Origin of the sequence: Paenibacillus solani (assembly GCF_001277345.1) — a bacterium.
GTDB classification, from domain to species: domain Bacteria; phylum Bacillota; class Bacilli; order Paenibacillales; family Paenibacillaceae; genus Paenibacillus_AQ; species Paenibacillus_AQ solani.
In genome coordinates this window covers 57,672-115,342 of sequence record NZ_LIUT01000005.1, presented here as the reverse complement: position 1 = coordinate 115,342, position 57,671 = coordinate 57,672, and the positions used below count along the sequence as shown (strand labels likewise).

57 protein-coding genes and 1 riboswitch (2 of these 58 cut by a window edge) are annotated in these 57,671 nt (G+C 48.6%); of the genes, 10 read left to right on the top strand and 47 right to left on the bottom strand.

Annotated features, from left to right (window positions below; translation table 11 throughout):
- Nucleotides 1–293: the start of a YqcI/YcgG family protein gene (locus AM231_RS20885; RefSeq protein WP_054404351.1), read on the bottom strand. 457 nt of this gene lie to the left of the window's left edge; the window shows 293 of its 750 coding nt (coding positions 1–293); its start codon is at nucleotides 291–293; the stop codon falls past the left edge of the window.
- Between the two features lie 183 nt (nucleotides 294–476).
- Between AM231_RS20885 and rnjA the strand changes: the two genes are divergently transcribed.
- Nucleotides 477–2,195: a ribonuclease J1 gene (gene rnjA, locus AM231_RS20880; RefSeq protein WP_054404350.1), complete on the top strand. Its 1,719-nt coding sequence runs from the start codon at nucleotides 477–479 to the stop codon at nucleotides 2,193–2,195.
- Nucleotides 2,196–2,347: 152 nt separating this feature from the next.
- On the opposite strand, the gene AM231_RS20875 is transcribed toward rnjA, so the two are convergent.
- Nucleotides 2,348–3,568 carry an MFS transporter gene (locus AM231_RS20875; protein ID WP_054404349.1) on the bottom strand — a complete coding sequence of 407 codons (1,221 nt, stop codon included), beginning with the start codon at nucleotides 3,566–3,568 and terminating at the stop codon, nucleotides 2,348–2,350.
- Between the two features lie 316 nt (nucleotides 3,569–3,884).
- Here AM231_RS20875 and AM231_RS20870 point away from each other — a divergent pair, with 316 nt between their 5' ends.
- Nucleotides 3,885–4,547, top strand: a complete 663-nt coding sequence (locus AM231_RS20870) for a hypothetical protein (protein WP_054404348.1) — start codon at nucleotides 3,885–3,887, stop codon at nucleotides 4,545–4,547.
- A 98-nt stretch (nucleotides 4,548–4,645) separates the two neighbouring features.
- On the opposite strand, the gene AM231_RS20865 is transcribed toward AM231_RS20870, so the two are convergent.
- The 7 genes from AM231_RS20865 to AM231_RS20835 all read right to left on the bottom strand — a co-directional run bounded on the left by AM231_RS20865 (nucleotide 4,646) and on the right by AM231_RS20835 (nucleotide 11,612).
- A complete protein-coding gene (locus tag AM231_RS20865) occupies nucleotides 4,646–5,296 on the bottom strand; it encodes a YqaA family protein (protein WP_054404347.1) in 651 nt (216 codons plus the stop codon).
- 263 nt (nucleotides 5,297–5,559) lie between these two features.
- On the bottom strand, nucleotides 5,560–6,372 hold the full coding sequence (gene pdxK / locus AM231_RS20860) for a pyridoxine/pyridoxal/pyridoxamine kinase (protein ID WP_054404346.1): 813 nt from the start codon (nucleotides 6,370–6,372) through the stop codon (nucleotides 5,560–5,562).
- Nucleotides 6,373–6,754: 382 nt separating this feature from the next.
- Nucleotides 6,755–7,501: a type I methionyl aminopeptidase gene (gene map / locus AM231_RS20855; protein WP_054404345.1), complete on the bottom strand. Its 747-nt coding sequence runs from the start codon at nucleotides 7,499–7,501 to the stop codon at nucleotides 6,755–6,757.
- Nucleotides 7,502–8,086: 585 nt separating this feature from the next.
- Nucleotides 8,087–9,277, bottom strand: coding sequence for an anhydro-N-acetylmuramic acid kinase (locus tag AM231_RS20850; protein WP_082341764.1), 1,191 nt, complete (start codon nucleotides 9,275–9,277; stop codon nucleotides 8,087–8,089).
- A 3-nt stretch (nucleotides 9,278–9,280) separates the two neighbouring features.
- Nucleotides 9,281–10,459 (bottom strand): exo-beta-N-acetylmuramidase NamZ family protein, encoded by a 1,179-nt coding sequence (locus tag AM231_RS20845; RefSeq protein WP_054404343.1) that lies wholly within the window; start codon nucleotides 10,457–10,459, stop codon nucleotides 9,281–9,283.
- A 136-nt stretch (nucleotides 10,460–10,595) separates the two neighbouring features.
- On the bottom strand, nucleotides 10,596–11,048 hold the full coding sequence (locus tag AM231_RS20840) for a hypothetical protein (RefSeq protein ID WP_054404342.1): 453 nt from the start codon (nucleotides 11,046–11,048) through the stop codon (nucleotides 10,596–10,598).
- 12 nt (nucleotides 11,049–11,060) lie between these two features.
- Nucleotides 11,061–11,612 carry an NAD(P)H-dependent oxidoreductase gene (locus AM231_RS20835; protein ID WP_054404341.1) on the bottom strand — a complete coding sequence of 184 codons (552 nt, stop codon included), beginning with the start codon at nucleotides 11,610–11,612 and terminating at the stop codon, nucleotides 11,061–11,063.
- 181 nt (nucleotides 11,613–11,793) lie between these two features.
- Here AM231_RS20835 and AM231_RS20830 point away from each other — a divergent pair, with 181 nt between their 5' ends.
- On the top strand, nucleotides 11,794–12,429 hold the full coding sequence (locus tag AM231_RS20830; protein ID WP_054404340.1) for an HlyD family secretion protein: 636 nt from the start codon (nucleotides 11,794–11,796) through the stop codon (nucleotides 12,427–12,429).
- A gap of 18 nt (nucleotides 12,430–12,447) precedes the next feature.
- Complete coding sequence (locus tag AM231_RS20825) at nucleotides 12,448–13,992, top strand: DHA2 family efflux MFS transporter permease subunit (RefSeq protein ID WP_242615254.1); 1,545 nt, start codon at nucleotides 12,448–12,450, stop codon at nucleotides 13,990–13,992.
- Between the two features lie 84 nt (nucleotides 13,993–14,076).
- Here the strand turns inward: AM231_RS20825 and AM231_RS20820 are convergent, their stop codons facing one another.
- From AM231_RS20820 to AM231_RS20795, 6 genes are all read right to left on the bottom strand, one after another.
- Nucleotides 14,077–14,772 (bottom strand): hypothetical protein, encoded by a 696-nt coding sequence (locus AM231_RS20820; protein ID WP_054404339.1) that lies wholly within the window; start codon nucleotides 14,770–14,772, stop codon nucleotides 14,077–14,079.
- A gap of 26 nt (nucleotides 14,773–14,798) precedes the next feature.
- The gene (locus AM231_RS20815; RefSeq protein WP_053491401.1) at nucleotides 14,799–15,905 is read right to left on the bottom strand and encodes an ABC transporter ATP-binding protein; all 1,107 of its coding nucleotides are present in this window, start codon (nucleotides 15,903–15,905) and stop codon (nucleotides 14,799–14,801) included.
- A 14-nt stretch (nucleotides 15,906–15,919) separates the two neighbouring features.
- The gene (locus tag AM231_RS20810) at nucleotides 15,920–16,753 is read right to left on the bottom strand and encodes a carbohydrate ABC transporter permease (RefSeq protein ID WP_053491400.1); all 834 of its coding nucleotides are present in this window, start codon (nucleotides 16,751–16,753) and stop codon (nucleotides 15,920–15,922) included.
- Nucleotides 16,754–16,820: 67 nt separating this feature from the next.
- Nucleotides 16,821–17,738, bottom strand: coding sequence for a carbohydrate ABC transporter permease (locus AM231_RS20805; RefSeq protein ID WP_054404338.1), 918 nt, complete (start codon nucleotides 17,736–17,738; stop codon nucleotides 16,821–16,823).
- 128 nt (nucleotides 17,739–17,866) lie between these two features.
- Nucleotides 17,867–19,261 (bottom strand): ABC transporter substrate-binding protein, encoded by a 1,395-nt coding sequence (locus AM231_RS20800; protein ID WP_054404337.1) that lies wholly within the window; start codon nucleotides 19,259–19,261, stop codon nucleotides 17,867–17,869.
- A 45-nt stretch (nucleotides 19,262–19,306) separates the two neighbouring features.
- A complete protein-coding gene (locus AM231_RS20795) occupies nucleotides 19,307–20,143 on the bottom strand; it encodes a MurR/RpiR family transcriptional regulator (RefSeq protein WP_053491397.1) in 837 nt (278 codons plus the stop codon).
- A 225-nt stretch (nucleotides 20,144–20,368) separates the two neighbouring features.
- On the opposite strand from AM231_RS20795, the gene AM231_RS20790 reads away from it, so the two are divergent.
- The gene (locus AM231_RS20790; protein WP_054404336.1) at nucleotides 20,369–21,325 is read left to right on the top strand and encodes a BadF/BadG/BcrA/BcrD ATPase family protein; all 957 of its coding nucleotides are present in this window, start codon (nucleotides 20,369–20,371) and stop codon (nucleotides 21,323–21,325) included.
- Between the two features lie 55 nt (nucleotides 21,326–21,380).
- A complete protein-coding gene (gene murQ / locus AM231_RS20785; protein WP_054404335.1) occupies nucleotides 21,381–22,292 on the top strand; it encodes an N-acetylmuramic acid 6-phosphate etherase in 912 nt (303 codons plus the stop codon).
- A gap of 119 nt (nucleotides 22,293–22,411) precedes the next feature.
- On the opposite strand, the gene AM231_RS20780 is transcribed toward murQ, so the two are convergent.
- The 9 genes from AM231_RS20780 to AM231_RS20740 all read right to left on the bottom strand — a co-directional run bounded on the left by AM231_RS20780 (nucleotide 22,412) and on the right by AM231_RS20740 (nucleotide 32,507).
- Complete coding sequence (locus AM231_RS20780; RefSeq protein WP_054404432.1) at nucleotides 22,412–23,257, bottom strand: SDR family oxidoreductase; 846 nt, start codon at nucleotides 23,255–23,257, stop codon at nucleotides 22,412–22,414.
- A gap of 140 nt (nucleotides 23,258–23,397) precedes the next feature.
- On the bottom strand, nucleotides 23,398–24,363 hold the full coding sequence (locus AM231_RS20775) for an MraY family glycosyltransferase (RefSeq protein ID WP_053491394.1): 966 nt from the start codon (nucleotides 24,361–24,363) through the stop codon (nucleotides 23,398–23,400).
- Between the two features lie 516 nt (nucleotides 24,364–24,879).
- A complete protein-coding gene (locus AM231_RS20770; protein ID WP_054404334.1) occupies nucleotides 24,880–26,181 on the bottom strand; it encodes a pyrimidine-nucleoside phosphorylase in 1,302 nt (433 codons plus the stop codon).
- Between the two features lie 189 nt (nucleotides 26,182–26,370).
- Nucleotides 26,371–27,078 (bottom strand): purine-nucleoside phosphorylase, encoded by a 708-nt coding sequence (gene deoD, locus AM231_RS20765; protein WP_054404333.1) that lies wholly within the window; start codon nucleotides 27,076–27,078, stop codon nucleotides 26,371–26,373.
- Nucleotides 27,079–27,107: 29 nt separating this feature from the next.
- Nucleotides 27,108–28,286 carry a phosphopentomutase gene (gene deoB / locus AM231_RS20760; protein WP_054404332.1) on the bottom strand — a complete coding sequence of 393 codons (1,179 nt, stop codon included), beginning with the start codon at nucleotides 28,284–28,286 and terminating at the stop codon, nucleotides 27,108–27,110.
- 75 nt (nucleotides 28,287–28,361) lie between these two features.
- Nucleotides 28,362–29,540, bottom strand: coding sequence for a NupC/NupG family nucleoside CNT transporter (locus AM231_RS20755; RefSeq protein ID WP_054404331.1), 1,179 nt, complete (start codon nucleotides 29,538–29,540; stop codon nucleotides 28,362–28,364).
- Between the two features lie 101 nt (nucleotides 29,541–29,641).
- Nucleotides 29,642–30,307, bottom strand: a complete 666-nt coding sequence (gene deoC / locus AM231_RS20750; RefSeq protein ID WP_054404330.1) for a deoxyribose-phosphate aldolase — start codon at nucleotides 30,305–30,307, stop codon at nucleotides 29,642–29,644.
- Between the two features lie 397 nt (nucleotides 30,308–30,704).
- On the bottom strand, nucleotides 30,705–31,640 hold the full coding sequence (locus AM231_RS20745) for a sugar-binding transcriptional regulator (protein WP_054404329.1): 936 nt from the start codon (nucleotides 31,638–31,640) through the stop codon (nucleotides 30,705–30,707).
- Between the two features lie 147 nt (nucleotides 31,641–31,787).
- Nucleotides 31,788–32,507 carry a ThuA domain-containing protein gene (locus AM231_RS20740; protein WP_054404328.1) on the bottom strand — a complete coding sequence of 240 codons (720 nt, stop codon included), beginning with the start codon at nucleotides 32,505–32,507 and terminating at the stop codon, nucleotides 31,788–31,790.
- 558 nt (nucleotides 32,508–33,065) lie between these two features.
- Between AM231_RS20740 and AM231_RS20735 the strand changes: the two genes are divergently transcribed.
- Nucleotides 33,066–33,644 carry a TetR/AcrR family transcriptional regulator gene (locus tag AM231_RS20735; protein ID WP_242615253.1) on the top strand — a complete coding sequence of 193 codons (579 nt, stop codon included), beginning with the start codon at nucleotides 33,066–33,068 and terminating at the stop codon, nucleotides 33,642–33,644.
- Nucleotides 33,645–33,708: 64 nt separating this feature from the next.
- Entirely contained in the window at nucleotides 33,709–34,374 is a 666-nt protein-coding gene (locus AM231_RS20730; RefSeq protein WP_054404326.1) for a DJ-1/PfpI family protein, read from the top strand.
- A 70-nt stretch (nucleotides 34,375–34,444) separates the two neighbouring features.
- On the opposite strand, the gene rnhA is transcribed toward AM231_RS20730, so the two are convergent.
- From rnhA to AM231_RS20650, 17 genes are all read right to left on the bottom strand, one after another.
- Nucleotides 34,445–35,107 (bottom strand): ribonuclease H, encoded by a 663-nt coding sequence (rnhA, locus tag AM231_RS20725; protein ID WP_054404325.1) that lies wholly within the window; start codon nucleotides 35,105–35,107, stop codon nucleotides 34,445–34,447.
- A 28-nt stretch (nucleotides 35,108–35,135) separates the two neighbouring features.
- Complete coding sequence (locus AM231_RS20720; RefSeq protein ID WP_054404324.1) at nucleotides 35,136–35,360, bottom strand: hypothetical protein; 225 nt, start codon at nucleotides 35,358–35,360, stop codon at nucleotides 35,136–35,138.
- A 202-nt stretch (nucleotides 35,361–35,562) separates the two neighbouring features.
- Complete coding sequence (locus AM231_RS30070; RefSeq protein ID WP_242615252.1) at nucleotides 35,563–35,901, bottom strand: hypothetical protein; 339 nt, start codon at nucleotides 35,899–35,901, stop codon at nucleotides 35,563–35,565.
- Nucleotides 35,898–36,119, bottom strand: coding sequence for a hypothetical protein (locus tag AM231_RS30065; RefSeq protein ID WP_242615251.1), 222 nt, complete (start codon nucleotides 36,117–36,119; stop codon nucleotides 35,898–35,900). The genes AM231_RS30070 and AM231_RS30065 overlap by 4 nt, the downstream gene beginning before the upstream one ends.
- 186 nt (nucleotides 36,120–36,305) lie before the next feature.
- On the bottom strand, nucleotides 36,306–36,836 hold the full coding sequence (locus AM231_RS20710; protein WP_053491381.1) for a DUF2179 domain-containing protein: 531 nt from the start codon (nucleotides 36,834–36,836) through the stop codon (nucleotides 36,306–36,308).
- Nucleotides 36,833–37,741, bottom strand: coding sequence for an ectoine hydroxylase (thpD, locus tag AM231_RS20705; RefSeq protein WP_054404323.1), 909 nt, complete (start codon nucleotides 37,739–37,741; stop codon nucleotides 36,833–36,835). The genes AM231_RS20710 and thpD overlap by 4 nt, the downstream gene beginning before the upstream one ends.
- Nucleotides 37,742–37,755: 14 nt before the next feature.
- Nucleotides 37,756–38,148, bottom strand: a complete 393-nt coding sequence (locus tag AM231_RS20700) for an ectoine synthase (RefSeq protein ID WP_053491379.1) — start codon at nucleotides 38,146–38,148, stop codon at nucleotides 37,756–37,758.
- Complete coding sequence (gene ectB / locus AM231_RS20695; protein WP_054404322.1) at nucleotides 38,145–39,437, bottom strand: diaminobutyrate--2-oxoglutarate transaminase; 1,293 nt, start codon at nucleotides 39,435–39,437, stop codon at nucleotides 38,145–38,147. Before ectB ends, AM231_RS20700 begins: the two co-directional genes overlap by 4 nt.
- 16 nt (nucleotides 39,438–39,453) lie before the next feature.
- Nucleotides 39,454–39,966 carry a diaminobutyrate acetyltransferase gene (gene ectA, locus AM231_RS20690; protein ID WP_054404321.1) on the bottom strand — a complete coding sequence of 171 codons (513 nt, stop codon included), beginning with the start codon at nucleotides 39,964–39,966 and terminating at the stop codon, nucleotides 39,454–39,456.
- Between the two features lie 26 nt (nucleotides 39,967–39,992).
- Nucleotides 39,993–40,847: an ectoine/hydroxyectoine ABC transporter ATP-binding protein EhuA gene (gene ehuA / locus AM231_RS20685; protein WP_082341763.1), complete on the bottom strand. Its 855-nt coding sequence runs from the start codon at nucleotides 40,845–40,847 to the stop codon at nucleotides 39,993–39,995.
- 14 nt (nucleotides 40,848–40,861) lie between these two features.
- Nucleotides 40,862–41,524 carry an ectoine/hydroxyectoine ABC transporter permease subunit EhuD gene (gene ehuD, locus AM231_RS20680; protein ID WP_054404320.1) on the bottom strand — a complete coding sequence of 221 codons (663 nt, stop codon included), beginning with the start codon at nucleotides 41,522–41,524 and terminating at the stop codon, nucleotides 40,862–40,864.
- Nucleotides 41,525–41,526: 2 nt separating this feature from the next.
- Nucleotides 41,527–42,180: an ectoine/hydroxyectoine ABC transporter permease subunit EhuC gene (gene ehuC / locus AM231_RS20675; protein ID WP_054404319.1), complete on the bottom strand. Its 654-nt coding sequence runs from the start codon at nucleotides 42,178–42,180 to the stop codon at nucleotides 41,527–41,529.
- Between the two features lies 1 nt (nucleotide 42,181).
- Nucleotides 42,182–43,036 (bottom strand): ectoine/hydroxyectoine ABC transporter substrate-binding protein EhuB, encoded by an 855-nt coding sequence (gene ehuB, locus AM231_RS20670; protein ID WP_423212935.1) that lies wholly within the window; start codon nucleotides 43,034–43,036, stop codon nucleotides 42,182–42,184.
- Nucleotides 43,037–43,391: 355 nt separating this feature from the next.
- Nucleotides 43,392–43,539, bottom strand: a riboswitch (cyclic di-AMP (ydaO/yuaA leader).
- 392 nt (nucleotides 43,540–43,931) lie between these two features.
- Nucleotides 43,932–44,675 (bottom strand): SDR family NAD(P)-dependent oxidoreductase, encoded by a 744-nt coding sequence (locus AM231_RS20665; protein WP_054404318.1) that lies wholly within the window; start codon nucleotides 44,673–44,675, stop codon nucleotides 43,932–43,934.
- 127 nt (nucleotides 44,676–44,802) lie between these two features.
- Nucleotides 44,803–45,414 (bottom strand): flavin reductase family protein, encoded by a 612-nt coding sequence (locus AM231_RS20660; protein WP_054404317.1) that lies wholly within the window; start codon nucleotides 45,412–45,414, stop codon nucleotides 44,803–44,805.
- Nucleotides 45,411–46,358, bottom strand: coding sequence for a ring-cleaving dioxygenase (locus AM231_RS20655; protein WP_054404316.1), 948 nt, complete (start codon nucleotides 46,356–46,358; stop codon nucleotides 45,411–45,413). The genes AM231_RS20660 and AM231_RS20655 overlap by 4 nt, the downstream gene beginning before the upstream one ends.
- 238 nt (nucleotides 46,359–46,596) lie before the next feature.
- On the bottom strand, nucleotides 46,597–47,676 hold the full coding sequence (locus tag AM231_RS20650; RefSeq protein ID WP_054404315.1) for an AI-2E family transporter: 1,080 nt from the start codon (nucleotides 47,674–47,676) through the stop codon (nucleotides 46,597–46,599).
- Nucleotides 47,677–47,898: 222 nt separating this feature from the next.
- On the opposite strand from AM231_RS20650, the gene cls reads away from it, so the two are divergent.
- On the top strand, nucleotides 47,899–49,347 hold the full coding sequence (cls, locus tag AM231_RS20645; protein ID WP_054404314.1) for a cardiolipin synthase: 1,449 nt from the start codon (nucleotides 47,899–47,901) through the stop codon (nucleotides 49,345–49,347).
- A gap of 133 nt (nucleotides 49,348–49,480) precedes the next feature.
- On the opposite strand, the gene AM231_RS20640 is transcribed toward cls, so the two are convergent.
- Nucleotides 49,481–53,257: a glycosyl hydrolase family 18 protein gene (locus AM231_RS20640; RefSeq protein ID WP_054404313.1), complete on the bottom strand. Its 3,777-nt coding sequence runs from the start codon at nucleotides 53,255–53,257 to the stop codon at nucleotides 49,481–49,483.
- A gap of 580 nt (nucleotides 53,258–53,837) precedes the next feature.
- Here AM231_RS20640 and AM231_RS28390 point away from each other — a divergent pair.
- Nucleotides 53,838–53,963 (top strand): MerR family transcriptional regulator, encoded by a 126-nt coding sequence (locus tag AM231_RS28390; RefSeq protein ID WP_082341762.1) that lies wholly within the window; start codon nucleotides 53,838–53,840, stop codon nucleotides 53,961–53,963.
- 183 nt (nucleotides 53,964–54,146) lie between these two features.
- Here the strand turns inward: AM231_RS28390 and AM231_RS20635 are convergent, their stop codons facing one another.
- The 5 genes in view from AM231_RS20635 to AM231_RS20615 are tightly spaced (at most 34 nt apart) and all read right to left on the bottom strand, a layout consistent with a single transcriptional unit that may run on beyond the window.
- The gene (locus AM231_RS20635) at nucleotides 54,147–54,626 is read right to left on the bottom strand and encodes a DinB family protein (RefSeq protein ID WP_054404312.1); all 480 of its coding nucleotides are present in this window, start codon (nucleotides 54,624–54,626) and stop codon (nucleotides 54,147–54,149) included.
- Between the two features lie 34 nt (nucleotides 54,627–54,660).
- Nucleotides 54,661–55,182: a HugZ family pyridoxamine 5'-phosphate oxidase gene (locus tag AM231_RS20630; protein ID WP_054404311.1), complete on the bottom strand. Its 522-nt coding sequence runs from the start codon at nucleotides 55,180–55,182 to the stop codon at nucleotides 54,661–54,663.
- Nucleotides 55,183–55,204: 22 nt separating this feature from the next.
- Nucleotides 55,205–55,978, bottom strand: a complete 774-nt coding sequence (locus AM231_RS20625) for an ABC transporter ATP-binding protein (RefSeq protein ID WP_054404310.1) — start codon at nucleotides 55,976–55,978, stop codon at nucleotides 55,205–55,207.
- A 1-nt stretch (nucleotide 55,979) separates the two neighbouring features.
- Entirely contained in the window at nucleotides 55,980–56,975 is a 996-nt protein-coding gene (locus tag AM231_RS20620; protein ID WP_054404309.1) for a FecCD family ABC transporter permease, read from the bottom strand.
- Nucleotides 56,976–56,989: 14 nt separating this feature from the next.
- Nucleotides 56,990–57,671, bottom strand: partial view of a helical backbone metal receptor gene (locus tag AM231_RS20615; RefSeq protein WP_054404308.1) — the 3' portion only. Its footprint extends 383 nt past the window's final position; 682 of the gene's 1,065 nt are visible here — the last part of the coding sequence; its start codon lies beyond the right edge, outside the window; it ends in the stop codon at nucleotides 56,990–56,992.

Below are 57,671 nucleotides of genomic sequence, written 5' to 3'. Positions count from 1 at the left end.
GGTTCCGTGAGGATCCAAACGACAAGAGATGTATACGCCCCAAGTTCTCTGGAACGGGATCCGAATTCGCCCAGCATCAAGGCCAATTGTTCCGCAGCCTCCTGTGCTTCGCCTTTTTGTATAAAGCCATATCTAAAATGATTCATCGCGTGTCCTTGCACTGCAGGAATACAGGGAAATTTTGCGGAGCGGTCCGTCATTTTTTCAGCCAGCCTGGTTATCGCTTCCCGCTGCCACTCTTCCGGCAGGCTATGCACAGCTTCGATATCGTCCAACTTCATTATACGGCTCATCACCAGACCTCCTCTTCTACAACATATCGGAGTGAGGGATAATAGGTGACTGTCCCGACGGAAAAGCCATGAAATTTGAAAACCGTTTCCCAAAAGCTTGAACTTTCTGATATCTTAAGTAGAGAAGAAATTTAAATGACCAGGCCTTTGCCTTAATTACCATAGAGAGGATTCTTTTACATTATGTCTAAACCCCTGCTAACAGATCAGATTCAAACAGCCAAGCCTGCCAAAAAACCGAGGCCTTCAGCTCCGCCTGTGCGCATCTTCGCGCTTGGAGGACTAGGCGAGATCGGTAAAAACATGTACGGTGTAGAGTTCAAAAATGAAATTATTCTTATTGATGCCGGACTGAAGTTTCCGGACGCCGAAATGAGCGGTGTTGATTACATTATCCCGGACATCCGTTATTTGCTCGATAACAAACATAAAGTAAAGGGTCTGTTCCTGACCCACGGTCATGAGGACCATATCGGGGCTATTCCCTATGTGCTTCGTCAAATTCAGATGCCAATTTATGGAGGAGCACTGACCATCGGTCTGGTCCGGGCAAAGCTGGAAGAGCACCGACTGCTGGACCAAAGTGATCTGCACGTCTTCCATGAAGACGAAACGATCTCCTTCCGTCATCTTTCCGTACATTTCTTCCGCACGACACACAGCATTCCGGATGCCTTCGGCGTCGTGGTAGAAACCCCGTACGGACCGATTGTACATACCGGAGATTTTAAATTCGATTTCACGCCGGAAGACAAGCCTGCTGATCTGCACAAAATTCTGCATATTGGCGGACGGGGCGTCTTGGCCCTTATGGCTGACAGTACCAATAGCGAACGGGACGGGTTTACTCCTTCGGAGCGGACCGTCGGCGAATCCATTCTGCGGCTGTTCCAGCAGTGTCCCGGGAGGATTCTGTTTGCCACCTTCGCGTCCAACGTTCATCGCCTGCAACAGGTGGTTGAAGCAGCCATTCGGACCCATCGCAAAATAGCCATCGTCGGCCGCAGTATGGAGAAGGTGTTTGTGATCGGCCAGGAGCTGGGCTATATTCGCGTGCCAGATGGTATGATCATTGATGTGAAGGCCGTGAACCGCTATCGTGATGATCAGGTGCTGATTATTTGTACAGGCAGTCAGGGAGAGCCCAATGCAGCCCTGACACGCATAGCTTCTGGAGCTCATCGTTCGCTCCAGATACATCCGGAGGATACCGTAATTTTCTCATCCTCCCCTATTCCGGGGAATACCCAGAATGTTAACCGAAGCATCGATCTATTGATGCGGGCAGGCGCGGAGGTTAAATACGGCTCCATTCTTGATATTCACACTTCCGGTCACGGCTGCCGTGAAGATCTGAAGTTGATGATTAGCAGTTTGCGTCCCAAGTACTTCGTACCAATCCACGGCGAATATCGAATGATGCTCAACCACAAGGATCTCGCAATGCAGGTAGGTGTTCCGGAGAACAACATCTACTTAATGAACATTGGAAATACGTTGTCTCTATTTCGTAACTATGCACGAAAAGGCCGGAACATCCCTTCCGGGGATGTGTACATCAACAACGGAGAGCTGCGTACTCACGAGAAGGAGCTGCTAGAGGAGCGGGTACAGCTTGCTCACGATGGTGTAGTCATCGTCGCAATCACCCTTCAGCGGGAGACCGGCAAGCTCCTCTCCGGCCCCGAGCTAATCACTCGCGGATTTGTGTACATGCAGGATTCCAAGCCCCTTCTGCGCCGGGGTGAAGCCATGCTGCGCAAACAGCTGAACAAAGCGGGAGAACAGCGGGAATACAACCGTGCAGCTTGGGAACAAATGACCAATAACACGCTCAATCGTTATTTCAAACGGGAGCTGGGCCGAAGCCCATATATCATGCCTTCCATTATGGAGGTATAATGTCTCTCTTCTAAGTAGATTAAGCTTTCCAATATGTTACAAAAAAAGGGTGAATCCAAGGCAATATAGCCTTTGGATCCACCCTTTCTTGCGTTTTGCGCCAGCTTGCATATCAGTAGCAGTAGAACACCGGAACTTTGACCTTAAACGTCTTAGTCCGCCAGCTCCAGTCCTTTCGTTTCTTTTCCGAGCAGCAGCACACCCAGTGCTCCGATCAGAATGGTGACAAAGAACATCACGAAGATGTATTCGATGCTGGTGCCGTTTTGCTTCAGCACACCGACAAGAAGCGGAGCGATAACGCCGCCAATCCGGCCAAATGACGTGGCAAGCCCAACCCCTGTTGAACGAACCTTCGTCGGATAAAGCTCCGGACTGTAAGCATATAAGCCTCCCCATGCACCCAGATTGAAGAATGATAAGGAAATACCGGCTGCAAGCAGCGAAGCCTCAGTATTCGCGTAACCGAACCAGATCGCACTGATGGCCGTAAGCACTAAATAGGTAACCAGAACAAATTTCCGGCCGAACTTCTCAATAAAGTACGCCGCTGTAAAATATCCCGGCAATTGGGCTAGTGTCATAATCAGCACATACTGAAAGCTCCGAACCAAACTGAACCCTTTATCGACCATGACGGTAGGAAGCCACAAGAACATGCCGTAATATGAAAACACAACCGTAAACCACAGCACCCATAACATAATGCTCGTACGCCGATGTTCTGAAGACCAAACCGAAGCCACGCGCTCACCAAAGGTCAGCTTGCGGGTCGCATTCGCCTTATACCTTGGCGAGTCCTCAATGGCACGCCGTAGATAGAGCGCATAGAACGCCGGCAGCGCTCCGATGATAAAGGCCATCCGCCACCCGTAATGGGGAATTACAAAGTAAGCGATAAGCGCTGACAATATCCAGCCCGCCGCCCAAAAGCTTTCGAGCAGCACAACGGCCCTTCCCCGCTCCTGGACCGGCATACTTTCCGATACCAGCGTCGAAGCAACCGGCAGCTCACCGCCTAAGCCGAAGCCGGCGATAAAGCGCATCAAGCACAGCATTATAAAACCTGTGGCCAGTGCGGAAAATCCGCTCGCTATCGAAAAAATAAGTAGGGTCCACAGCAGAATATTTTTCCGTCCATATTTATCCGCCAAAAATCCAGCCATAGCCGCACCAAATACCATTCCGATCGATGTCGTGCTCGTCAGAATACCCACCTGCTGCGAGCTCAGCGACCATTCAGCTGCCAAAGCCGCCACTACAAACGAGATCATCCCGACATCCATGGCATCAAACATCCAGCTCAGGCCGGCGCTAAACAGCAGCTTTCGCTGCTTAGGCTCTTTCAACAATGACAATGAACTATTGCCCATATGACCCCTCCTCTCCTCTATCTTTTATATAATGTAGAGCGAACCATACGCCCGGTCAAGATAGTTTATAGATAACAATTCAACCAGAAGTTTTGAGAAGAAGAATATAATCACCAGAGGATAATCTGGACGGGAGGCGAATATATTGTTAAGAGGCTTCTAAAATCTGGTTCGGTTCCCAGATCTAAATTATGAGAAATTGAGAGAAAATGGTTTTTTTTAACTTGAATGCCATGGCTTTTTCGTATATTGTGAAAGAAAGCAAGTCATTTACATTGGCTGGTTGTTAGGATCGTTAACAAAGGAGTTTGCGAGTATGTACACGGAACAAGATATTTGGATTGTGCTTACAGGCACGGGCACCTGGTTCAGCAAAATGATCCAATATTTCACAAAGGCCCCACTCAATCATGCATCCATCGCGTTTGATTCCGAATTACGCGAAGTGTACAGCTTTGGGCGAAAGAAGGCGAACAATCCGTTTGATGGCGGGTTGGTTCGCGAGAATCTGCGCGACCCTTTCTTCTACACTTCGGAATGCGCTATTTACCGATTCCGCGTCAGTAATGAAGATTACCAACGCATGCACAATCTTGTCAAAGAGATGATGCGTGATCAAAATCGCTATAAATACAATCTGCTAGGGCTTCTGGGTATATTGTTTCGAATTCATATTGATCGCGACGATGCTTATTTCTGCTCTCACTTTGTCGCTACCGTGCTGGAGCAAGCAGGCCTGCGGCCTGTGAATAAACCCTGTCATCTTGTAACACCAGAGGATTTCTCCCGCTCACCGCAGCTGAATGAAATCTATCACGGACCTCTGCATGGTTATCTTACACAAGAAATGACTTCTCCGCTCTCCCCATCTCCGACCTTTACTCCCGTGACAACGAAAGGCCGAGGTAAGTTCTTCCGAATTGGAAAACGGGTTAGCAAAGCAGGTAAAGAGCTATTATATTCATATTTAATAAAGTGAATCTGATATCTTGGAATAACAAAGCAGCCGGGCAGAAGCCCGGCTGCTTTGTTATTGATTCCTGCCCGGATGAGTGACTCGGGGCAGCTATGCTATCATTAGGCTGATGGCGTCTGATCCGAAGTCTGCTCCCGGATCTTCTCCTCCATCAGAACGGGATTTGATTCAGCCAGCTTTTCCTGCTCCATTTTTCTCCGTTTGCGCTTCCGTTTAATGAACATACCGACCAAGATTAGCGGAACGGCAATAAGCGCAATATAGAGCGATACATCTTTAACCATGCCCTCTGCCGCGTTGCCATACAAGTAAAACAAAGTGCCTACAACATAAAACTTGGTGGCCCTGCCAATAGCAGCATAAGCAAGCAGTCTCCATAATGGAAAGTTCAAGCACCCTGAAAGAATCGTAAATACTTTAAAGGGAACGGGTGTAAAGGAGCCGATCAATATGGCTGCTTCGCCATTTTTCTGAAACATGTTCGTCGCGGCGTCGATCCATTCTTTCTTCAGGATTTTATATAACACCGACTTCCCAAGAAGCTTTCCGATGAGATAACCAAACGGGGTTCCTAGCAAGCATCCGATAAAACCATATGTTGCAAGCCACAGCGCATTCTGCGGATGCATAATACTTAGTGAAACCTGCAGAAAAAAGGCGGGAACCGGAAATATCACGGCGTCAGCAAAAGCATGAATGAACAGACCCCATGGTCCAAATTTTATTAAAAAATCCAAAATATCCTGAAACATATCTCAACCCCTAAGCATTTTCTTCCTGTTTCTATCTGACTCTTTTATAAATTATAGCATATAATTATACTGGAAAGGACCTAAGCCGCTCTATCCTTTCGGAAAATATACGAAGAACAAAGCATGCCTTTGCTCCTATACACTATATGCAGCAAATACAGCTAACAACAAAAAAACCTTTCTTCTTGGAAGAAAGGTTTTTTTGAGGCTGCACTCTATAAACCAGATTCAAGAAAATGAATAAGTTTGCAAGAAAATGCATCCTAGGAATTAGCGGATTGGCGGTGTGCAGAATGTCTTGTTGGTCCAACAAATTCATTCAGCGGGAAGCCATTAGAAATAGCTTGGGTAATGAATGCTTTAGCTTGCTGCACCGAATCGCGTACGGTCAAGCCTTTGGCCAGATTAGCAGTAATGGAAGCGGATGAAGTGCAACCTGCACCATGTGTATACTTGGTTACAACGGTATCGGCCTCAAACCATTCAAACTTGTTTCCATCATAGAGCAGATCCATTGCTTTACCTTCACTGAGCTTCCCTCTGTCTTTAATCAATACATTCTTCGCGCCGCGCTCATGGATAATAGCCGCCGCCTCCTGCATTTGATCCAAAGTCGTGATCGGTCCGGACTTGGCCAACTGGGATGCTTCGAATAGGTTCGGCGTTACCAGATCGGCACGCGGAAGCAGAAACTCCAGCATCGCTTCCGTATTCTCCGGCTGCAGAACTTCATCCGTGCCTTTGCAGACCATGACCGGATCGATGACGATCCGTTTCAGATCATAGCGATCGATATACTGGGATACGAGTTCAATGATCTCTACGGAACCAAGCATGCCTGTCTTCATGGCGTCAATACCGATGCCCTCAAGTACCGTTTTTAACTGTGCTTCTACGATATCGAGCGCCACCGGGAAAACCTGATGATCCCATGTCTTGGGTTCCATGCAGACGATTGTCGTTAATGCGGTCATGCCGTATACATCAAATTCCTGGAATGTCTTGAGATCAGCTTGGATGCCAGCACCGCCGCTCGTATCTGAGCCCGCTACTGTTAGTGCTTTTCGTATCGTCATGTTCCATGTTCCCTTCGCTTTTAAATTGATTACTCTATTATAAGAAAAACGGCGAATTCCGTCTATTCAGATGTCGAATTCGGTGAGGTGCCTCATCACTCCGCATGCGGATTGTTCTTCCGATCACTGTTGCCTCCAGATTTCCTTATGAATCACGATATTAACGTTGAAATCCGGCGGCAGCTTATGCTTCCGATGCTACCTTTCCTCTGGAAAGCTCTCAGGCGAACACATCGTTTCTACAGAACAATTCCGCCTGCTCCGTTGAAGTGTTTTTGTAGTCACGATCCCGCATGCGGCTGCATCACTAGAAGTGAACAGAGTCTAACAAGCTTGTACATCCGCTTAAATCCACAGGAGAATTTCTCCTGTGGAGTGCATCTTATTGTTCCGTCAGAATAAGCGGGCCATCTTTCGTGATGGCGAGCGTATGCTCATATTGGGCAGACAACTTGCCGTCCGCTGTTCTGGCTGTCCATCCGTCTGAATCGATCTTCACTTGATATGTTCCAATATTCAACATCGGTTCAATGGTAATGACCATCCCCTCTTTGAGCCGTGTTCCGCGGTTTGGCGGGCCATAATGCGGGACTTGCGGCTCTTCATGCATGGTTTCCCCGATCGCATGCCCGACAAAATGGCGGACCACCGATAAATTTTGCGATTCCGCATAGGATTGAATGGCGTGGGAAATATCTCCGATTCGATTGCCGACTACGGCTTGCTCAATACCTAGATAAAGAGCTTTTTTCGTTACGTCCAACAGATGCTGGGCTTCCTCCGATACGTTTCCAACCGGATAGGACCAGGCAGAATCAGCGAGCCAGCCATCATACTTCACCACCATATCAATGGTAACGATGTCCCCGTCCTTCAATGGCTCATTGCTCGGAAAACCGTGACAAATTACGTCATTTACTGAAGCACAGGTAGCAAAGGGAAATCCATGATACCCTTTCTGTTCGGGCGTTGCTCCTTGCTCGGCTAGAAACCGCTCAACAAACTGATCAATCTCCAGTGTGGTCACACCCGGTTTAATCATTTTGGCGATCTGTCGGTGGCATTCAGCGAGAATGTCCCCAGCCTTATTCATCTTAGCAATTTGTTCTTGTGTTTTGAGGATGATCAATCCTGCTCACTCCTTCTTTGGTGGCTGTTATCTCCTATTCAAATCAAAAAGCCTTAGCTGGCTGATCGATGATAAAGACAGGCATTGCCTCTCCCTCATTCCCCTGCCATAAGGCTGATTCACAATTCCAAGGTGTATCTGCGGTTTTCTTCTGAATCCAAAATAGAAAACGCACCTTGCATTATCTTATTCTACTCCTAAGCCAAGGTAACCTCAATCTTTTCCGTGATGAATATCTGCTCCCGGTAAAATTTACTTTATGATGCGCAAAAACGATCATTTTAAACATAAATTATTCAATTTGATAGGGCTTTGGTTCAACTTCAAACTTCAACTTCAACTTCAGACAGACATCTAACGGCACGTTACAGCTAGATCGATGAATGCACTCACTCCCCTATAGCCCAGCTGGCTGCAACCCTGTGTTTAAGCAACTCTTTCTTGTTGGCCAGAATAAAAAAAGGGCCTCCAAGGATCGTCCAGACCAAGGAATGCCCCGTATGTGCGCTTTGGCGCTCTTATATTCCATTCATACCTGCTGTGTCTCTTTCCGGAGGTAACTACTAGGCTTACACACTGTCTCCCTTATGGCAGGGCCAGCTTCCCCATAACAGTCGGCCTACGAGCGCCTGTAGCTGCAGGCAAATTGTTAGGGACTCCGAGCATGAAATCATGGCCAAGCAGCGCAAAAATGACAGCTTCCTTCGCATCATCATCAAAACCAAGCGCTTTGGAAGTCATAACCTTCTGCTCAGGCAATAGCTCGCTCAACATCGAGAGCAGCGTTTTATTGTGAGCTCCTCCGCCGGTTACGATGACCTCGTCGATCTTGTGGCTGGGAAACACATATTTCATATAACTATCCGCAATGGAATGGGCCGTAAACGCGGTTGCCGTTGCTATCGTATCCTCATCCGAGATCTGCTTGAGTCTTGCTTGTTCGAGGAACGAAACAGCATAATCGTGACCAAACAATTCCCTGCCTGTTGATTTAGGCGGCTCCGCATGAAAATAAGGATGAGCCATCATCTCTCTTAACAAGACCTGATCCGGTTTGCCAAGGGCAGCCCATTTCCCGCCCTCGTCATAAGACAGCCGTCCTTCGGACAACATATAGACTAGAGCGTCCATGATCATATTGCCGGGTCCGGTATCAAAGGCCAGCACGTCCGAAGGGCCGGCTCCTGCGGGCAACGCCGTACAATTGCCAATCCCACCGATGTTCTGCAGCAGCCTTCCCCGCTCGGAATGCCGAAACAAGATTAAATCTCCGTAAGGAGCAAATGGCGCCCCTTGTCCCCCGACTGCCATATCCGCCGGCCGAAAATCTCCTACTGTGAGGATGCCGACTTGCTTGGCTATAACGGAGATATCGCCAATCTGCAAAGTTGAAGCGACAGAATAAGCATCGCCTTCTTCCGGTACGGGCTGATGCCAAATGGTCTGCCCATGCGAGCTTACCAAATCCACCTCATCGATCCGCATGCCGGCATCGGTCACCGCTTCCAGGACTGTCGCTCCGAACTGGTACCCCAGGTATGCATTCATACTGCAAACCGCAGCACTATGGGATTTATCTTCACTGCATAAATCGCGCAGCCGCTGACGGAGTTCGGGTTCGTAAGACTTACTGTAGTAATGCAGCAGTTCAACCGAAGCCTCCAGGCCGCTTCCGTTTATGCGGACAATAGCCGCATCAATACCGTCCAGCGAAGTGCCGGACATCAAACCGACCACAACGGCCGGCTCGCCTTCCTTCCAGGATGAAAACATCACGCTCTACGCCTCCCTATACATCAGATAAGGTGCCCGCATCGTTCTCCACCGCTCTGCATCCATGTTCCATTCGGAGACAATGCGCTTAAGCCCGGCTTCTTCATGGATATGACGGCGGACATCCTCGCTTCCCGTTAACAAATCGATAAAATACCGTTTGCGTCCTTCCGGCGGGCTTAGCCACTGGAATTGATCCGGATACATCCGGCTGACCAGATGCAGTAGAATCAGCCCTGTGCGCACGGATTCCACTTCCGCCGGACGGGTTACAAACAGCATCACCCCGCCGCAGCTTTCGCCTTGATGTTTCGAGAAAGTTGGGGTCATGTACATGGAATGAGCATGGATCCCAGGCAGTCCGCATGCGTTGAATCGCTTAGCCAACTCATCGCCATCGACCCATGGAGCGCCGATCCATTCAAATGGCCTGGTCGTCCCCCTGCCTTCCGAAAGATTGGTCCCCTCGAAGAAGCAGGTTCCGCTGTATAGACGAACCGTATCCATGGTGGGAATATTAGGTGAAGGCAGTACCCACGGGAGCCCCGTGTCGGTATAGTCCATCCCTCGGGACCAGCCATCAAGCTTAATAACATCCAAATCGCAGCCAGTGCCTCGCATATGGTTGGCCATACATGCAAACTCGCCAATCGTCATCCCGGTGCTAATCGGAATCTGCCATCCGCCCACCATGGATTCATATCCCGGCTTAAGCATGCCACCTTCACAGCGCTCGCCGCCGAGCGGATTGGGCCGGTCCAGGACAAGCAAGCTTTTGCCATGCTCGGCGCATGCCTCCATGACGTACAGCAGTGTGGTCATATACGTATAAAAACGCACGCCAAGGTCTTGAATATCGAAGATCACCGTGTCCACGTTCTTCAGCATATCGGCATCCGGTTTACGCGTCGAACCGTACAGACTGTGCACAGGCACACCGAATACGGGGTCCACTTCATCATCGACATGCTTGCCTGCCTGAAGCTGGCCGCGCAGGCCGTGTTCGCAAGCGAACAAAGCGGTAAGCTTTGAATCACGCAAGCCAGCGACCACCTCGATAGATGAACGAAAATCCGATGTAACCCCCGTCGGATTTGTAATAACGCCAAGTCGACGACCCGTAATTTTCTCGTGCCGTGTTCCCTCCAGCACATCGATTCCGCTTCGTACGTTTCGGTTCATCATAAGTTAACACCTCTCCCCAGTGAGTATGTACCTTTAAGTTCTAAAGCAGCTTCCCCTAAGTGATAAATGGTTATGGTTTAAAAAAGCAGCCCGCGGTTTGACCTCCGCTGCTGCTTTTAAACCCCGAACCCAGGCATCAATTCTTCTTCTTCTCCTGATTGCGGGCCATGGCCCGCAGGGCTTCCCGGTAGGCATCGTCAGAGCTCGGGTCTGGCTTCATTTCTACCTTCGATTGCTGAACCTCTTCCGGTGCGTAACCCGCAAACTTACGGAGCGCCTCGCGGTAAGCCTTATCCCCTTCGCTTGCCGAGCGGTGTGCCTCTAACTCGGCTTCTGTCAATGCAGCCCTGTTCGCGGCTTTAGGTGCAGCTGCTCTTGGAGACTCTGGCGAAACAACGGACGTTCGCTCGACAGCCGGAGGAGGGTCCTGAATGGATACGGCTATCGGAGCTTCGGAAATTGTTGATGTTTCTTTTGCAGACTCATCCCTTGCTTCTTGACGTTTACCAGTCCGCTTGGCGGCCCGGGAATTATATACGAAAAGAAAAATGAGCGCAGCAATGGCGAGCACCACAAATGCAATGGTCATATCCCGTTCACCCTACCTTGAAGCCGATGCAACCAGTTGTTTGGTTACTTCAGCTACCCGTCTGCCCAGAGCTCGCCCGAGGGTCAGATCGTTTTCACTCGGCAGGTTTTGGGGGTCCTCATCGGACAATTCAACGGGACAGGTAACGCCGACGCCATAATAGGAGCCGTAAAGCGCGTTTTCCGGAATGTTGCCGGGAAGCCCGACGATAATCATACCGTTATGAAGCATCGGTGTGATCAGATTGATAAGCGTCGACTCCAGACCGCCGTGAACGGTAGCCGTTGTGCAGAATACGGCCCCCACTTTCCCCACGAGCTTTCCCTGAGCCCATAAATAACCCAAACGGTCAATCCATGTTTTGAGCCCTGAGCTGATCGTGCCGAAATGTCCTGGACATCCCCAAATGATGGCGTCCATTCCCTCCAGCTTGTAAATGTCCGCCTCGCTGACATGGGAAATCTCCGTCTCAGATCCTTCGACCTCACGCGCCCCTTCGGCTACTGAACGGGCAAGCGCTTCGGTATGTCCATTTTCACTGTCATAAACCACGTATATTTTCATGCGGAATATCCCCCTTAACCATGTGCGTTGATTCCTTATTTATCCCCTTAACCGTTTCATTTATCCAACAGCTGTGCTGCAGGATACAGAAATTGCAATCCTTGAATATGCCTTTCCGGTTTAGGAGATGCTCTGTTTATCTGGCTACAACTAGCAACATGATTAGGAGGAGAATACACGTATGAACTCTCGAGCACTTCTCGTCAATGTACTTGTCGTCGTCATCGTGCTCGCTTTGGGCGGTGGGGCGATCTACTATTACAATCAGACATCGAACTATGTCAAAACCGATAATGCGCAGGTAACCGGACAAGCCGTTTCTATCAATGCGCCGGCAGCAGGAACACTGACAAACTGGAACGGACAGGTTGGACACCATTATCAGACGGGTGAAGTGGTAGGGAGCATCAATGCGCAAGGCACCAAGATGAACATTACATTCCCGCTCAGCTCCACGATTGTACAGCAAAGCGCTATCCCCCATACGTACGTCGCACCCGGCACAACGCTGGCAAGAGCTTTTAATTTGAACAATCTGTGGATCTCCGCCAACATCGAAGAAACGAAGCTCGACCAAATCAAAGTAGGCCAAACGGTAGACGTCTATGTCGATGCTTTCCCCGGTACGACGTTGACGGGCAAAATCGATCAAATCGGCCTGGCAACCGCTTCGACGTTCTCGATGTTCCCGACGACCAACTCCAATGCAAACTATACGAAAGTGACGCAAGTCGTTCCGATTATCATCACGATCGAAGGCTATAAAGGTCTCGGGCTCGTTCCCGGCATGAACGCTACCGTCCGAATCCATATTTAGCGAGGGGGCTTTCTTGCCATGGCAATCGCAAGGGAATTTCATATGGGGCGAACGCTCACCGTCCTGCTGCTGGGAGCTTTTATCTCCATTTTGAACCAGACGCTTCTGAACGTGGCCATCCCCCATTTAATGAATGAATTCAATGTGTCGGCTACGACCGTCCAGTGGCTCTCCACTGCGTACATGCTCGTGAACGGCGTGCTGGTACCGGTGACGGCGTTTCTGATCGAATCATTTGGAACGCGTGCCTTATTCATATCCGCCATGGGCCTTTTTACCGCCGGAGCGGTCATATGCGCCGTCAGCGACTCCTTCGTGATCATGCTCATCGGACGGATCGTTCAGGCGAGCGGCGCAGGAATCATTATGCCCGTCGTCATGAACGTATTTCTGACCGTCTTTCCGCCTGAAAGACGGGGAGCCGCGATGGGGATGATGGGCATCGCCATGACGTTTGCCCCGGCCGTTGGCCCTACGCTTTCCGGCTGGATCATTGAGCATTACACATGGCGCATTCTGTTTTTCATGGTGATTCCACTAGCCGTATTGGACATTTTGTTCGCTTATCGGTGGCTCACAAACGTCAACAAGCTCACCAAACCGAAGTTCGATTTTTGGGGAGTTGTTTTCTCCACGCTCGGTTTCGGCTTGCTGCTCTACGGCTTCAGCTCGGCGGGCGACAAAGGTTGGACAAGCACCACCGTGCTTGGCTCTATGCTCATAGGGCTCATCTTTATCATTATGTTTGTCGTGCGCGAGTTGAACATGAACGTACCGATGCTCGATTTCCGCGTCTTTAAATACGACATTTTCACGCTCTCCACGATTATCGGCGGTCTGGTCAATATGGCCATGTTCGGCGCGATGCTTCTGCTCCCGATTTACCTGCAAAACATCCGTGGATTTACACCGCTCCAATCCGGACTGCTTCTGCTGCCGGGGGCTTTACTGATGGGCGTCATGTCGCCAATTTCGGGCGCGTTATTCGATAAAATCGGAGCCAGACCGCTCGCGATCGTCGGCCTCACCATTACGGCGCTGTCCACATTCGAATTCAGCGAATTGACCTCGCTCACCACCTTCCCTCACCTGATGCTGCTGTACACGGTGCGCAGCTTCGGCATGTCGATGATCATGATGTCCGTGCAGACCGAAGGGCTCAACCAACTGCCTCCGCGGCTGGGTTCCCATGGAACAGCCATGTCCAACACAATGCGGCAGGTGGCCGGTTCGATCGGGACGGCACTGCTCGTGACGGTTATGTCCACCCGCACGACGGTTCACGTTGAGCAGTCCGCAGAGCTATATACACCGAGCAATCCGTTCTTGGCCGAAAACTTTGCCGCGGCCAGCCAAAGCATCTCCGCTTCTGCCGGGGTACCTGCGGAAACAGGATACGCCTTGACGCTTCAGAGCGTAATTGGCATCGTGACCGAAAATGCAACCATCGAAGGGATCAACGACGCGTTCATCGTGGCGACCTGGATTGCCATCATCGCTTTAGTATTGTCCTTCTTCCTGCGCCGCGCGCGGAAACCCAAGAGGGCCAAACCTGCGAAATAAGATTAATAAACGACAAACAAATTTTCACCTACAAGGATGTCTGGCGGGTTTATAGACCGCTCGGGCATCCTTGTTTTGCCGTCTTTATATGCCGACACCTCCGGCTTCCGAGGAGATGACGCTGCCGGTCTCAGGCTTTGGCTCCTCGGGATTTAACACATTATAGGTTGCTTTATGCTGGAATATCGCCCACATGCCGTTAAACAGAAACCCGAAGCCGACCACGGTGAGGAGGAGAGGAACAGCAACGAATAACGCTTGAAAGCATGCGCCCAGCGTATAAGCCGGGAACTTCAGAAACAGCTTGACGCTATGGGCCATAGCTTTGAAAATGCCCATTCCTTCCTGAATAACAAGCTGAAAGGTGTAGAATTGGGAGACCAGCGCCATGATGACAAAATAGGTTTGGAACACGCCAAAGGCCAGTGAACCCATGCCTTCCTTGCCCCCATAATACCACCAGGTGGACCAGAGAATCAGGATCATCACTACGAAGAAGAAGCCCATCACAATGGCAGGTCCCAGCCCTTTGACTGCGCCTTGAAACACGTCCTTAAGCCTGGATTTGCCCCGCTCCGTCTTGCGATGGTACGCGTAACACACCCCATAGAACAGCGGCATGTACAGAACCGGCAGCAGCACCAATGCGACCACCAGCTTTACATACATGACAATCGCTACAAGCACCAGCGAGCTAATCATGCTGTATAAAGCCACCGCTGTAATCTCACGGTATATCTCAATCCCTGTTTTTTTCAACACATCATTCAGCTTGCGCATAGCTTTCCTCTCCTCTTCGTCGTTGTTTACCAATCGATACGCTGCTCCGTCTCAGGATCGAAGAAATGCACTTTATCGAAATTGAATATGAAGGTTTTATCCATGCCTGGGTAACCTGTTGTCTCCGGATGAACTTTAGCGGTTACGGTACGATTACCGACACGGAAGTACACCAGATTCTCGGAACCCAGATGCTCTACAACCTGGATCTTCGCAACATACTTGTAATCCAGATTGGTTGTAGCCGGCATATCCTCACCCGTAATATGCTCCGGTCGAATCCCCAGGATGAGATGCCGGTTGTCGTAGTGACTCAGCGCGCCTGCCATTGAATCCGGAATGGTAAATATTCCGCCTTCCGTGTGAAGAAGATTTCCTTCTTTCTGCACATCGATAAAGTTCATCGGCGGCGAACCGATAAAGCCGGCAACAAACATGTTCTGCGGTTTCGCATACAGTTCCGTTGGTGACGCAATCTGTTGAATAATACCGTTGTTCATTACGACGATCCGCTCACCCAACGTCATCGCTTCCACTTGATCATGCGTGACATAAACGATAGTCGCTTCCAAACGTTTATGCAGCTCGGACAACTCTACCCGCATCTGCACGCGAAGCTTCGCATCCAGATTTGACAGCGGCTCGTCGAACAGAAACACTTGCGGATCACGCACGATGGCCCGCCCTACCGCAACCCGCTGGCGCTGTCCGCCGGAGAGCTCACGCGGCTTCCGGTCGATCATCGACTCCAGACCGAGAATGGAAGCAGCTTGTGATACTTTTTGCTCTATATAAGCCTTGGGCTTCTTCAGGTTCTTCAAGCCGAAGGAAAGGTTCTCGCGGATTGTCATATGCGGATACAGCGCGTAGTCCTGGAATACCATCGCGATATCCCGGTCTTTCGGATGAAGATTGTTTACCACCCTGTCGCCAATGATAATATCGCCGGAGGTTTGACGTTCAAGCCCCGCAATCATGCGCAGCGAGGTGGTTTTACCACAGCCAGATGGGCCAACAAATACCACGAACTCTTTATCATTGATCACAAAGTCCGACCCCGCTACAGCGGTAAACGTTCCTTTATTGTCGTCTACAAATTCTTTTCGTATATTTCGGAATTCTACGCGTGCCATAACTTTGCCTCCTTCTAGCCTTTAACGGCTCCAATGGTGATGCCTTGCAGGAAATAGCGCTGAAGCGAGAAGAACAGAATCATCATCGGCAGTGCCGCGACGGTTGCTCCAGCCATAAGTGCGCCGAAATCGGTCGTGTCCGCATAGACGAAGGAAGCAAGACCGACCTGAATCGTCCTCATCTCCGTCGAGTTGGTCACGAGGAAGGGCCAGAAGAAATCGTTCCATGATGCAACGAATGTAAAAATCGCAAGCACGGCGAGACCCGGTTTAGCCATTGGGAGAATAACCTTCCAGAAAATGCCGAATTCACCGCAAGCGTCAATGCGTGCCGCATGAATCAAAGAGGTCGGCAGCGACGACATGTACTGCTTCATCAGGAATATATTGCCTACGCTTACGATACCCGGAAGAAGGATTGCCGTGTATGTATTCCCGAGATCAAAAACGTCAATCATCAAAATATAGAGCGGAATCAGCGTTACCTGCGCCGGAATCATCATCGTGCTAAGCAAGATCCAAAACACCGCTTTGTTCCCCGGGAACTTCAGCTTCGCAAAGGCGTATCCTGCGAGCGAGGCCAGAAATACGTTGGTCACCGTCAGAATGGATGAGACCAGCAAGGAGTTAAAGAGCCACCTCATGACGTTGGTTTTGCCAAAAAAACGCTCGTATGGGGCGACGGATAATACGTCCGGAATCATTTTCGGGATAAACGAAGCTGCCGACTTGGTATCCTGCACAGAACCGATCAACATCCAGTACATCGGAATGATCGTCAGAACGCTCCATACGATCAGGATGACCGAAGCCACAATCAGCATGATCACTTTTGATTTTGATTTCATAGGTGCACCCCCTTTTAGCTTCAAAAAAAGCATATAACACAAAAAACGTAAGCGGTCTCAATTCACTTTAGTACTCCACATCGGAGGAGAAATATTTGAACTGAATGATGGAAATGACAATAATCAATGCAGCCAGCACGAATGACTGGGCCGCCGCCAGTCCAAATTCATAGAAGTTAAACGCTGTACTGTAGATCAGATAGGCAATTGTCGTTGTTGCAAAGTTCGGTCCCCCCTGCGTCATCAGGTATACCGAGATAAATACCTGGAATGATGTGATGACGCCTGTTACCAGCAGATATAAAGTGGTTGGCTTCATCAATGGCCAAGTAATACGCCAGAATTTGGACCAGCCGCTGGCATGGTCAATATCCGCGGCTTCATAGAGCGATTTCGGAATCCCGCCCATGGCGGCCAAATAGAGAATAATACCCGCGCCATGCGAACCTAGCCAGTTCATCAAGATAAGCGAAAAAAGAGCCGTGCTCGATTTACCAAGCCAGATGACTGGATCCAAACCGAACAGCCCGATAAAGCGGTTCAGTAGACCGGCATTGGTTGGATCATAGATCGCAAGCCATACGACCGAGATCGTAACCCCGGAAGCAACGGCTGGCAAATACATCGTTGCTTTGAAGAATGTCTGCCACTTATTTTTCATTTGGAAGATAAAAAAAGACAGGGCATACGTTATTACAATGTTAACCGGTACAGTACCTAACGTGAAAATGACCGTATTCCTCATGGACTTCCAGAACACATCGTCATGGACCATCCGTGTGTAATTATCCGCTCCAATCCATTCAGAGCCCATAATACTGTATTGCTGGAAGCTCATCAGAAAGGCGGAAGCGACCGGATACAGCGTAAATATCAAGAACAGCAATACGGGAGCCAAAATGAACAAATACGCCCAACCATATTCGCGTAAGTACCCCTTCATGGGTGGCCGTGAAGGCCGGGTTTGCGCCGGGGCGGTCTGCATATGAATTCCTCCTTTGCGCACAGGTGAAGTAATTTGATGAGGCTAATTGGAGCCACGATCAATGGTTAAAAAAGGGGGCGGCCCGATCGTTCCTGCTAAGGACAACGGGACACCCCCTTTAACTTCAATTACTGTCCTAAAATTTGTTTGCCTTTATCTTTGAAGTCTTGAGCGATCTCCTCCGGTGTTTTCTCACCCGAGAACAGCGCTTGAATGTTCGGCTTCACCACTTGCTCCTTGAATTTCTTCTGGTTGCCAGAATTCTTCGCATCGAGGCTCAAGGTTACAGGAATGTCTTTGAAGTTTGCAAAAATTTCAGCTGCTTTAATTGTCGGTTCCGTTCCAAGTCCTTTACCTTCAAAATACTCTGCCTGTGATTTACGAACGAATGGCAGGACCAGCTCATTCGCGGAATTCCCCGCCTTCGCACCGCTGAGGCCTTCCATGATCAGGAATGTGTTCTTGGCATGCTCTTCGCCTTTATCCTTCTTCTGTTTGAAAGCTACGTAGCCTTCACCAAACATGGAGGTTTTGCGCTCAGCTCCATCATTATGCGGAACCGGGAGCAATACGAAGTCGATTTTCTCGCCTTGTACAGTACCGCTGTCAATATCCTTCGCACGGTTCTGCAGCATAACGTCATAATAAGGAATAGCTTTGGACACAATTGCCGCTTCCTCTGCATAGAACCAATCCATCCGTTTGGCAGGCTGAATCGCTGCTGTTTCAGCAGGCATATGTCCTGCTTTCATGAGATCAGAAATGAAGGTCATTGTATCCAGAATACGCTCATCATTCCATTGGAATTCGCCCTTGTCGTTCAGAACGTCCGGCATGCCATTGCTGCGTGTCAGCATCTCAATAAAATCCAGGGAAGTTCCGTCTGTTACTAAAGCATAGCGTGTTTTTCCGTTGGGCAGTTTAGTGGTCAGCTTGTCAGCAGCTGCCTTGAACTCGGTCCAAGTCCATCCATTCTCTTGAATCGATTTCCAATCGATGCCCGCTTCTTCGAGAATTTTCTTGTTGCCACCCCAAGCCCAGAGCGATTGGTACAATGGCAGACCATATTGTTTGCCCTGGATTTGGCCCAGTTCAAGCGTCCCTGGCAAGTAATCATTCTTAATCTCATCCGTAATATAAGGGGTTAGTTCCAAGGCAAGCCCTGTATCCACGTAAGCTCCATCCACCGCGTGGAAATAGAGATCCGGCGGGTTACCGGCATTCAAGGCCACGTCGAATTTCTTCGGACCTTCCGCCCAGGACAGAACTTCGGTTTCCACTGTAATGTGTGGATATTTCTCTTTCAAATCCGCCACATGCTCTTTCAATTCGTCTTCATATTTACCATGAACCGGATAAGTCCAGACCACAACCTTATCCTCCTTAGGTGCAGCCTCGCCGCCTCCTCCAGGTGCTGGCGTTGTCCCGCCATCCGATGTCTTGGTTCCGCCGGAGCCGCCGCAAGCTGCAGTAAATACGAGCATCAAAGAAGCCAACAATGTAAGCCAACCTTTTTTCTTCATGTACTACTCCCCTTATCTTTTATATATTTGTGGTTTCGCTATCAATTACAACCGTTTGATCGCCTGCCGGCTCTCATCCAGGTATTTCACTGAATTCTCGTAATTCCGGCTGGCAACGCCAAGATATAAAATGTCGATAAGATTAAGCTGCGTAATACGAGAGGACATCGCGCCACTGCGAATTTCATTCTCCCTCGAGGAGGTGTACAAGGGAATGTCCACCGATCGGCTTAAGGTAGAGTCACCGTATTTCGTTATGCCAATCGTCTTGCACCCCTTCTCTTTCGCGATAGCTGCAGCGCGGATCACTTCATCCGTTTCACCGGAGTAGGAAATGCATACCGCCGCATCATCCGGAGTCAACAGCACCGCCGAGGTGAGCTGAACATGAGGGTCCGGAAAGGATATACATACCTTGTTAATCCGCAAAAATTTCTGCTGGGCATCCATCCCGATCAGATTGGAAGCTCCTACTCCAAACATGAAGATGCGCTTTGACTGATCGAGAGCCAGAACGGCCTCTTCCACCTTCCCTTCCTCCATAATCTTCATCGTATCCCGAATCGATTGAATGTTGTTGTTCGAGACGTTCTGTATAATTGCAGAAATACTGTCATTGGGCCGGATATCCTGATATCCGGAGGCTAATGGCTCCTGCAAATCTCCGGCCACCTTCAACTTCAGATCCTGATAGCCTTTGAATCCCATCGTTTTGCACAGGCGCACAATGGCAGCCTGACTGGAACCGCTTCGGACAGCAAGATCCGCGACCGACATCTGTATCATCTCTGCCGGTTCCTGCAAAATGAAGGCTGCAACCTTGCGCTCGGACGGATTCAATGAATCATATACCTCGCGCAATCGAACCAATCCGCCATTCATTTCTTGGCCCCCTTTACAAAACATCCTCTGATAGGTATAAATATGTAATATTATCTCACACACCATGTTCGAAAGCATGACTGGTATCGCTTTCAATATCAGCGGATGTGTTCATTATAAATCCTGTGAAATTATATTTCAATACTTAATTCATACTTTAAAATTTTATTTTACAAGCCTGCTTTTTTCTCCTATACTGGTTTATAGAAAGCGAAGTGGTTCAATATGGAAATTTTTATCGGTGTGGATGGTGGCGGTACAAAAACGGAAGCAACCGCGATCAGCAGCAGCGGAGAAATGTTGTCTCGTTATACTGGGGGTTCTACTAATCCTTACATTGTAACAATGGATAAAGCGCTGGAGGAACTCCAAAGGGTGTTGAATGAGCTTCTAAAGCCTCTTTCTGATAGGGCAACTCAGTTAACATCAATATGCCTCGGTATGTCAGGTATTAGTTCTGTAAAGGAACGCCAACTTGTTCAATCTCAACTTCGCTCTTATTTCCAGGAACAGCAGCTCTCTATACGGATTTATATGCGTTCGGAGGCTGAAATTTCCTTAATGGCCGTGCTGGAGCGACAATATGGAATACTCGCGATCTCAGGAACGGGTTCCAATACCTATGGCATTACCAAATCGGGACATACTTACCGGGTTGGGGGCTGGGGCCATCTTCTCGGAGATGAAGGCAGCGGCTATCAGATTGGACTGCAAACTCTGAAGTCTGTCATCAAGACCCATGAGGGCATCGAGCCCCCTACGGCTATGAGCAGCTTGATTATGGCAGCTTATCCTCTCGAGCATATTACGGATCTCAAATCTTATATTTACCAACCTGCCATAACCAAACAGGATATCGCTTCCTTCGCCCGCTGCTGCATTGAAGCAGCTCAAGCCGGTGATGAAGCGGCAAGCCGTATTATCCAGCAGCAAGCTGAAGAGCTGGCAGAGACAACACGCGCGCTTATAAGACAGCATACGGAATTTGCCGAGAGTGAGCTCGTTCGAATCGGCTCGATATTTAAACATTCGCGTTTGTTTCGGGAAACGTACAGCCATCTTCTGCTTACCCGCTACCCTAAGCTCCGGTTCCCTGAAGGGAATTATGAGCGGACCCCCGCCCATGGTGCGGCCCTGTTAGCCTGCAAGCTATTTAGAGACGGCGTCCCTGACATCCTGTAACTTTCATATCATCAGTGCCCGTCCATATTCCAAGGCAAAAAAGGAGACCTGTCTCATGTCGAATATTCTTAGTCAATTGACAACCGAACAGCCTCACGAGCATACCCAGAATATTGATCAGTTGAACTCAGAGCAAATTATGCACCTCATTAATCGTGAGGATAGTCAAATTACCGATGTGATCCACGAGCTAATCCCTCTCATAGCCAAAGCTGCTGACCATGTTGTGGAAGCTTTTCAAAAGAGCGGCAGATTATTCTACATAGGTGCAGGAACCAGCGGACGAATCGGTATTCTGGATGCATCCGAATGTCCGCCTACCTACGGTACGGATCCCTCTATGGTACAAGGATTGATCGCAGGCGGCTTCAGGGCTGTAAAGGAGGCCGTCGAGGGTGCGGAGGACAGCGAAGAGTTAGGTGAGCAAGATATTAACGAGAATGATATCAACGAGAACGATGTCGTTATGGGCATCGCTGCAAGCGGCCGCACGCCTTATGTCTTAGGAGCCATGAGACGCGCTAAGGAACGCGGGGCTGTCGTCGTCGGACTCTGCAATAACTACCACTCACCGATGCATCATCATGCCGATTTTGTAATTGAAGCCGTAGTGGGTCCTGAAGTTATCATGGGCTCCACACGCATGAAGGCCGGCACTTCGCAGAAGCTGATTCTCAATATGCTGACAACGACCGCCATGATTCGAATCGGCAAGGTATACAAAAACCTGATGGTTGATCTCAATCCGTCCAACAACAAGCTGGTATATCGTGCCAAACGTATCATAACCCTGGCAACGGGAGCATCGGAGGAGGCTGTGGAGAAGGCTTACCATGAAGCAGATGCCCATGTGAAAACGGCGATTGTCATGCTGCTGGCAAATGTCAGTGCGGCTGAAGCCAGTCAGCTACTGGATGGCACCAGCGGATTTGTACGGAGCGCGATCGATATGAATGCGGGTAAATGAATGAACGATTCCGCTGCTAACAGCGGCGATCCAAGATAAAACGGGATATCCCCCAGACCAGGAACATCTGGCTTTGGAGGATATCCCGTTTATTTATTGGCAACCTGCAACTCGCTTGCCTACCTACTCGACCCAATCTGCTGCTCACTCCATTCCCACAGGCGAGCCGCAAGCTTCGGATCTTTTGCTCTTTCGGTGATCTTGGCCGGTTTGCATTTGATGTAATATTCACCGGTCACATGCTCCACTTCAGGACTAGACGCCAAGTATATCGCTGTCCGTGCTCCTTCGAGTGGGGTCAAGAAGAACGGACGAAGGAGTTTATGAACTGCTTTACCAAAGCCCGTATCCCGATTCACACCAATACTGGTGCTAACGGCCCCAGGATGGAGCGCATTGACCGTTACCCGTGTCGGCTGCAGTCGGCGGGCCAGCTCTTTCGTAAATAAGATGTTCGCTAATTTGGACTGGGCATACCCCTTGGCGACATTAAATCCCTTGTCGAAATTAGGATCATCAAAGTGAATTTTCCCCACCTTATGAGCTCCAGAAGAGACATTTACGACTCTCCCCTGCCGGGCATGCTGAAGGTGTTCAAGGAGTTCATTCGTCAGTAAAAAATGTCCCAAATGATTGACGCCGAGCATGGCTTCATATCCATCCTTTGTCAATTCCCGCTTTAGGGCAACCACGCCTGCATTGTTCACCAGCACATCGAGCCTGTCATATCTGGCTTTAAAGTCGGATGCAAAGGCTCTAATGCTATCAAAATCCCCCAAATCCAGCGTCATCAGCTCGATCCTCGAACTGTTACTCTCTTGCTGGGCTTCCCGCAGTGCAGCTGCTCCTCTGGATTGACTTCGACAAGCCATGATCACATGCGCGCCCATCTTGGTCAGCTCAATCGTTGTAGCCAGCCCCATTCCAGAATTAGCACCCGTGACAATGGCAATTTTCCCGGTCATATCGCTCAACTTAAAACCTCCCGTTCGTCAAGTACCTAATATACGAATATAGAATAAAAAAGTCCCGCCACCAACATCGATTTGGAGACGAGACTTACATAACATGCGAGAATAAATCGCTATCCAGGGTTGAAGCGCTCTTAAGCGCCGCTGCCATTCATCGCAAGGATGATCGCAGCAAGTCCGAAGCACAGATTCAGCAAACACAGAAATACAAGCGTCTGCTTCTGATTGAGCCCAGTTGCGAGCAGACGATAATGCGCCTGGGATGCATCCGCCTGATAGATCGGCTTGGACTGACGCATTCGGCGAATGACCACGATGATATTATCGAAGATCGGCACGCCAAGTGCAAAGATGGGAACGAATAAGGACGCCAGAGTTGCACCCTTGAAAGCACCATCCAAGGCAATGATCCCGAGTATGAAGCCGAGGAAGGTAGCCCCGGCATCTCCCATAAACACCCTTGCCGGCGGTTTGTTATATCTTAAATATCCCAGCGCGGCACCCACCAGAATGACAGCAAGCAGCGCAGATTCTCCTCTGCCCATGGTAATGGCAACGACAAACAACGTGCCTCCGGATATAGCGGAGAGTCCTCCCGCCAAGCCATCAATACCGTCCGAGAAATTAATGACGGTCGTTACACCGAAAATCCACAGAATCGTTAAAATGAGCTGAAGCCATTCCGGCAAATTAATATAATGACCCGTAAACGGGTTGTTGAATCCTTCAAACGCAATACCATAGCTGTAGACAACCACGGCTGCGCTAACCTGTACAATAAGCTTCGGCAGTGAAGCCAGCTCCTTGCCCTGGGATTTATACCAATCATCCACAAGACCAATGCCAAGGATAAGGGCACTACCGATAAAGATGCCTACCGCTTCTCTGGAAATGACGCCGGTAAGCGCAAAATAAGTGATGAAAAAGCCGATGAATATGGCGACCCCCGCTGTCAGCGGTATCGGTTCGCGGTGTATTTTCCGTTCGCTGTCCGGTCTTGGCTTGTCCACAAAGTCAATCTTGACCGCAAGTTTGCGAAAAGGCGGAATCAATACCAACACCAGAACCATGGATATGACAAACGCTGCTAAATAGAGCATGGTTTCCTCCCAATGAATGAAGAATAATGGAGAACATTGCAATCTAAGTATATGACTTAAACCCAACTCTATCAACCTATCAAAAGAAAAAGACTGCTGCATCAGTAGAATTTCTACTAAAAGCAGCAGCCTTTCCCGGACCCACAGATCAAGACTCCTTCTTCACCGCGAGCCCGATGATCATAACGATAAGTGCCAGCAAAGCAATCAACTGATCGATGGTCATGGCAAAAGCCTCCTTTAGACAGGATCACTCTTGCCCGGAAATCTCATCGACCTCTCCCATTGTCTTGCCTTACGTTTCCCATTTCCATCTTATGAGGCTCCCATCCGTTTTATGAGAGGACGGCCAAAAAAAACTGCCCCCGTCCAGAAAGAACGAAAGGCAGTTTGTTCGGCATAGCATAACAAATGAGGCACTCATATAGGATTAAGCTATTCTTGCGGTGTGGGAGCTATGAGTGCTCACTCTTAAAACACTTCATTGATGACGGCACTTGGAGATCGCGATTTCTGCTACTCCGTCACAATGTCATAGATCAACACTGGCGCATCCGCATGATCGGCGATTCGAATACTCTCATACAGCTTCTGCTTCACGTCATCCACATTCTCGCGATTGGCATGAATCGTGACAAGGGAATCGCCCTTCTTCACTGTATCGCCGACCTTCTTGTTCAGCATCAGGCCTACAGCCAGATCAATCTCGGATTCCTTCGTGGCGCGGCCGGCTCCTAGCAGCATCGCAGCAGTCCCGATCTCGTCTGCCACCAGCTCGGCTACAACGCCATCCTGCTGGGCAGGAAGCTCGATAAGGTACTGCGCCTTCGGCAGCCGATCAGGATGATCCACCACAGACGGATCTCCGCCCTGGTTCGCGATAAATTCCTTGAATTTCTCCAGCGCCTTGCCGTTCTTGATAACCTCTCTCAGCTTCGCTTCAGCATCCTCAAGCGAGTCTGCTTGCTTGGCCAGATAGACCATCTGTCTGCCGAGAGCCAGGCACAGCTCTTCGAGGTCCTTCGGTCCCTCACCACGAAGCGCAAGGATTGCTTCCTGAACCTCCAGCGAGTTGCCGATCGCCACCCCAAGCGGCTGGCTCATATCCGAGATGACTGCCATCGTCTTGCGGCCGACGTTGTTGCCGATGCTTACCATTGCGTGTGCCAATTCCTTGGCATCCTCCACCGTTTTCATGAAGGCCCCCGCTCCGGTCTTGACGTCCAGCACGATCGCATCCGAGCCTGCGGCAATCTTCTTGCTCATGATGGAGCTGGCAATCAGCGGAATGGAATTGACAGTTGCCGTCACATCCCGGAGCGCATACAATTTCTTGTCCGCCGGGGTGAGGTTCCCAGTTTGGCCGATGACCGCGATTTTATGTTGATTTACAAGGTTCACAAATTCGTCTTTGCTGATCTCCACATGGAATCCTGCAATGGACTCCAGCTTGTCAATCGTTCCTCCGGTATGACCCAGGCCGCGTCCGGACATCTTGGCTACAGGAATATCCAGTGCCGCTACAAGCGGAGCCAGGACAAGCGTCGTGGTATCACCTACGCCCCCTGTGGAATGCTTATCAACCTTGATCCCCTCAATTGCGGACAGATCAATCGTTTCTCCGGAATTCACCATTGCCATCGTCAAGTCCGCCCGTTCGCGATCGGTCATGTCCTGGAAGTAAATCGCCATGTTCATGGCGCTCACCTGATAGTCGGGAATGTCTCCCTTGGTATATCCTTCGATAAAGAAATTGATCTCTTCTGTTGTCAGTTCTTTGCCGTCACGTTTCTTCGCAATTAAATCAACCATTCTCATCGTATATTCTCCTCACTGATTGCGATGATTGTATTCCTTCCACAGGCATCAATACAAATGCGGATTGTTCTTCCGATCGCTGTTGCCCCCAGATTCCTTATACATAATTAATATTGTTGGAATCTGTGAGCAAAGGCGACCGCTCCGCTTCTCCAAAACAATTCCGCCTTCTTCGTTGGGGAGGTTTCCTTACAACGATATCGCGGTATCCAGTGCGACTTCCATCATCTCGTTAAACGTTGTTTGACGCTCCTCAGATGAAGTCTCTTCCCCAGTGATCAAGTGATCGCTCACGGTCAGGATGGTCAGGGCATTCACGCCGAAGCGCGCAGCAATCGTATAGAGAGCTGTCGACTCCATCTCTACTCCGAGCACGCCATGCTGCATCAGCTTCTCCACAACCGATTTGTCCTCACGGTAGAACACATCAGACGTAAACACGTTGCCGACGTGCATCTTCAAGCCTTTTGCCTTGCCGCGCTCATACGCGCCAAGCAGCAGGGGGAAGCTGGCAATCGGTGAAAAATCATAACCGTTGAAGTGATGACGGTTCATGGCGGAATCCGTGCAAGCTGCCTGGGCGAGAATGACATCACGCACATGGACATCCTTCTGCATCGCTCCGCAGGTTCCTACACGAAACAAATTCTTAACACCATAATCCGAAATAAGCTCATTCACGTAGATTCCGATTGAGGGTATACCCATGCCTGAGCCTTGGACGGAGACGCGCTTTCCCTTATACGTTCCCGTAAAGCCAAGCATTCCTCGCACTTCGTTATAGCAGGTTACGTCTTCCAGATAGGTCTCTGCAATAAATTTGGCCCGCAGCGGATCTCCAGGCAACAGTATCGACTCCGCAATATCTCCGGGTTTCGCTCCGATATGTGTGCTCATTGTTCCATTCCTCCACATTCTCGAATTATTTATTTCAAATCATTCAAAAAGCTTGTTCCGTGCTCCGGCATCTTCACGCCGAAGTTGTCTGCAACCGTAGCGCCAATGTCCGCAAACGTCTTGCGAAGCGGCAGCTCCTTGCCCTCAGCAAAACGCGGAGAGTATATAAGCAGCGGCACGTATTCACGCGTATGGTCCGTGCCTTTGTAGGTTGGATCATTCCCATGGTCAGCCGTGATGATCAGCAGATCATCATTTGTCATTCTATCGAACACTTCCGGCAGACGTTGATCGTAATCCTCCAGTGCTTGGCCATACCCTTTCGGATCACGTCGGTGTCCGTATACCGCATCGAAATCGACGAGGTTCAAGAAGCTTAATCCCTTGAAGGATTCATCCAGGGTCTGCACCATCTTATCCATGCCGTCCATATTCGAGACGGTTCTGACTGCCTTCGTAACGCCTTCGCCATCATAGATATCAGAGATTTTACCGAGGGCAATGACGTCAAGGCCCGCATCTTTCATCTCGTTCATCGTGGTACGTCCGAATGGCTTCAAGGCATAGTCATGCCGATTCGCTGTACGCTTGAAGCTTCCCACCTCGCCAATGAACGGACGCGCGATGATCCGGCCGAGCATATAAGGGTCTTCCAGCGTGATTTCACGGCAGAATTCGCAGATCTCATACAGCTCCTTGAGAGGAACCACATCTTCATGAGCAGCGATCTGAAGCACGGAGTCCGCCGAGGTATACACGATCAAGGCTCCTGTTTTTACGTGCTCTTCGCCAAGTTCATCGATAATCTCCGTTCCGCTCGCCGGCTTGTTGCCGATGACCTTGCGTCCGGTCTTCTCCTCAATGCGCTGGATCAGCTCGTCCGGGAACCCGTCCGGGAACACGCGGAATGGCGTATCGATATACAATCCCATAATTTCCCAGTGCCCCGTCATGGTGTCTTTGCCGTTCGAAGCTTCCTGCATCTTCGTATAGTAGGCCCGAGGTTTATCGGCCACAGGCACGCCTTCGATCTCCCGAATATTCGACAGACCCAGCGCTGCCATATTCGGCATGTTAAGCCCACCGCATTCGCGGGCGATATGCCCCAGCGTGTCAGAGCCGATATCGTCAAAATCAGCCGCATCCGGTGCTTCGCCGATACCTACAGAGTCCAATACGATCAAGTGAATTCGATTAAAATGTTCCATATCCAAGTTCCCCCTCATATGATGTGTTCTTAAAATGCACAAGGTTTCGCTTGCTATGATTGTTCCAAGACCAGTCTACAGGAACAGTCCGGTAATCGTGGCCGACAGAACGCTCACCAGTGTTGCGCCGTAGAGCAGCTTGAGACCAAAGCGCGCAACCACATTTCCTTGCTTTTCGTTCAAGCCTTTGACGGCTCCGGCAATAATACCGATGGAGGAGAAGTTGGCGAAGGATACCAGGAATACCGACACGATACCGATCGTGCGCGAAGACATATTCGTGAAATCAGCCAGACTAAGCATCGCCACGAACTCATTCGATACCAGCTTCGTAGCCATGATGCTGCCAGCATCCACGGCCTCGGTCCAGGGCACCCCCATAACAAATGCAAGCGGAGCAAAAATATAACCCAGCAGCTCTTGGAAGGTGATCCCGAAAATCATATCAAACAGGCCGTTGATCATCGCGATCAACGCAACGAAACCGAGGAGCATCGCAGCAACCGTAATCGCCACCTTAAAGCCGTCCATGATGTATTCGCCGAGCATTTCGAAGAAGGATTGCTTCTCCCCCTCCTGCACATCCAGAATATCCTCATCCTTCTCTACCTTGTAAGGATTGACGATGGAAGCAATGATAAAACCGCCAAACAGGTTCAGTACAAGTGCGGTCACCACGTACCGCGGCTCGATCATCTTCATATACGCGCCAACGATCGACATCGATACGGTGGACATGGCGGAAGCGCATAGGGTATACATGCGGTGTTTTGGAATTAAAGCGATCTGCTTTTTGACCGAGATAAACACCTCGGATTGTCCCAGAATCGCGGAAGCCACCGCATTGTATGACTCCAGCTTGCCCATGCCGTTGATTTTGCTCAAGATGAGCCCGATATATCTTACGATAAACGGCAGCACCTTAATATATTGAAGTATACCAATCAAAGTGGAAATAAACACAATCGGCAGCAAAACGTTCAGGAAGAACGGACCCGCTCCTTCGTTGGCAATGCCCCCAAATACAAACTCGATTCCGGCTCCGGCATAATCCAGCAGCGCTTCAAATGTGCTCGCAATCCCTTTTACAAGATACTCCCCGATGCCTGTGTTGAGCAAGATAAATCCGAGAATCAGCTGCAGCACAACCATGATCGCCAGCGGACGATAGCGAATATGGCGCTTATCATTACTGATAAGAAAAGCCAAACCGAACACGACCAGCAAACCTAGTATGGCAATTATATATTTCATCGTCGTTGTTCCCCCATAGGTGTATTTTTGGATATTCCATGGCTACATGGCTACCGAATTTGCGTGCACGATGATGTTCAAATTGTTAATCAGATTTATTATTAATAGGATGAGCTGGATTGTCCGCCCTCCATAATTTTGACACCAGAGCTCGCCCCAATACGCGTAGCACCAGCTTCTATCATACGATCCATGTCTTCCTTGCTGCGTACGCCGCCGGAAGCTTTCACGCCAACGCTCTCACCTACCGTTTGACGCATCAAGGCTACGTCTTCCGGTGTAGCTCCGCCCGTAGAGAACCCGGTTGATGTTTTCACAAAATCAGCCCCGGCTTGCACGGACAGCTTGGATGCGCGTACCTTTTCTTCCTCCGTCAGCAGGCTAGTTTCTATGATAACCTTTACAAGGGCTTTGCCTTTGGCTGCGTCCACTACCGTCTGTATATCTTTTTGCACTAACTCATCGTTACGATCTTTCAAAGCTCCAATGTTGATGACCATATCCACCTCCGTCGCCCCGTTAGCGATGGCATCCTTCGCTTCAAAGGCTTTTACCGCCGACGTGGTAGCTCCCAGCGGAAAGCCGATCACGGTGCAAACCTTAACATTGGTGCCTGCGAGTTGCTCAGCACAGTAGGATACCCAAGTCGGGTTCACGCATACCGAAGCAAATTCGTACTTTTTGGCCTCATCCGTAATTTTCTTAATTTCCGCTTGAGTTGCATCCGCCTTCAACAGCGTGTGGTCAATCATTCCTGCTATATTCATCTGGTTAAACACTCCTTCTATTGGTTTTAAACGATCTTGTAAAAGCGCTGTCATTTGTGACTCAACCTTGTTAACGGGATCATCATATCACAGCAATGAACACATGTAAAATCCATTCTGAAAATATGTTCATTCCGATTTATGGCAATGATATATCTATCATTGTTGACTAAAAAGACAAATCTACATTCAGGAATTATCTAACATTTCGCACCGTTTATTATGCTCTATACCCGATGAGGATAAACATAAACAAGATACGTTTGCCTGTGGATGATTGACATCCCTTTAATATCATGCACAAAAAGACCTCATTCAGGCGGTCTGAGGCCTGCCATAGCCTCCAACCTCCCTGAACGAAGTCTTAAGATTTATACTTATAGAGTTTCGACATTGATTATGATAGCAATGCTTGTGCTGTAAACTGGTCGGTCACTAGAATATTCGCATATTTACCGATGAGCGCAGCCCGAATTGCATCCGTCTTCCGCTGTCCCCCTGCTACGAGAATGGACTTCTCCTTATGACGCAGATCATTCAGATCAATTCCCACGGTCCGGTTGTTAATCTCCTCGCTGCATATTCTGCCCTCCGCATCAAAAAAACGGGAACAGATATCGCCTGCGCCAATCTGAGCAAGCAGCTTCTGTTCATCCTTGCTCAAATAGCCGAGTCGGAACAGCAGGGCATCTTCATGAACGGTGCCCACCGTGAATATGGCAATATTCGCCTGTTTCCCTAATTGGATGATCCGCTGGATATGCCTGTCCCTCTCCACCATCTCCTTCAGCACCATCGTGTCAAATATAACCGGCAGCGGCAAGTATCTCGCCATCGTATGGTACGCCTCCGCAAACAGATTGACGATCTCTGCTGCATACGTGTTCACATGCGAATGGCTGACGCCCCCTTTAAGCTGTACAACTTCAACGCCCCGAACCGACTTTTGCTGCAGCTGAAGTGCTACCGCGTGCATGGTCGTTCCCCAGGTCACGCCGATAATATCGGAATCCTGAACCGTTTCATGTAAATAATCGGCTGCTCTTTTGCTGATATGCTTCTGAATTTCGCGATATTCATTAGTAGGAGAGTAGTTCACCAGCACTTGCTCCAACTTGTACTCCTTCTTAACCCTTTCGCCCAAAGCGTCCAGGTCCTCCAGCGGATCTACAATGCTGATCTGCACATACCCTTGCTCCTTGGCGTGCTGAAGAAGCCTGGAGACCGTCGGCCTCGAAACACCGAGTTTTGATGCGATATCTTGCTGGCTGTAATCCGACATATAATATAATCTTGCCGCCTCAATGCTGAGGCGTTGTTTATCCATATCCATGATCCAACCCACTTTTATTGTTGTCGTATTTGAATTGGATACATTATACATCGTTCCCTTAGAGATTACGATAGCGCGCGAATGGCAACCATCATATACTGATTCATTGGCAAGTTCGGCTGGGCATGAATTAGCTAAACTCACTCCCTATTGAAGGGGAGCTGCCCTGCCATAGGAAGTCTTCGAGCCTTGGATTGGAGCAGCCCATGCTACGGCATTAGTAATTACCTGCTGAATTTCAGGTTGATAGTAGGTAGGATACGCCTCATGGCCAGGTCTGAAATAGAATAGCTTGCCTCGTCCGCGCTTGTAACAGCAGCCGCTGCGGAACACCTCGCCGCCTTCGAACCAGGAGACAAATACCAGTTCATCCGGTGCCGGGATTTCAAAGCGCTCCCCATACATTTCTTCCTGCGGAATTTCGATATACTCTCCAAGTCCGCTTACGATAGGATGACCGGGATCAATAACCCATAATCGTTCCTTCTCGCCATCATCGCGCCATTTCAACAAGCCCGTATTGGTACCGAGAAGACGTTGAAAAATCTTAGATGCGTGGCCCGAATGAAGCACGATAATCCCCATGCCGTCCCATACGCGCTGGCGCACTTTGTCCACAATATCATCATGCACTTCACTGTGAGCCACATGTCCCCACCAGATTAGAACATCCGTTGCAGCGAGCACTTCATCCGTTAATCCGTGCTCGGGTTCATCCAGCACGGCTGTGCGCACTTCAAACCGTGCGTCCTGCTCGAGAAAATCGGCAATTGCACGGTGAATGCCTTCTGGGTATACGCTTGCTATCTGTTCATCATGTCTCTCATGCCGGTATTCATTCCATACCGTTACATGGATTGTAGTCATGGATGCGGCCTCCTTCATGGAAAATCAGTTTCTCGTCCAAAACGATTATGGACTCTATCAGAATATATGCCGGAGCTGCGAATCCCAGATCATCAAATCAGGAGAACGAACTTCTGCATAACTCATTAATTCACCCACAGTGTTGGTCATGTTGAATGAACGGGACGATCTGTGCCAAAGTTACTGAGGATAACACAGAGTCCCACCTTGGATAATCGGAAGTTATCCTTGTACTTTTCCACATTTGTTCACAAACACGGGATAACTTCCTTCGTAGCGGAGATTTATTTTCACTTTAGGGGAGTTCAGATGGGGATTATGTTCATAACTCTGTGTATAATGAAATTCTGTTTAAAGGTTATACACAATTGATATGGAGTGAGCACTATATACAAAAGATATTATCCACATATAGAAATTTGGATTTTTCTACACATCTTCCAATATGCTAACACCTATATCAAGGTGTTGATTGACTTAACTAGCTTCCTGCAACATAATAAAGAGACCGATTGGTTTCTTTTTAGGGAAAGGTTGTTGGTTGCTATGGCAAAGGGAGTGGAAACCCGTCACAATATTATCAAGAAAGCTGCCGTAATTTTTAATAAAAAGGGGTTTTACGGCTCCTCCATGACAGATATCATGCAATCCACAGGTCTTGAGAAAGGCGGAATTTATCGTCATTTCAAGAGCAAAGATGAGCTCGCATTGGAAGCTTTCGACTATTCAGTAGATGTTCTGCGTCAAACCTACAGAGCCGCTGCACTCCAAGCCCAAACCGCTGAAGGCAAACTTCTGGCTGTTCTTTCTGTATATGCCGGCCAGGGCCAAACCCCACCGCTCGAAGGAGGATGCCCGCTGCTCAACACAGCGGTCGATTCGGATGACACCCATCCTCTGCTGAAGCAGAAAGCGCGTGATGCGATGGAGGAATGGCTCCATTTTTTGAATCAAATTATAACGGAGGGAATTCACACAGGTGAATTTCGTCCAGATCTGCCCATCGAACAGGTATGCGTGTTTCTGACTTCCGTGTTTGAAGGTAATATTATGATGCTGCAGCTCTCTAAAAACCATCAATACACCGAACAGTATCTCGAACAATTGAAGGCTTATATTCATAAATGCATGAAGTAAGTCTTTCTTTTTGCCCTAAAAAAGACCGATCGGTCCCAAAATTATTTGAACGGAGCTGTTATCTATGAGAACACCTGTCCAAATCGGTATTGTTCTGTTTGATCACATGGATATCTTGGATTTCGCCGGACCATTTGAAATTTTCTCGTTAAGTGTTTTTGCACCCCAGGATGTCCCGCGATTGCTGATGAAAGATTTGCCTCTTCATGAGAAGCCTTTTCAGGTCACTACGATTTCTAATACACTTGATGCCATTACGGCTCATAACGGTTTAACAATCTTGCCTCATCTAAAGTTGGAGGACGATCATCCGCTCTTTGACCTCATAATCATACCCGGCGGACCGTTAAAGGCCATTCGCCAGGCCAGAAAGAATCGTGAACTACTTCAGTGGATCGCAAACCATGCAGCCGCGGGTCGTAAAATAGCTTCGGTTTGCACAGGTGCACTTATACTTGCCGAAGCCGGAATATTATCAGGCCGAAAAGCCACCACCAACGTTTTTGCACTCAATCATTTGGAAGAGCGCTATCCCGATGTGGAAGTCATACATAATGTGCGGTTTGTGGATGAAGGAAATATCATCACTTCCGCCGGAGTATCTGCCGGTATAGACATGTCCCTCTATTTGGTCAGCCAGTGGCTGGGCTTTGATGGCGCACAAAGAACCGCAGATACAATAGAGTACCCGCATTGGAACATAACAACGGCTTCATCTAGACCTACATAGCATCCCATATCATTAAAAAAGCCAAGGCGCAGGGTATACAATCCCTAGCCTTGGCCTTACGTTCTCTATTTTATTTGCGCCCGTAATCGGCCTTAATCTCTCCCCAGCTCTTCGTTTGCCATTTCAGCACCTTGTTCTCATATGTATTGGTTCGAAGCCAGTGCTCGGCCCGGTCCACCAGATCCCAGATCTCTTGGGTTGACGCGTCGCGCGGAAGCGTGGTGGCCACCTTCTTCTGCTTCAGCCATTTGAGTGCATTCATGGAATCACTGTACACCGTTTTGGTGCTACCCATTTTCTTCAGGTAAGCCAGCGCGTGGACGATGGCCAGAAACTCGCCGAGATTGTTCGTTCCCTTCGAAATCGGTCCGCACGAGAACAGAATATCTCCCGTCTGCGTATCCACGCCTTTATACTCGACAGGTCCAGGGTTTCCTCGCGTCCCCACATCTACGGAGATGCTGTCATAATCGATCTCGCCCGGTTCTTCAGCGGCTGATGCGCTGATGCGCTTGTAGCTCTTGGAGCCTGAGCTGCCGGGTTTGCTTCCGGACTGCTGCCCCCAGTAATTTTTATAACCTGCCGCATAGGCCTGCTCTGCCTCGCTCCGCGATTCGAACGCCTTGAATTTGGCGCCCGCAAACTGATTCACCTGCTGTTGGCATTCACCCCAGCTTGTATAAATACCGGGTACTTTGCCTACCCAGACAACATAATATTTTTGCTTCGCCATAATAAACCTCCATTCCGAACTAACCTCTCTAGCGTACTATATCACATCCTCCGAAACCAACAAAAAAAGCGCCATCGTCTCCGATCCGCTTTCTGTGCTTAATCTTATTCAATTGTTCCTGTTTCGTCGGCTTCACTCTCACATGCTGTGACAGCGCACTGTAATCTTCGTTGGTCTTTCTCATCGAGACGGCTGACCATGTTCCGGCACGTTCCGCTTTGCGGAGCGCCTTTTGCGTTTTCGTACGGGCCATGAGGCTCACTCTCCTTCTACTATATAGAAATCTCTTATATTGTATGGCAAAACGGACGGGAATGGAACCAAATTGGATCTGCCCCATCCGACTCCTCCTGTTACGCGCCCATAATTCCTACCCTTTAAACTCTAGAACCTTATCGCGATAATTTATTTTCACTCCCTCATGTGTCTGGTATTTCATTGCATCCAGCTTCGCTTTAGCATCTGTCTGCGTCTCGTCGCTGCCGATCGTGTTCTACGCCGGTAATGGTCCATGTCCCATCTGTCTTCTCCAATGAACATTTACGGTTCACACGGGTCAACGGTTTGTTCTTCAAGTCCCTGGATTCCGCTGCATATACAAATGCTTTCTCAGCTTCCTTGCTCACATAGGGCTCCGAAATGCGAATCGTTGTCTTCTCTTTATCCACGCCCAAAGACTTGGCCCACCCTTGCATATATTCCTTATGTTTCTCATATTCTGCGGCAGACATCTTCATCATGTCGCTTGCACGATATTCCTTCTCGTTATATCCAAAAATAATCCGGTCGCTCATAGCCTGCATGTACGATTCACTGACAATCCCGTTACCTGGGACAAATATTCCGAATAATCCATTTGAAAATGCAGCAGTTTATATTCCGCCGTCTCCAGCTTCTCCACCCGGTTCGCGATCTGTCCCGTTCGTTCTCCGGCAAGCCCGTACCGCCGCAGGCGGACAATCCCGTCACAGTTAGTGCAAACAGCAGGATTAGTAGAGATTTCATTTTGCAACTCATCTGTACCCTCCTTCTTCCTGCAAACTATTAACCCAATGATAGGATACAAAATCCTTGAAGCATAGCGGAGTTTGTCAGGGCTAGAGAATTCAATATCCCGGCCTCGACTGAACATAGCCGGATTTCAAAAAGCCTGCCTCAGGAACCAGGTTCCAGGGCAGGCATCTTGATGAATATCATTTTATAATTTGCGTCCTTCCGTCAGTCGTACCCAGAAGCCGCCTTTGAAGCTCTTAGGTTCATGGGAGATGATGAACGCCTGTGGCGACATTTTGGCCAATGTCTCCATCAGTCGGCGCTCATTCTTTCGTTTCACGAGAACTTGAAGGACGAGCCGCTTGCCATCCTTGCCATCCGCTTCCCAAGCAGTAACCCCGTATCCCTTCTCCCGCAGATTCATCGCCAGATTCGTCTCAACAGAATTGACGATAACCTGAACCACAATGTAGCCGAGAGCCAAATACTCCTCTATCCGGCTGCCAGCATACACACCAAGGCCAAAACCAAGGCAGTAGGCCGCCATATTAAAGGGATTGTCCAGGTTTTGCAGGACGAGATTAAGACCGAGCAAGTAAACGAATACCTCCAGCATGGCCAGAAGGGAGGCTATCCCCCTTCTGCCTTTGATCATCAGAATTAATCGCAGCGAGAATATAGAAACATAGACCACATTGATGCCGATGATCGAGCCGATAAGCGACAGCGAAATCATCGAGAATCACGTGTTGCGATATACTGTGGTCTTGGCCTCTGCCCCGAATACGGAGACACAAGCTTATTATCCACGCTGTTATAGACCATAAAAATATTGCTGCGAGGCATCGGCGTAATGTTGCTGTTTGAACCGTGCATAATGTTGCAGTCGAATAATACGATCGAGCCTGCTTTGCCAACAGGAGTATCAATACCGCTCTCTTTGACCATGCGCGTCAGGTTGTCATGATCCGGCACACCGTACTCCTGCTTGCGCAGAGAATCCTTAAAGTGGTTATCTGGTGTCTTGCCGATACAAGCGACGAACTCCTTGTGAGATCCAGGCACAACCATTAATGGCCCGTTAAATGAATAGTTATCCTCCAATGCAATCGAGCAGCTTAACGCTCTCATGCGGGGCATTCCATCCTCGATATGCCATGTCTCAAAGTCTGAGTGCCAATAGAACTCCTTGCCAGTAAAGCCCGGCTTGTAATTAATCCGCGATTGATGGATGTACGTCTCGCTTCCCAAAAGATACTCCATAATCGCCAGGAGTCTCGGATGCTGTGATAGCTTCTTAAACACGTCATGGCTCTCGTGAACCGCGAACACTGAGCGCACTTCATCCCCGCCAGGCTCCCGGATCACTTCATCCTGCTTCGACGCTCTAGCCGTCACCTGCAAGCTGCGAGCTTCAGCCTGATATTTCGCCAGCTCCTCTCCATCAAAGAAGCCTTCCAAGGATAAATATCCGTTGCGCTCATAGAATCCGGACTGCTCCTGCGTTAGTGGAGCATCCGGTGTCCATTCTGAATGTACGACCGGATCCTGCCGTTGTAGGATTTGAGGCTTTCCATGCACTCTTGAAGGATACACGTCCATCTCTTTCTCCTGAAGGGCCGACACATGATTATTACTCATCGAATATCATCTCCTTAGTCTGAAATTGGGGCAAGCAGCGGGTAGGTTCCTTCCTCGTCGTGAACTTCCGCACCGGTAAGCGGCGGATTGAATACGCAGATCATCCGCATCTGCGAACGGGCTCTCAAATAGTGCTTCTCATGTCCATCCAGGGCGTACATCATGCCCGGGGAGATAGGATAGGTTTCACCACCGACAACCTCGATTTCTCCCTCGCCTTCGATGCAGTACACGGCTTCCACATGATTTTTATACCAAATCAGCGTCTCCGTTCCGGCCTTGATAAGGGTGTCATTGAGAGAGAAGCCCATACCGTCTTTGGTAAGCAGAAGCCTTCTTGAATTCCATGTGGTTGTATCAATATCATCCTTCGTATCCACAATGTCTTCCAAATGTTTAACGATCATAATGAACTCTCCTCTGCTTCTAGTTGTTTCATACTGTTCTTCAATATCCCCAATCCCTGTGTCAATGTGTTCATTTCGATGGTCAGCGGCGGCATTAGCTTCGCCACCTCACTATGCGGGCCTGATGTTTCCAGTATCAGTCCCTGTTCAAACGCAATCTCGGAAAGTCTCCCTGCCAGCTCCGCTTTATCAAAAGCAATTCCCTGAATCATGCCTCTGCCCCGGATGGTGCCGCTAATCTCAGGATATTCCTTGGCAACCCCCTCCAATGATTGGCGAATCTGAGTCTCGCGAATGCCGATATCGAGCTGGAAATCTTCCGTTCTCCAATATTCCAGCGCTTCGGCTGCGGCCACGAATCCGAGATTGTTGCCTCGGAAGGTGCCATTATGCTCGCCCGGCTCCCATATATCCATCTCCGGCTTGATCAGCGTGATCGCCATTGGTAAGCCATAGCCGCCTATCGATTTGGAGAGGCATATGATATCCGGTTCGATGCCAGCATCATCAAAGCTGAAGAACGGTCCTGTTCTGCCGCAGCCCATCTGGATATCATCCAGAATAAGCAGGATTCCCTTATCCTGGCAGATGCGCGCTAGTCTCTGCAGCCATTGCCTGCTGGCGGAGTTTAGCCCACCTTCGCCCTGCACTGCTTCAACGATGACCGCCGCCGGAAGCGGAATGCCGCTTCCCGGATCATCCAGCAGCTTCTCCATATATGCCATCGTATCCACGTCCTCGCCAAAGTAACCGTCATATGGCATAAAGACCGAGTTACTCAAATCGACGCCGGCTCCCTGCCGTTTGAAGGAGTTCCCCGTAACCGCAAGCGATCCCAGCGACATCCCGTGAAAAGCATTCGTGAAGCACAGGACGGTGCTGCGTCCGGTCACTTTCCGGGCAATTTTCAGTGCAGCTTCAACGGCATTCGTCCCCGTTGGTCCGGGGAACATCACTTTATGATCCCAGCCGCGCGGCTTCAGGATAATCTCCTGAAAACGAGTCAGGAACGTCTCCTTTGCTTCTGTCGCCATATCCAGACTATGCGTAACGCCATCCTTCATAAGGTAATTAACCAACTTATCGCGTATCTTCTCATTGTTATGTCCGTAGTTTAATGCTCCGGCTCCGGCAAAAAAATCAATATATTCATTGCCCTGCGTATCCCAAAGCTTCGCATTCCGGGCCTTTTCAAAGACCGTCTGAAAGCTTCGGCAATAACTTCTCACCTCGGACTCCAGGTTGTTGAAAACAGTAAGCGTCGGTTTCTCCATCACTTGGTTGTTCATAGTTCCCTCCATTTGTTTATATGTCATTGAAAAAAGGGCCAATTACGAATAACGGCTCCTCTTCATGAGAGGTACCACCCGGAAACATCTCGGCTCCATACCCTACAGTTACCGTGCTGGGTATGGATTTCTCTTCGGCAAAACCGAGAAACAATCGCCTGGATGCCTTATTGCTTGGCGAAACCGTCGTTTCGATGAAACGGACGCCATGGCATGCCTTGTCGTTCATCAGCCCTGTCAGCATGGCCTTTGCGATTCCTTGCCTGCGGTGCGAGCTGGCAACAGCCACCTGCCAAACGAACAGCGTCTCGGGATTACGCGGAGAACGGAAAGCAGAGATAAAGCCGACAATTTTGTCATCCTGCTCCGCGATCATGCAAGTATCGTTGAAATAATCCCCAAGGAGGATATAGCAGTACGCGGAGTTCAGGTCCAATGTTCCCGTATCGCCTATCAGCTCCCACACCCGGGCACCATCTTTTGCTTCAGGCTTTCGATAGACTACTTGGGTTTTCGTATTCACAGCCATATCCTTACCAACACCTCTTTACATAGCTAAATTCCATTCGAGCGGAATCGTTGCAGAAAGCTCTGCAGCCGATCGCTCTTTGGATTATCGAATATTTCTTCTGGCGTCCCCTGCTCCACGATCCTTCCTTCAGCTCCGAATATGACCCGATCAGCGATTTCCTTGGCAAAATCCATCTCGTGCGTAATCAGCATCATGGCCATCTCGCCTTCCTCCGCAATCTCTCGGATCACCTCTAGCACCTCGCCAACCAGCTCCGGGTCCAAAGCAGACGTGACCTCGTCAAACACCATCACTTTCGGACGCATGACCAAAGCTCTGGCGATGGCAACACGCTGTTTCTGTCCTCCGGACAGATTGGACGGATACATCTTGAGCTTGTCGGCCAAACCAACCTTGCCCAGCATCGAAACAGCTCGCTCCTCGGCCTCCTCCTTGGATAATCCCAGTACCTTGCGCGGGGCCTCTGTCACATTGCGAAGCACATTCATGTGCGGGAACAGATTGAAATGCTGGAAGATCATCCCGACATTGCTGCGCATCCGATGCAAGTGCTTCTCGCCCGCCCGGACCAGCTCGCCTTTCTCATGGGTATGCCAGAGGAGCTCGCCATCCAACTCGATGGTACCTTCAGTGGGCTCCTCCAGAGTCATCAGCATTCGTCCCAACGTCGTTTTGCCAGATCCGCTCGGACCGATCACAGCCACCTTCTCTCCAGGCTGCATTTCCAAATCGATGCCCTTCAGCACCTGCAGGTCGCCAAATGACTTCGTTACGCCCGTATACTTCACAATCGGTTTGGTACCGGTGTCTATGCGATTGCCTTCCTGCCCCGGTACTTTTGACAGTTCAGCCTGTTCATCGATCCCAATGGCTTTCAACAAAACTCCCTCCTTTATTTTCCACGCTGCAGATTCATCCGTTTTTCCAGCCTCTGCACCAGCAATGATGCAATATAGCTGATGATGAAGAATAGAATTCCGACCAGCGTATACGGCTCAAATGCACGAAACGACTGCGATACGATATTTTTCGCCGTCAACATCATCTCCACCAGCGTAATGGCACATAGAATCGGCGTTTCCTTGAACATGACAATCAAATAATTTCCGAGTACCGGTATGATGGGCGGCACGGCTTGCGGCAAAATAATACTCCGCCAGGTCTGGGCTTTCGTGTAATTCAGTGCGGTGGCAGCTTCCCACTGCCCCTTCGGTACCCCCTCGATCCCGGAACGGTACACCTCAGACAAATAGGTGCTGTAATGCAGCCCAAGACCGATCACCCCGGCATAGAAGGCCGGAATGGAAATTCCCGTCAGAACCGGGAGACTGTAATACAGGAAGAAGACCTGGACCAACAGCGGTGTGTTGCGAATAAATTCAATGACTCCTTTGGTAATGAGAGACAAGGGTTTAAACTGGCTCCTTGCAGCAAAAGCCAGCAGTAATCCGATGATCAGGGCAACTACAAAAGCGCAGAGCGTCACCCATACCGTCATTTTTAATGCGCTTAATAGTTGCGGCAGAATATCCCACGCATATTTCCAATCCCACATAGCTATAGCCTCCCCGCCGTCAATTTACGCTCCAGCAGACGTACGGCCAGCGAGACGAGCGTAGCAATGACAAAATACATGAGGAGCAGCAGCACCAGAATCTCCGTTGTCCAGGAGATGTAATTGTTTCTTAGCACCATCGCTTGGTATGTCAAATCCGCCATCGTGATGAAATAAACCAGGGAAGTGGATTTGATGAGTTCTACAAGCTGATTCCCGAAGGGAGGCAGCATTCGCAGCGAGGCTTGAGGCAATATAACGTTCCATAACCTCTGCCAAGGCTTCATATTAAGCGCCACAGTCGCTTCCCACTGGCCTTTTGGCACCGCCAGCACTGCGCTGCGCACAATCTCCGATCCATAAGCACCGAAGTTCAACCCGATGGCGAGAATGGCAGCCAGCATTTTCGGCAGTTCGATGCCGATAAAAGGCAGGGCAAAATACAACCAGAATAATTGCACCAGCAGGGAGGTTCCCCGAAAGATTTCCACGTACACGGCGGTCAATGTGCGGATGATCCACAGTTTCGACAACCTGCCTAGTCCAGCGACAAATGAAACAACAAGGGCCAGGATGGCTGAGAAGAAAGCTACCACAATGGTGATCTCTGCTCCTTTTAGCAGCGTTGGGAGAAAATCAATCCAAGAATCCGGCATGCTATTCTCCGCAAAGCGCGGCAGCCGTCATATCACCTGGAAGCTCTGCTTCGGTGAATCCGAATGTCTGCAGAATTTCCAGCAGCTCGCCCGAATCCTTCAATTTTTGCAGCTCTTTATTATAGGCCTCCTGGAACTCAGCATCCGCTTTACGGAATGCCGTAGCTCCATACCCACGAACACTCTCGCCATCGATCACAGGTTGTTCAAAATCAGCTACACGCTCAATTTTCTCATCATGGGCCGAGTCCAGCATCGCCTGCAAGGAAGGCCCTGTCATGGTAATTGCATGTACCCGATCTGCCTGAAGGGCGCTGATAGCTGAAGCCTGGTCAGGAACCTGGATGATTTGATCCGAAGGAATGCCGGACTTCTCCATATAGCCGATCTCAACCGCGCCAGTCATAACGGCTATCTTGGCCTGGTCGTTCTCGGCAATATCCGCATAGCTTCCAAGACCCAGTGGATTCCCTTGCTTCACCGCTATAGCTTCCCCAATGCTGTACTCCGGATCGGCAAACAAAACGGCGGAGCAGCGTTCCGGGTTGATGAACATGCCGGCTGTGATGAGATCAAACCGATCCGCCTGCAGTCCCGCAACCAGGGAACCGAACTCGGTCAGCTCACCCCTCATCTCCTTGATGCCCAGACGTTCCAGAACAACGCGGGCAATCTCGACCGCCTCGCCTGTAAGCTCCCCATTCGCTTCTTTGTAGGCATAAGGCTTCTCATTGGCAAACCCGACGGTAATATACCCCTGCTTAACGGCCCGATCCAGCGTACTCTCTTTGTCACCGCAGGCCGCAAGTGATACCACCATGATCAAGGACAACATCAGGACAACCACTTTCTTCAAAAAAACACACAACCTCTCCATCATAAATTTGTGCCATACGTAAAGATGGCATGTTGAAATTATCCACGTTAACACATAGGTTAACTTGGATTTATAGACATCAGACATCATGGCACGGGCCAAGCTATCGGACGGATAACGTATCCATTCCCCAACGCCGTATTAAACCCTATGCGTCTGACTGATTCAATTGGTTTGGTGAAACATATAGGATATACCCCCACCTCCTGATCAGAATACAAAAAGACCACCAAACAGGGGATCTAGACATAGCTCCGCCAGCAGGGGGTCAAAAAATAGAGAAAAGGCCCCTATAGAGAATAAAGGGCCTTTGTTATGAACATCCACTATGTATAAAAGACCCATCCACTGCTGACGAGGTTAGCTGACGGACTCGGGTTAAGATGGTACCCTACACTCTTGATTCAAGTGACTCGCCCCTAATAAAACTGGTTCCCCCGCTTTCCGGTAAAGGTATGCCGGAAACTAAGCGTGTGTCCATGATAAAGGTAAGTTCAGGAAATGTCAAACCCTTAAACCCACTTTTTCTGGAAAATAAGTGGTGAAATTGGCGTTTTTGAATGGAATGTTACTAGCCAAATGGTTATCTAATTATCAGATGTTTCCGTGCTTTTCGGAGAGGCCCTTCCATCCTCATTTTTCGCTATATAGCAGGCATTTCGCAAAGCTTCCGATAGTGGTTCATGCCATATATTATTCACGCCATGAAACGAAACCGGGCAGCAGACTACCCGATTAAATGTATCCGGCTAAAAAAATTTCCAATAATCAGCAATTTGCTTGTCCATTTCATATAAAATGGTCCGGCATCACTCTCTCGTTACCAACTTCAACAAACAAAGCCCCGATCCTTGGGATCAGGGCTTTCCTTCATTTATACAGCTGTATATCCGCCGTCTACGAGCAAGGTCGTACCTGTAATGAAGGATGCGTCTTCACTGGCGAGGAATAATACGGCTTTGGCCACTTCTTCCGGCTGACCCAAGCGGCCCATCGGATGAAGACCTACCAGATGCTCTGTGATTGCTTCCGTTCTTCCCTGGATAAGCGGAGTATCAATATATCCCGGACAAACCGCATTGACCCGTATCCCCTTGGAAGCATAATCTGCGCCGATCGACTGGGTTAACAGCTTAACGCCTCCCTTGGCGGATGCATAGGCGGTAACTCCGGCTTTTCCGACATGGCTATGGATCGAGCCGCAGTTTACAATTGCCCCTCCAGTTCCTTGGGAAAGCATTTGCTGGATTACATATTTATCGCACAGGAACACCCCTGTTAGATTAATATCAATCGTTCTTTGCCAGTTATCCATTGTCAACTGATCGGCGGGGGCATCATGTGCAATGCCTGCGTTGGCGAATAACACATCAATGCGGCCAAAATGCTCAACCGTCTGCTTCACCATATTCACAACTTCCTGCTCTTGGGTGACATCCGTCTTAACGAACAGCGTTTCAAAGCCTGCGCTCTTTAATTCATCGGAAACGGCCTGTCCACGGTCTGAATAATCGGCAATAACAACCTTGGCTCCCTCTTCTGCAAAAAGCCTTACCGCTGCTTCGCCGATCCCGCTGGCGCCTCCCGTCACAATGACAACTTTGGATTCAAACCTCATTTGTTTAACCACTCCTCTATTGTGAATTCACCATATCAGTTCCACATGTATGTAGAGTTTGCAGATTCCAGGCATAGTATTCCAGACTCTGTTTCTTTGTTTCATGGACCAAAGCCTATCCGTTATATTATACAGGCCGCTCGATCGTAAACATCTCTCCCAATGAAGAATAGATATTCCCTGCCATACGGCTCACAGGCTTTAACTTGGCGGCGTTAATCCGCCCATGTTCGTATAGCTCCTCCGCAACATGGAACCGGACAACACGGGCAATTAACAAATCGGCTGCGGGCATCTGATCCGTGCCATTCAAACTTACAACTTGGTCCAGCATGCATTCCATACGAATCTTGCATTCCAGAATACCAGGTACGTTTACTACCTCGCTAGCAGTCGGGGTTAAATGTGTTAGGACAAGCTCACTTTCGTGCGGAGGCAGGTTTGCAGCTGTTTCATTCACAGCATGAACAATATCTTCGTCCACAATATGGATGACAAGCTCGCCGCTTTGCATGGCATTTCTCGCTGTATCTTTGGCCGTGCCCTGCTTCCGCTGAACGGATACGGACAGCAAGGGCGGATTGCTGGAGAGAATGGAAAAATAACTGAACGGCGCCGCATTCAGCACACCCTCCTCTGATAATGTAGTTACAAAAGCGATCGGTCGCGGAACAACACTCCCGATCAACAGCTTGTATATGTCCCGTTCACTTTGGGTATTCGGGTCAATGGATATCACTTTGGATTCCCTCTCTCCTTGACTTGTATAGGCATCAAATTTTCTTCGATTCGGGTACGCTCCGGTTCAAACCAAGCAGGAAGTTTCAATTGTTCCCCTAGTGAGTCCAGATCTTCATCCACCGCAAATCCGGGCGGATCGGTTGCAATCTCAAACAATATGCCCCCGCGTTCCCTGAAATATAACGATCTGAAATAATTGCGGTTCTTAATATCTGTCGGCATAAAACCATGGGATGTCACCCACTCTCGCCAGGTAACAAGCTCATCTTCATGTTGGGCACGCCATGCAATATGATGGGTCGTGCCGGCACCTCCCGAGCCTCTAGGGATATCCCGCATTGGCAGATCTATCACGTTGCCGAAAGGTCCCATTGACTGGAACCGGGCATAGTTAACGTCCTCTCCGATGAAGGTTAACCCCATTACCTCCTCCAGCGCTTTCTTCGTTTCCTTCCAATGGCTGCTGAACAAGACCGCACCGCCGATCCCTTTAATTGCTGTTTCGGGCGTCAGATCGTCCACAGACCAACTACTCTTCGGTCCGTCTTCCCTCTCAACCAGCTCCAGTGAAAGTCCATCGCGATCGGAGAACTGGAGATAATGTTCGTTAAATCGAAATGCTTTCATGACAGGAACGCCGAAACTCCGTAAACGCTCTTCCCAATAAGAAAGAGCACCCGTAGGAACGACAAAGGATGTATACCCAACCTGCCCTCCTCCACGTATTCCTCTTCGTGAAGCAGTAGACGGAAAGAAGGTGATAATGGTCCCCGGGCCACCCTCTTCATCCCCGTAGTACAAATGATAAACCTCAGGAGCATCGAAGTTCACCGTCTTCTTCACTAATCTGAGTCCAAGCACACCCGTATAAAAATCAACATTCTTCTGTGGGTTCTGCGCATATGCGGTAATATGATGAATGCCTGCCGTTTGTAATGCCATTGTTATCGCCTCCTGTCATTTTATGCCCTAACCGATGTTTCATTGATGATCCCGTTTCGTATAATATGATTAGTCTATACAATCTTTAAATTTAATATCTTTAATTTAAGATTATATATCCTTCAAATTATTGTCAAGTGCTTCTTTCTACTTCCAGGCATATAAAAATGCCGGCAAGAACGGTTTGCGCTCTTAACGGCATAAGTATGCAGCTGCAGCCACATGTCGATTTATGCATCTATGCTTTTTGCCATTTTTCCTTAAAGAACAGCTGATATACTCTCGTAACCACAATCTTAACGATCATATAAACAGGTACAATCAGCAGGATTCCGATAATTCCACCGAGATCCTGTCCGACCAACACGAGGATGATAATCGTAATGGGATGAATCGCCAGCTGTTTACCAAATATATAGGGACCAATTAAGTTATCCTGAATTTGCTGGGCTGCCAGAATGACAACCAGGGACCAGATCGCCGTTCCGGGGGACTGGATAAATCCGATGATAACAATTGGGATCGAAGACAGAATGGCACCGATAAATGGTATGAAATTCGCAATAACTGCCACAACCGTCAGCAGCAATGCATAAGGCAGACCAATAATCAAAAATCCGATATACATCAAAACACCGAGAGCCAAATTAACCAGGACCCGTCCAACGATAAATCCTTTGAGCGCATTGTTGATCTCATCCAATACCGAGGCTCCCACTTCCTTGAACCGGTTTGGTAAAAAACTCACGATCATATCCCCAAATTTTCCGCCTTCCTTCAGCATGTAATACAGCAGGATTGGGAATGTGAACAAGACAATAGCAAAGTTCGAGACAAAGGAAAACAGATTCTTAATATAATTCGTCAAGAACGTGAAGCCTTGGTTTAAATAATCGGATATCTGTGTAAGCGGATTGGAGTCCTCAGGAAATATCCCCTGGAAAACGCCGTTATTCTCCCACTCCTGAAGCTGATCGCCAAGCTTGGCAAACAGTGTGGGAGCATTCTGCACCAGGGCAACGATCTGATGTTGGAGAGAGGGCCACACCCCAATAATAAATCCGGTCAGGATGCCTGCAAAAACGACATAAATCAGCAGGATGGCCAGCGAGCGATTTAGCTTCCGTTTTTCGAGAAGATCAACCAGAGGTCTTAGCAGATAGTAGAAGAATCCCGACAACATTAACGGGACGAGGATGATGGAGAAGAATGATAGTACCGGTCTGAATATAAAGTCTACCAATGATCCTAAATAAATGATGATCAGCACGAGGATCACGGCAAGACATAATTTGAAGAACTTATTCATTTTATACAAAAAGCATGCCCCTTCTCCTATTTTTCTCACCATAGTATCATGACAACGAGTTCCGATTCAAATTGAGCCTTCTGTCCTAGCATCCTGCAATCTTGTCAGCTGGTGTCGATGTTAAAGAAGACATTCGGCTTCAATATCCCGAGGATATATACTTCTCACAACGCCTCACGTATAATATGAAGGATTGAAAGGCAAGGATTTCATTAGGAGGATATTATAAACATGCATGTTACATCCATCATTCTTGGTCTGATCATCGTATTGAATATCGTGTTCTCCATGTTCGTGGTTTTTAGAGAACGACGAGATGCCGGATCTACTTGGGCCTGGCTGCTGGTGCTGTCTTTTATCCCGATCCTGGGCTTTGCCCTGTACCTGTTGTTCGCGCAGAATTTAAGAAGAATCCGTCTTTTTCACTGGGATGATCTGCAGAAGACCGGCATTGAGAAGGTGCTGCTCTCCCAAATGGAAGGGATGAACCGCGGGGAATACCCGTTTAGCAACCAGGCAGCAGCGGATAACAGCGATTTGATCCATATGCATATTAATGAGAATCAGGCAATCCTCACAGATGACAACCATGTAGAAATCTTTACAGATGGACGCGAGAAATTTGAGCGATTGTTTCAGGATATTGAGGAAGCCAAAGTCTACATACATATTCAATACTATATCATTCGACGTGATTTGCTTGGCAAGAAGCTGATATCCCTGTTAACCAAAAAAGCAAAAGAAGGCGTGAAGGTCCGGCTTCTCTATGACGAGCTCGGCTCGCGTCAATTGACCAAAGGTTTTTTCAAAGCATTTCGCGAAGCCGGCGGAGAGGCCGAAGCCTTCTTCCCGTCCAAGCTGCGTTTCATAAATCTGCGTCTAAATTACCGCAATCACCGTAAACTTGTCATCATTGATGGCGATATCGGGTATGTCGGTGGCTTTAACGTAGGGGATGAGTATCTGGGGCTCAACTCCAAATTCGGATATTGGCGCGACACGCATCTGCGCATCCAGGGTGAAGCGGTCTATGCGATGCAGGTTCGCTTCATTCTGGACTGGAATCAGGCTTCGCACCATAATGATATCTCTTATGAGTCGAATCTGTTTCCCAAGATCAATTCACCGGGCAATGTCGGCATTCAGATTGTGACCAGTGGTCCGGATTCCAGGTATGAGCATATTAAGAATGGCTATATCAAAATGATCTCATCCGCTAAGAAGTCGATCCATATTCAGACACCTTACTTTATTCCGGATGCCAGCCTGCTGGATGCGCTCCGTATCGCTGCGCTGTCCGGCGTAGAGGTTCATCTGATGATACCAGATAAACCTGACCATCCCTTTGTCTACTGGGCGACCTTATCCAATATCGGAGATATGCTGAGTATTGGGGCTAACGTGTATCTCTACAATAATGGTTTCATTCATGCCAAAACTATCATCATCGATGAGATGATCGCTTCAGTCGGGACGGCAAATATCGATGTTCGAAGCTTCAAACTGAATTTCGAAGTGAATGCATTCCTGTACGACGAAGGTTTAGCGAAACAGTTAACCCATATCTTCCATCAGGACCTCAAGGTATCCAGTCAGCTTACAATGAAGCAGTACTTAGAACGTTCGCGGTGGATCAAATTCAAGGAGTCCATTTCACGTTTGCTGTCCCCTATTCTGTAGGACAAGTCCGCTTGTGTCCACATGATAATGAGGCTCAGTCATGACTGTTGAATTACGGTATGAAAAAAGGATGTCTACAGGCAGTATCAAACGCCTGTGAGACATCCTTTTTATTATAAATCTAGATTAATTGTTAGTTCGATAACCCCGCTGCCCGCAGCAATCTCATCACAGTGACAACCGTTTGGGCCTTGGTCACATTGGATTGTGGGTCCAGCTTGGTAGCTGAAACGCCCTGCAAAATCTTCTGCTCCACGACGAAGGCTACAGCCGACTTCGCATAAGACGATACTGAGGCGTTGTCTTTAAATTTGTTTAACACGCCCTGATTCGCCTCATTCTTCTTGCCTGCATATTCCAGCGCATTACTCAGAATCGTGGCCAATTCCTCACGCGTAATTAAGGTGTTAGGATCAAATGTATCCCCTGATCTGCCCTTAACCAGACCCGCCGCTTTCGCAGCTGCGATCTCTCTGGCATACTGGGATTTTGCATCTACATCCTTGAAATTAGCGTAACTGTCGTCTGGAAGAATGCCCAATCCCTTAACCACGATGGAGATGATTTCGGCACGGGTAATATGTTTATTCCCGCCGAAGATATTGGCGTTATCTCCCGATACAAGCAGTTTGGCCGCAGCTTGCGCTACATCCTCCCTTGCCCATGACGGGATCGCATCCTTAAACTGGATATCTTGCTGAACAAGTGCATAAATACCGCTTCCCGTTTTCTTGATTTCGACGGTTACCGTACCATCCCCATTAACTTTAAACAAGGTTGGGACGGAACGAAGATCATTCGTACCAGGTATATAAACCACTCCGAAAGCACGTTTCGTATTTATCTTCTTCGCATCAACCGTCACGAATTCGCTAACATAAGACTCGCCGAAATGCTTCAGTTCGGTGGTCGTTTTATCAGCGTTTACTTGTTCAAGCTTGAACAATAACGGACTAGTCAATGCTTCTTTCCCTTTCAACAAGGACGTCACACTTGCTGCGTCAGCTTCTCCTGGAGCAACAATCGAGACTTTTACGTTACCGGAATCCTTGATGAGCGAAGCCGGAATCCGATATTCGGTACCATTCACGAGAATGGACAGACTGGCCTCGGCATCTTTTTTCGCAAGAGCTGCTATGATTTCCTGCGGGATCTCAACTTCTGCCTGCTTCGTATTTGCGCCTGCATGGATTTGGAAGTTGGTAAAATCCGATTGATTAATGTTATTAACAGCTGCAGTAGCAGGTACACTAACTACTGCCTTATCGCCTTTAAGATCCACTTTCACATCCAGCTGATTTTTGGCTTTTGGTGGCTGTGGTTCAGGAGGCGTTGGTGAACCAGACCCTCCAGAACCTCCCGAGCCTCCGGATCCTCCTGACCCGTTAGACCCTCCTGATTCACCATCTGTCCCACCGGGTCTTACGCCCGAAGTCGCTGCGCTCAGTACATTGGAAGCACTGGAAACACGATGGATCTCATCCCCCGCTCTATCTACAGCGAGCACATGAATTTTGTAATTAGTTGAAGAATTAAGGCCATTAATAGTATAACTGTTATCTTTAGGCGAACCTGCCAGTGCATTATTCACATACACTTCGTAATCGGTTGCACCTTCTACAGCATCCCATTTTACCTTGAGAGAGCTGGAGCCAACGCTTACTAATGAGAGATTTGCTGGAGCCCCGAGTGCCGATGTATTGACTTTACCGTCGATCGGCAGATCATGAACAAGCTGAGTCGTCAAGGTCAGATTGCGGTCACCGCTGATATCCCAGCTCATGACGCCAGCGATATCTAGTGACTTCACGATGGAAGCCGTGTACTTCATGGTGTTCGCGTCATTGTATGTGATGAATACTTTGTTCTGATCATTGTAGAGATATGGAACCTTGGCAGCCTCATTCCAGTATCTCTTATACCCGTTTTTGTCGATATAGTTATTCTCTAGATCGCTGAAATCGAAGACTCCAGATTCCCAAGTCTTTAATGAAGTTCCACCTGAACAAGCTTGATATTGTCCTGTTGGCAAGCAATCATCCCAGCCCTTACCATAGTAAGGAACCCCAACGTTCAACTTATGTGTTGGCACTCCACCATTCAAATGACCTAACAAGCCACCTAGCACATGATTTCTTGGAGCAGAAGATGTCGTAAGGTTTTTATCATAAAATAATGGTGAGTTATGATGACCTAGTGTATCTGAGCTTCCACTGTAGTCATAGGTCATAATATTGACAAAATCGAGATATTGTATAGAGTTCGGAATGTCTGCATTCACGGTAAATTGGTCTGCCTGCCAAGAAGCAATGGACAGCAAGTAATACTTCCCATCCTCGGACCCGGCAGCATCCAATGCCTCACGGACGGCTTTCATTAATAATGTGAAATTTTCTTTATCCTTAGGCGATCTGGAATTTTCCGGCTTACCATTCTCTACAGGATACTCCCAATCCACGTCCAGACCGTCGAAATTATAATTTCGCAGGAAACTCACAGCAGAGTTAGCAAAAGCACGGCGTGTCTCTTCCGTCATGGCTATGTTAGAGAAATTACCAGACCATGACCACCCGCCTACTGAAACCATGAGTTTCAAATGTGGGTTAGATGCCTTGACGGATTCAAAAGCTTTGAAATTTTGGAAATCAAATGTCGGATCTCCGACTAAGATTTCTCCATCATGTACATATCGGTCTTGAGCAGGAATATTAGGATCTTCACAGGCTCTTGAGACGCTTCCGTATTTTTTCCAACACACATCGGCAAAGGCATAGTTAATATGAGTTAACTGAGATACATCCAAGTCACCAGGATGAAGATTACGATCTGTGGTACTAGCCGACCAGGACGTATAATAAGTTACATTATTATAATTGCTGCCCGGCACAACCGACACGGACTCACTTTCAGGCGAAGTCCATAGACTATTGTAACCTACCACCGTATAAGAGTATCTCTTGCCTTCTTCAAGTGCCGAAGCGACAAACCGATTCTCGTTGCTGGTACCAATCTTTACTCCATCCTGATAGATATCATAACTTGTGGCCCCCGGAACCGGAGCCCAACCCAGCGAAACTGTAGACCGTGTAGACGTGACTTTCTGCAGTCCTTTAGGCTGAGCCAACTCTCCCCACTTTATGGAAACGGCATTACTGTTAGCTGATGTTTCCAAAGCTCCATCTACGCTTCTTTGGGCACCTACTTTAAATGTATATGTCTCTCCCACGTTTAGAGGTCCGTAAGTAGTCGTGGTTACAGAACTGTCCCAAACGCCGCCTTTCCATGCTCCATTAACATAAATATCATAAGCTTCGGCACCAGGGCTCGAACCCCAATTCAGCGTAACCGAATCTTCTGTGACCTCTTGTATTTTTAGGAAGCTTGGAGGTGTTAACGGCGCATTTTTGTATTCAGACTCGTCTTTGGTTGTGGTGAACTCTATTACATTGCTTTTATGCTCCTTTTTTACATCTTCATTCCAAGTAATATATATTCTGTAGGTTGTTTCTGGTTTTAATCCTGAAACAGCTCGGGTCCAATAATTTCCCCATGTATAATCCTTATCTGTATCTGCATTCCATACCTGTATATTATTATTATCTGGGTTGTCTCTGAAATCCCATATAAATTTCACCATATTGTGGGAAACGCTTTCAACCCGGAGATTCTGCGGTGCCAGCGGATCCTGGGCACTGGTCAAGGATTTATACGTCGAACTCGTCACCGTCTGAGGTTTAATATCGGGGTTAACTGTAGAAATATCTGTAGGGACTTCTGTAGGAATTTCTGTGGAAATATCTGTAGAAGGAGTGCTTTCTGCTGCATAAGAAGCAGGTGCGCCAACCAGTGGCGTGATAATGAGTGCAAGCGTTAATAACCATAATACCCATTTCGGGTGTTTCTTCGTCATAAATGTTGTCACCGTTTTCACCTCTGTCGAATAATTTCGGCTGCAAAAGATACAGCATCATAATGAATGTCTGTTCCTGGGTGTCATCAGGTCATGTCTCAGATGACTTGCCTAGTTTCGCATATCGCTCGATATCCAACCTCATCTTGAAAGCGGTTACCATTTCTTTTATGATCAGTTATGTATGATTCAGCTTACCCCCCTTTTTACATTAGTTGCCATGCAGCAGCTTGTCCGAAATCCCCTCTACAGCCTCCCTTCAGCAAAATTCAACATGGAAGATGTTCAATAAATATTCATATATTTGTATCATGAAACCTACACTATCGATTGAGAAGGGATAAATTTTGATAAAAATGGGGTAAAATCTTATAATTTCGTATTTTTTACAGACAAATATCTACTATATTAGTTTGACTCATTATCTCTAGCAACACTCATGATAAATGTTTATGAATATCCATATACATGACTTCCGCCCCATGTAACAGCAGGTATTGTATTATGATATAGGACAACAGAAACAATTACATACTAGAAGAGGTCTATTTATTCATGAAAATATAGTAGGTGACCACCAATGATGACCATCGCGCAATTTGCGGAACGCACAGGCATGGTTCCTAGTGCCCTCCGCTTCTATGAATCCAAAGGCATTCTAATCCCGGCCGAACGACATGAGAATGGTCATGTTCCATACCTATGATCCTTATGGCAACCAGATTAATGTATGGTGTTACGAGGACTGTTAATTAATCGTTATATGGCTTTATACATACAGCACACAAAAAAGCACCCCTAACAGTAATCAGCGGTCTACAACAAGGTTGTATTCCATGTCTACTTTAGGGGTGTGTTTGTTTTTTATTGACCGCCAGCCAGCCTTCTTCTATTGAACCCATTCCTTCTGGGAAACCACTCCGTACTTTCGTAGGAAGGAAATCTGTCCAGAATGAATCCCTGTATGATACATCAAACGGCCCACCGCTTCCAAGGGAGTTGAAGGGCCGATCGGGCACTTCATCGTTTCATGCCATTTCTCTTCCGGAAGCCCGGACATTCCCTCGATCAGGTGAGCATTCGAAGCATCTAGCAGCTGAATCAACTCGTTCAGGTTAGTAAAAACAGCTGGGCTGCCAGCCGAGCCCCGACTGGTTAGTACCTTCAGCTCCTCCGGCATAGGAAGTCCAAAGAACCAGAACGCAAACATGTATTCCACTTCCGCATTATGGCGGAGCATATAACCTACAGTTGCTGAATCATTTGCCAGCTGCAGCTGCAAATCATCCTCCTGCAAGCCTTTTACCATATCATGAAATCGTTGCTGGATCGCATTCCATACCGGCAGTATCGTTCCAAAGGTTGACATGCTGAATAAACTCCTCTCGTATTACAGTGTATTACTACTGGGCCTCATTCTTCGTGTCCGATGAACTGTGCCCCTCACGCGCAACATGCTGGAACTGATCTGCTGACAGATCAATATCATATGCCTGACCAAATCCCACCACATACCGTCCCTCCGAGGGCACCAGCTCAAATAATGAGAAATCCAAGCTCCGCAGCATAGTAATCAATTGAGGAGAGAAGACTTGCTTAAATTGATCAAAAATTTCTTCATTTCCCTCCTCCCCGATGTTCCTAGCCTCACAGGTAAAACGGGCACGCTCCCGCGCAAATAGATTCGCGCTTTCGGCTTCATCCGCAATCAGCATCACATCCACTGCAGAACGCTCTTCCAAATGGCGATAATGATTCGCAATGCGGCTTATGTAAATATAGAACTTTCCTCCCATTTTCACAAAAGGTGCATAGGATATAAACGGCCTTCCGTTCTCATCCGTCGTACTCAATACCAGTGTTTTCATGCCCCCTGCAAACTCCATATATTTTTCCCTGCTCGTCTCCGTATCCATCACTTTCATCTTTACGCCTCCCGGTATAAATTTATATTTTATGAAGTACATGTATCCGCGGATTGCTGTTATTCTTGATTTCGATATCGGTTTCTACTCCGTAAACTTCCCGGATCAATTCCCGGGTGAGTACTTCCTGCGGCGACCCGTATGCTCTTACATTCCCTTGTTTAACGACGCATACTTTATCACTATACATGCTGGCATGATTGAGATCATGGAGCACCATAACCACCGTGAGCTGCAGCTCACGATTCAATGTCTTAACAAGCTCCAGCACATCCAACTGATGAGCAATATCCAGATAGGTTGTCGGTTCATCCAGTAGTAATATTTTGGGACATTGGGCAAGAGCCATTGCCAGCCAGGCCTTCTGAGCCTCTCCTCCCGAGAGAGAATAAACCAGCCGCTCCCGGTAACGATCCATACCCGTCAGCTGCAGTGCCCATTCCATAATCCGATAATCCTCATCATTAAGCTGCTTATACCACTTCTTGTGCGGCATGCGGCCAAAAGTCACCAGCTCCTCAACCGTCATGTCCGTTGGACTGGAATTGGCTTGGGACAGCATGCTCAGCAGCCTGGATACATCGCGGATGCTTAAGCTCCGCAGCTCCTCCTCACCGATGAACACCTGCCCGCTCTCACAAGGGATAAGTCCTGTTATTCCTTTTAAAATGGTGGATTTACCCGAACCATTCGGACCGATGATGGACACCACCTCACCCGGCAGCACCTCAAATGAAAAATCACGAACAACGGATTTGTCCTCATACCGGATACTCATGGATTCAAGCTTCAGCATATCAAGCTCCCCCTTTACGCATGAGATACAGGAAATACGGGCCGCCCACCATGGCCATAATAATACCCGCTGGAATTTCCAGCGGACTGAATGCGGACCTTCCGATTGTATCGGCGACTATTAATACGCTGGCTCCCAGCACGAGGCTGAACGGGATGCTGTATTTATAGTCCGACCCAATGAGTATTCGGGACATATGCGGGACGATCAATCCTACAAAACCAACGAGACCGACCTTGGATACTGAAACCGAAGCCAGAAACACTGCCACAAAAGACAGCAAAATCCGGACTTGGTTCACATTTTGTCCCAGATGATGTGCAGCCTGTTCACCCAAGCGAAGCATGTTGGCTTGACGGATGCATAGAATAGCCATCAGCCAGCCTGCGGCGGAATACGGCAGGATCGCATAGACATCCCCCATGCCTTTTCCCGAAAGACTGCCGTTCATCCATTGCAGGGCCGCTGGCAATTTATCACTGTACAGAATCGACAATAATCCGATTACACCGCCAAATACTGCATTAACAGCTACCCCTGACAAAATAATCCGCACCGGCGTCATTCCCCGCTGTCTGCTCCAGGCCCAGGTATAGACCATAATCGCTGCAATGGCTCCGCCAACAATAGCTCCTAATGGAATTAAGGCGGAAAACTGCGGCATAACCAGCATGATAAACAGTACCGTGACGGCTGCCCCGCTTGAGACTCCGGTAAGGCCTGGATCAGCCAGCGGATTCTGCATGACAGCCTGAAGCAATGCACCGGAAGCAGCCAAATTAGCACCGATGATCAACGCCAGCAGGACTCGCGGAATCCGGATGTCCCACAGAATCGTGTTCCAATAATCATCTCCCCGCCCGATCAGCGTCTGCCAGGTCTGAGTCGGAGTTAGTCGGACGCTCCCGATGCCCATTGACATCATGACCGCAATGACCAAGAGGACAAAAGCGATGATCACCAGCAGCAGCTTCCTTTTTTGCTTTGCTTTAACCAAACTGAAACGCCTCCTTATTCACTGTACAGAATGGAGGACAGTGCTTTGTATGCCTCGGGAGCCTTGGTCAATGAAGCCACACCGAACAGGTTATAATCGAGCGGTTGCATTTTTCCATTCTTGAAGGCTTGCAGTTTCTCCCATGCTCCGTTCTTCTTCACATCTTCCTCAAACTTCTTTGCTACCGCATCGGCGTCACCATGGGCAACTAGCAGAATAACATCCGGATTGGCTTCAACTACACTTTCCATATTGAATGGGACATACGTTTCAGAAGATTTCAGGGTGTCAGCGACTACATTGGAAGCACCCAAATTCTTCGCTAAGCTGCCTGCAAACGTATTTTCATTCATGAGCATCAGATATTCCGTTGAACCGAACAGGAACATAACCTTCGGGGCCGTTTTACCTTCAACCGCGGTCAGGATCTGCGCCTCTTCCTTCGCAAAGGCTTGAAGCACTTCCTGTGCCTTGTCTTCTTTGCCATACAAGCGCCCAAGCGTCGCAGTTGATGCCTTCAGTTCATCCAGCGAGTCAACAGGCAGATAAGCTGCCGGAAGTCCGGATGGCTTAAACATTTTGTCGATGCTTTCCTTGATGGATGCAGGCGAGAGAATGGTGTCCGGCTGCAGTGCTGCAATCTTCTCCAAATCCGGCTGATGAGAAGATCCGATCCGTTCAACATCATCATATGCC

Bases quoted from the DNA above. Each gene is read 5' to 3' on its own strand.
- AM231_RS20700 (WP_053491379.1), bottom strand. From the start codon at position 38,148: ATGATCGTTAAACATTTGGAAGACATTGTGGATACGAAGGATGATATT.
- AM231_RS20790 (WP_054404336.1), top strand. From the start codon at position 20,369: ATGGAAATTTTTATCGGTGTGGATGGTGGCGGTACAAAAACGGAAGCA.
- thpD (WP_054404323.1), bottom strand. From the start codon at position 37,741: ATGAGTAATAATCATGTGTCGGCCCTTCAGGAGAAAGAGATGGACGTG.
- deoB (WP_054404332.1), bottom strand. From the start codon at position 28,286: ATGGAACATTTTAATCGAATTCACTTGATCGTATTGGACTCTGTAGGT.
- ehuC (WP_054404319.1), bottom strand. From the start codon at position 42,180: ATGCCGGATTCTTGGATTGATTTTCTCCCAACGCTGCTAAAAGGAGCA.
- AM231_RS20820 (WP_054404339.1), bottom strand. From the start codon at position 14,772: ATGCGCAAGCTGAATGATGTGTTGAAAAAAACAGGGATTGAGATATAC.
- AM231_RS20640 (WP_054404313.1), bottom strand. From the start codon at position 53,257: ATGACGAAGAAACACCCGAAATGGGTATTATGGTTATTAACGCTTGCA.
- AM231_RS20745 (WP_054404329.1), bottom strand. From the start codon at position 31,640: ATGGATATGGATAAACAACGCCTCAGCATTGAGGCGGCAAGATTATAT.
- deoD (WP_054404333.1), bottom strand. From the start codon at position 27,078: ATGAGCACACATATCGGAGCGAAACCCGGAGATATTGCGGAGTCGATA.
- AM231_RS20800 (WP_054404337.1), bottom strand. From the start codon at position 19,261: ATGAAGAAAAAAGGTTGGCTTACATTGTTGGCTTCTTTGATGCTCGTA.
- AM231_RS20665 (WP_054404318.1), bottom strand. From the start codon at position 44,675: ATGAGGTTTGAATCCAAAGTTGTCATTGTGACGGGAGGCGCCAGCGGG.
- AM231_RS20805 (WP_054404338.1), bottom strand. From the start codon at position 17,738: ATGCAGACCGCCCCGGCGCAAACCCGGCCTTCACGGCCACCCATGAAG.
- AM231_RS20815 (WP_053491401.1), bottom strand. From the start codon at position 15,905: ATGGCACGCGTAGAATTCCGAAATATACGAAAAGAATTTGTAGACGAC.
- AM231_RS20845 (WP_054404343.1), bottom strand. From the start codon at position 10,459: ATGATGAACCGAAACGTACGAAGCGGAATCGATGTGCTGGAGGGAACA.
- AM231_RS20740 (WP_054404328.1), bottom strand. From the start codon at position 32,507: ATGACTACAATCCATGTAACGGTATGGAATGAATACCGGCATGAGAGA.
- AM231_RS28390 (WP_082341762.1), top strand. From the start codon at position 53,838: ATGATGACCATCGCGCAATTTGCGGAACGCACAGGCATGGTTCCTAGT.
- AM231_RS20775 (WP_053491394.1), bottom strand. From the start codon at position 24,363: ATGCTCTATTTAGCAGCGTTTGTCATATCCATGGTTCTGGTGTTGGTA.
- AM231_RS20825 (WP_242615254.1), top strand. From the start codon at position 12,448: ATGGCAATCGCAAGGGAATTTCATATGGGGCGAACGCTCACCGTCCTG.
- deoC (WP_054404330.1), bottom strand. From the start codon at position 30,307: ATGAATATAGCAGGAATGATTGACCACACGCTGTTGAAGGCGGATGCA.
- AM231_RS20770 (WP_054404334.1), bottom strand. From the start codon at position 26,181: ATGAGAATGGTTGATTTAATTGCGAAGAAACGTGACGGCAAAGAACTG.
- AM231_RS20710 (WP_053491381.1), bottom strand. From the start codon at position 36,836: ATGATTTCGCTGTCGCTTATCGGCTCGATCATCGGCATCAATGTGGTC.
- AM231_RS20625 (WP_054404310.1), bottom strand. From the start codon at position 55,978: ATGCTGAAGCTTGAATCCATGAGTATCCGGTATGAGGACAAATCCGTT.
- rnjA (WP_054404350.1), top strand. From the start codon at position 477: ATGTCTAAACCCCTGCTAACAGATCAGATTCAAACAGCCAAGCCTGCC.
- rnhA (WP_054404325.1), bottom strand. From the start codon at position 35,107: ATGGCGAAGCAAAAATATTATGTTGTCTGGGTAGGCAAAGTACCCGGT.
- AM231_RS20780 (WP_054404432.1), bottom strand. From the start codon at position 23,257: ATGACCGGGAAAATTGCCATTGTCACGGGTGCTAATTCTGGAATGGGG.
- AM231_RS20630 (WP_054404311.1), bottom strand. From the start codon at position 55,182: ATGAAAGTGATGGATACGGAGACGAGCAGGGAAAAATATATGGAGTTT.
- murQ (WP_054404335.1), top strand. From the start codon at position 21,381: ATGTCGAATATTCTTAGTCAATTGACAACCGAACAGCCTCACGAGCAT.
- AM231_RS20830 (WP_054404340.1), top strand. From the start codon at position 11,794: ATGAACTCTCGAGCACTTCTCGTCAATGTACTTGTCGTCGTCATCGTG.
- AM231_RS20655 (WP_054404316.1), bottom strand. From the start codon at position 46,358: ATGGCATTACAAACGGCAGGCATTCATCATATTACCGCATATGCGCAG.
- pdxK (WP_054404346.1), bottom strand. From the start codon at position 6,372: ATGACGATACGAAAAGCACTAACAGTAGCGGGCTCAGATACGAGCGGC.
- AM231_RS20755 (WP_054404331.1), bottom strand. From the start codon at position 29,540: ATGAAATATATAATTGCCATACTAGGTTTGCTGGTCGTGTTCGGTTTG.
- ectA (WP_054404321.1), bottom strand. From the start codon at position 39,966: ATGGCTGTGAATACGAAAACCCAAGTAGTCTATCGAAAGCCTGAAGCA.
- AM231_RS20835 (WP_054404341.1), bottom strand. From the start codon at position 11,612: ATGAAAATATACGTGGTTTATGACAGTGAAAATGGACATACCGAAGCG.
- AM231_RS30070 (WP_242615252.1), bottom strand. From the start codon at position 35,901: ATGAGCGACCGGATTATTTTTGGATATAACGAGAAGGAATATCGTGCA.
- cls (WP_054404314.1), top strand. From the start codon at position 47,899: ATGCATGTTACATCCATCATTCTTGGTCTGATCATCGTATTGAATATC.
- AM231_RS20870 (WP_054404348.1), top strand. From the start codon at position 3,885: ATGTACACGGAACAAGATATTTGGATTGTGCTTACAGGCACGGGCACC.
- AM231_RS20635 (WP_054404312.1), bottom strand. From the start codon at position 54,626: ATGTCAACCTTTGGAACGATACTGCCGGTATGGAATGCGATCCAGCAA.
- ectB (WP_054404322.1), bottom strand. From the start codon at position 39,437: ATGAACAACCAAGTGATGGAGAAACCGACGCTTACTGTTTTCAACAAC.
- AM231_RS20720 (WP_054404324.1), bottom strand. From the start codon at position 35,360: ATGGCCCGTACGAAAACGCAAAAGGCGCTCCGCAAAGCGGAACGTGCC.
- AM231_RS20865 (WP_054404347.1), bottom strand. From the start codon at position 5,296: ATGTTTCAGGATATTTTGGATTTTTTAATAAAATTTGGACCATGGGGT.
- AM231_RS20840 (WP_054404342.1), bottom strand. From the start codon at position 11,048: ATGACCATTGCATTTGTGGTGCTCGCCATTGCTGCGCTCATTTTTCTT.
- AM231_RS20730 (WP_054404326.1), top strand. From the start codon at position 33,709: ATGAGAACACCTGTCCAAATCGGTATTGTTCTGTTTGATCACATGGAT.
- ehuD (WP_054404320.1), bottom strand. From the start codon at position 41,524: ATGTGGGATTGGAAATATGCGTGGGATATTCTGCCGCAACTATTAAGC.
- AM231_RS20875 (WP_054404349.1), bottom strand. From the start codon at position 3,568: ATGGGCAATAGTTCATTGTCATTGTTGAAAGAGCCTAAGCAGCGAAAG.
- AM231_RS20795 (WP_053491397.1), bottom strand. From the start codon at position 20,143: ATGAATGGCGGATTGGTTCGATTGCGCGAGGTATATGATTCATTGAAT.
- AM231_RS20810 (WP_053491400.1), bottom strand. From the start codon at position 16,753: ATGAAATCAAAATCAAAAGTGATCATGCTGATTGTGGCTTCGGTCATC.